Source organism: Hydrogenophaga sp., from assembly GCF_031426985.1.
Lineage (GTDB): Bacteria > Pseudomonadota > Gammaproteobacteria > Burkholderiales > Burkholderiaceae_C > Hydrogenophaga.
The window spans coordinates 21187-77808 of the sequence record NZ_JASJOY010000059.1; the positions used below are offsets into that span (position 1 = coordinate 21187).

Annotated in this window: 51 protein-coding genes and 1 pseudogene (1 of these 52 only partly in view); 11 read left to right on the top strand and 41 right to left on the bottom strand. The window is 68.5% G+C overall.

What is annotated here, in order from left to right; all coding sequences use genetic code 11:
* A pseudogene (locus RMP09_RS24065) lies at positions 1 to 236 on the top strand (histone); the annotation flags it as partial.
* An 88-nt stretch (positions 237 to 324) separates the two neighbouring features.
* Here the strand turns inward: RMP09_RS24065 and RMP09_RS08230 are convergent.
* From RMP09_RS08230 to RMP09_RS08260, 7 genes are all read right to left on the bottom strand, one after another.
* A complete protein-coding gene (locus RMP09_RS08230; RefSeq protein ID WP_310565494.1) occupies positions 325 to 1212 on the bottom strand; it encodes a carbohydrate kinase family protein in 888 nt (295 codons plus the stop codon).
* A gap of 20 nt (positions 1213 to 1232) precedes the next feature.
* On the bottom strand, positions 1233 to 2504 hold the full coding sequence (locus tag RMP09_RS08235; protein WP_310565495.1) for a DUF3426 domain-containing protein: 1272 nt from the start codon (positions 2502 to 2504) through the stop codon (positions 1233 to 1235).
* Positions 2505 to 2553: 49 nt separating this feature from the next.
* On the bottom strand, positions 2554 to 3483 hold the full coding sequence (gene prmA, locus RMP09_RS08240) for a 50S ribosomal protein L11 methyltransferase (protein WP_310565496.1): 930 nt from the start codon (positions 3481 to 3483) through the stop codon (positions 2554 to 2556).
* Positions 3473 to 4822: an acetyl-CoA carboxylase biotin carboxylase subunit gene (gene accC, locus RMP09_RS08245; RefSeq protein WP_310565497.1), complete on the bottom strand. Its 1350-nt coding sequence runs from the start codon at positions 4820 to 4822 to the stop codon at positions 3473 to 3475. The genes prmA and accC overlap by 11 nt, the downstream gene beginning before the upstream one ends.
* Before the next feature lie 13 nt (positions 4823 to 4835).
* Positions 4836 to 5297 (bottom strand): acetyl-CoA carboxylase biotin carboxyl carrier protein, encoded by a 462-nt coding sequence (gene accB, locus RMP09_RS08250; protein WP_310565498.1) that lies wholly within the window; start codon positions 5295 to 5297, stop codon positions 4836 to 4838.
* A 229-nt stretch (positions 5298 to 5526) separates the two neighbouring features.
* A complete protein-coding gene (locus RMP09_RS08255; protein WP_310565499.1) occupies positions 5527 to 6048 on the bottom strand; it encodes a TlpA disulfide reductase family protein in 522 nt (173 codons plus the stop codon).
* A 17-nt stretch (positions 6049 to 6065) separates the two neighbouring features.
* On the bottom strand, positions 6066 to 6671 hold the full coding sequence (locus RMP09_RS08260; RefSeq protein WP_310565500.1) for a hypothetical protein: 606 nt from the start codon (positions 6669 to 6671) through the stop codon (positions 6066 to 6068).
* 88 nt (positions 6672 to 6759) lie between these two features.
* Between RMP09_RS08260 and mpl the strand changes: the two genes are divergently transcribed.
* Positions 6760 to 8235, top strand: coding sequence for a UDP-N-acetylmuramate:L-alanyl-gamma-D-glutamyl-meso-diaminopimelate ligase (mpl, locus tag RMP09_RS08265; protein ID WP_310565501.1), 1476 nt, complete (start codon positions 6760 to 6762; stop codon positions 8233 to 8235).
* 5 nt (positions 8236 to 8240) lie between these two features.
* On the opposite strand, the gene RMP09_RS08270 is transcribed toward mpl, so the two are convergent.
* The 8 genes from RMP09_RS08270 to RMP09_RS08305 form a co-directional block, all read right to left on the bottom strand.
* Positions 8241 to 8561: a hypothetical protein gene (locus RMP09_RS08270; RefSeq protein WP_310565502.1), complete on the bottom strand. Its 321-nt coding sequence runs from the start codon at positions 8559 to 8561 to the stop codon at positions 8241 to 8243.
* 75 nt (positions 8562 to 8636) lie between these two features.
* Positions 8637 to 9692 (bottom strand): hypothetical protein, encoded by a 1056-nt coding sequence (locus tag RMP09_RS08275; protein ID WP_310565503.1) that lies wholly within the window; start codon positions 9690 to 9692, stop codon positions 8637 to 8639.
* Positions 9693 to 9861: 169 nt separating this feature from the next.
* Positions 9862 to 10986: a 3-deoxy-7-phosphoheptulonate synthase gene (locus tag RMP09_RS08280; RefSeq protein WP_310565504.1), complete on the bottom strand. Its 1125-nt coding sequence runs from the start codon at positions 10984 to 10986 to the stop codon at positions 9862 to 9864.
* A gap of 235 nt (positions 10987 to 11221) precedes the next feature.
* Positions 11222 to 12682, bottom strand: a complete 1461-nt coding sequence (tldD, locus tag RMP09_RS08285) for a metalloprotease TldD (protein WP_310565505.1) — start codon at positions 12680 to 12682, stop codon at positions 11222 to 11224.
* A gap of 60 nt (positions 12683 to 12742) precedes the next feature.
* A complete protein-coding gene (locus RMP09_RS08290; RefSeq protein ID WP_310565506.1) occupies positions 12743 to 13618 on the bottom strand; it encodes an NAD(P)-dependent oxidoreductase in 876 nt (291 codons plus the stop codon).
* A 152-nt stretch (positions 13619 to 13770) separates the two neighbouring features.
* The gene (rodA, locus tag RMP09_RS08295; RefSeq protein ID WP_310565507.1) at positions 13771 to 14925 is read right to left on the bottom strand and encodes a rod shape-determining protein RodA; all 1155 of its coding nucleotides are present in this window, start codon (positions 14923 to 14925) and stop codon (positions 13771 to 13773) included.
* Between the two features lie 46 nt (positions 14926 to 14971).
* Positions 14972 to 16810, bottom strand: a complete 1839-nt coding sequence (locus RMP09_RS08300) for a sensor histidine kinase (RefSeq protein ID WP_310565508.1) — start codon at positions 16808 to 16810, stop codon at positions 14972 to 14974.
* A gap of 5 nt (positions 16811 to 16815) precedes the next feature.
* Positions 16816 to 17532 (bottom strand): response regulator transcription factor, encoded by a 717-nt coding sequence (locus tag RMP09_RS08305; protein WP_409559700.1) that lies wholly within the window; start codon positions 17530 to 17532, stop codon positions 16816 to 16818.
* Positions 17533 to 17753: 221 nt separating this feature from the next.
* On the opposite strand from RMP09_RS08305, the gene RMP09_RS08310 reads away from it, so the two are divergent.
* From RMP09_RS08310 to RMP09_RS08350, 9 genes are all read left to right on the top strand, one after another.
* Positions 17754 to 19634: a hypothetical protein gene (locus RMP09_RS08310; protein WP_310565510.1), complete on the top strand. Its 1881-nt coding sequence runs from the start codon at positions 17754 to 17756 to the stop codon at positions 19632 to 19634.
* A 70-nt stretch (positions 19635 to 19704) separates the two neighbouring features.
* Positions 19705 to 20316, top strand: a complete 612-nt coding sequence (locus tag RMP09_RS08315) for a YqiA/YcfP family alpha/beta fold hydrolase (RefSeq protein ID WP_310565511.1) — start codon at positions 19705 to 19707, stop codon at positions 20314 to 20316.
* A gap of 129 nt (positions 20317 to 20445) precedes the next feature.
* On the top strand, positions 20446 to 22491 hold the full coding sequence (locus RMP09_RS08320) for a ribonuclease catalytic domain-containing protein (RefSeq protein ID WP_310565512.1): 2046 nt from the start codon (positions 20446 to 20448) through the stop codon (positions 22489 to 22491).
* 34 nt (positions 22492 to 22525) lie between these two features.
* A complete protein-coding gene (locus tag RMP09_RS08325; RefSeq protein WP_310565513.1) occupies positions 22526 to 23392 on the top strand; it encodes a TonB family protein in 867 nt (288 codons plus the stop codon).
* Between the two features lie 5 nt (positions 23393 to 23397).
* Positions 23398 to 24183 carry a transglycosylase domain-containing protein gene (locus tag RMP09_RS08330; RefSeq protein ID WP_310565514.1) on the top strand — a complete coding sequence of 262 codons (786 nt, stop codon included), beginning with the start codon at positions 23398 to 23400 and terminating at the stop codon, positions 24181 to 24183.
* Positions 24184 to 24196: 13 nt separating this feature from the next.
* Positions 24197 to 24814, top strand: a complete 618-nt coding sequence (locus RMP09_RS08335; RefSeq protein ID WP_310565515.1) for a lysophospholipid acyltransferase family protein — start codon at positions 24197 to 24199, stop codon at positions 24812 to 24814.
* Between the two features lie 3 nt (positions 24815 to 24817).
* Positions 24818 to 25807, top strand: a complete 990-nt coding sequence (locus RMP09_RS08340; protein ID WP_310565516.1) for a phosphatidate cytidylyltransferase — start codon at positions 24818 to 24820, stop codon at positions 25805 to 25807.
* Between the two features lie 8 nt (positions 25808 to 25815).
* Positions 25816 to 26364, top strand: a complete 549-nt coding sequence (gene ruvC, locus RMP09_RS08345; protein ID WP_310565517.1) for a crossover junction endodeoxyribonuclease RuvC — start codon at positions 25816 to 25818, stop codon at positions 26362 to 26364.
* Between the two features lie 30 nt (positions 26365 to 26394).
* Positions 26395 to 26886: a hypothetical protein gene (locus RMP09_RS08350; protein ID WP_310565518.1), complete on the top strand. Its 492-nt coding sequence runs from the start codon at positions 26395 to 26397 to the stop codon at positions 26884 to 26886.
* 17 nt (positions 26887 to 26903) lie between these two features.
* Here RMP09_RS08350 and RMP09_RS08355 read toward each other — a convergent pair whose 3' ends face one another.
* The 26 genes from RMP09_RS08355 to RMP09_RS08480 all read right to left on the bottom strand — a co-directional run.
* Entirely contained in the window at positions 26904 to 27080 is a 177-nt protein-coding gene (locus RMP09_RS08355; RefSeq protein ID WP_310565519.1) for a hypothetical protein, read from the bottom strand.
* 15 nt (positions 27081 to 27095) lie between these two features.
* A complete protein-coding gene (gene lpxC, locus RMP09_RS08360; RefSeq protein ID WP_310565520.1) occupies positions 27096 to 28019 on the bottom strand; it encodes a UDP-3-O-acyl-N-acetylglucosamine deacetylase in 924 nt (307 codons plus the stop codon).
* 386 nt (positions 28020 to 28405) lie between these two features.
* Positions 28406 to 29638, bottom strand: coding sequence for a cell division protein FtsZ (ftsZ, locus tag RMP09_RS08365; RefSeq protein ID WP_310565521.1), 1233 nt, complete (start codon positions 29636 to 29638; stop codon positions 28406 to 28408).
* A gap of 198 nt (positions 29639 to 29836) precedes the next feature.
* The gene (gene ftsA / locus RMP09_RS08370) at positions 29837 to 31066 is read right to left on the bottom strand and encodes a cell division protein FtsA (RefSeq protein WP_310565522.1); all 1230 of its coding nucleotides are present in this window, start codon (positions 31064 to 31066) and stop codon (positions 29837 to 29839) included.
* Positions 31067 to 31079: 13 nt separating this feature from the next.
* On the bottom strand, positions 31080 to 31874 hold the full coding sequence (locus RMP09_RS08375; protein WP_310565523.1) for a cell division protein FtsQ/DivIB: 795 nt from the start codon (positions 31872 to 31874) through the stop codon (positions 31080 to 31082).
* A gap of 10 nt (positions 31875 to 31884) precedes the next feature.
* Positions 31885 to 32847: a D-alanine--D-alanine ligase gene (locus RMP09_RS08380; RefSeq protein ID WP_310565524.1), complete on the bottom strand. Its 963-nt coding sequence runs from the start codon at positions 32845 to 32847 to the stop codon at positions 31885 to 31887.
* A 14-nt stretch (positions 32848 to 32861) separates the two neighbouring features.
* Entirely contained in the window at positions 32862 to 34271 is a 1410-nt protein-coding gene (gene murC, locus RMP09_RS08385; protein ID WP_310565525.1) for a UDP-N-acetylmuramate--L-alanine ligase, read from the bottom strand.
* The gene (gene murG / locus RMP09_RS08390) at positions 34268 to 35347 is read right to left on the bottom strand and encodes an undecaprenyldiphospho-muramoylpentapeptide beta-N-acetylglucosaminyltransferase (protein WP_310565526.1); all 1080 of its coding nucleotides are present in this window, start codon (positions 35345 to 35347) and stop codon (positions 34268 to 34270) included. Before murG ends, murC begins: the two co-directional genes overlap by 4 nt.
* Entirely contained in the window at positions 35344 to 36594 is a 1251-nt protein-coding gene (gene ftsW, locus RMP09_RS08395) for a putative lipid II flippase FtsW (RefSeq protein WP_409559702.1), read from the bottom strand. Before ftsW ends, murG begins: the two co-directional genes overlap by 4 nt.
* A gap of 20 nt (positions 36595 to 36614) precedes the next feature.
* Entirely contained in the window at positions 36615 to 38429 is a 1815-nt protein-coding gene (murD, locus tag RMP09_RS08400) for a UDP-N-acetylmuramoyl-L-alanine--D-glutamate ligase (RefSeq protein WP_310565527.1), read from the bottom strand.
* Positions 38430 to 38436: 7 nt separating this feature from the next.
* Positions 38437 to 39615, bottom strand: a complete 1179-nt coding sequence (gene mraY / locus RMP09_RS08405) for a phospho-N-acetylmuramoyl-pentapeptide-transferase (RefSeq protein ID WP_310565528.1) — start codon at positions 39613 to 39615, stop codon at positions 38437 to 38439.
* Positions 39605 to 41044, bottom strand: coding sequence for a UDP-N-acetylmuramoyl-tripeptide--D-alanyl-D-alanine ligase (gene murF / locus RMP09_RS08410; protein ID WP_310565529.1), 1440 nt, complete (start codon positions 41042 to 41044; stop codon positions 39605 to 39607). The genes mraY and murF overlap by 11 nt, the downstream gene beginning before the upstream one ends.
* The gene (locus RMP09_RS08415) at positions 41041 to 42585 is read right to left on the bottom strand and encodes a UDP-N-acetylmuramoyl-L-alanyl-D-glutamate--2,6-diaminopimelate ligase (protein WP_310565530.1); all 1545 of its coding nucleotides are present in this window, start codon (positions 42583 to 42585) and stop codon (positions 41041 to 41043) included. The genes murF and RMP09_RS08415 overlap by 4 nt, the downstream gene beginning before the upstream one ends.
* Before the next feature lie 141 nt (positions 42586 to 42726).
* Positions 42727 to 44487, bottom strand: a complete 1761-nt coding sequence (locus RMP09_RS08420; RefSeq protein WP_310565531.1) for a penicillin-binding protein 2 — start codon at positions 44485 to 44487, stop codon at positions 42727 to 42729.
* Entirely contained in the window at positions 44484 to 44774 is a 291-nt protein-coding gene (gene ftsL, locus RMP09_RS08425) for a cell division protein FtsL (RefSeq protein ID WP_310565532.1), read from the bottom strand. Before ftsL ends, RMP09_RS08420 begins: the two co-directional genes overlap by 4 nt.
* Positions 44775 to 45033: 259 nt before the next feature.
* A complete protein-coding gene (gene rsmH / locus RMP09_RS08430; RefSeq protein WP_310565533.1) occupies positions 45034 to 45963 on the bottom strand; it encodes a 16S rRNA (cytosine(1402)-N(4))-methyltransferase RsmH in 930 nt (309 codons plus the stop codon).
* Positions 45964 to 45965: 2 nt separating this feature from the next.
* Complete coding sequence (gene mraZ, locus RMP09_RS08435) at positions 45966 to 46391, bottom strand: division/cell wall cluster transcriptional repressor MraZ (protein ID WP_310565534.1); 426 nt, start codon at positions 46389 to 46391, stop codon at positions 45966 to 45968.
* 351 nt (positions 46392 to 46742) lie between these two features.
* A complete protein-coding gene (gene hslU / locus RMP09_RS08440) occupies positions 46743 to 48074 on the bottom strand; it encodes an ATP-dependent protease ATPase subunit HslU (RefSeq protein ID WP_310565535.1) in 1332 nt (443 codons plus the stop codon).
* Between the two features lie 85 nt (positions 48075 to 48159).
* Positions 48160 to 48705 (bottom strand): ATP-dependent protease subunit HslV, encoded by a 546-nt coding sequence (hslV, locus tag RMP09_RS08445; RefSeq protein ID WP_310565536.1) that lies wholly within the window; start codon positions 48703 to 48705, stop codon positions 48160 to 48162.
* A gap of 152 nt (positions 48706 to 48857) precedes the next feature.
* Positions 48858 to 50741 (bottom strand): STAS domain-containing protein, encoded by a 1884-nt coding sequence (locus RMP09_RS08450; protein ID WP_310565537.1) that lies wholly within the window; start codon positions 50739 to 50741, stop codon positions 48858 to 48860.
* 52 nt (positions 50742 to 50793) lie between these two features.
* Complete coding sequence (dksA, locus tag RMP09_RS08455; RefSeq protein ID WP_310565538.1) at positions 50794 to 51906, bottom strand: RNA polymerase-binding protein DksA; 1113 nt, start codon at positions 51904 to 51906, stop codon at positions 50794 to 50796.
* Between the two features lie 322 nt (positions 51907 to 52228).
* The gene (locus tag RMP09_RS08460) at positions 52229 to 53329 is read right to left on the bottom strand and encodes a GTP-binding protein (protein WP_310565539.1); all 1101 of its coding nucleotides are present in this window, start codon (positions 53327 to 53329) and stop codon (positions 52229 to 52231) included.
* Between the two features lie 145 nt (positions 53330 to 53474).
* A complete protein-coding gene (locus tag RMP09_RS08465) occupies positions 53475 to 54659 on the bottom strand; it encodes a class I SAM-dependent rRNA methyltransferase (protein WP_310565540.1) in 1185 nt (394 codons plus the stop codon).
* Between the two features lie 248 nt (positions 54660 to 54907).
* On the bottom strand, positions 54908 to 55345 hold the full coding sequence (locus RMP09_RS08470; RefSeq protein ID WP_409559701.1) for a DsrE family protein: 438 nt from the start codon (positions 55343 to 55345) through the stop codon (positions 54908 to 54910).
* A gap of 125 nt (positions 55346 to 55470) precedes the next feature.
* A complete protein-coding gene (locus tag RMP09_RS08475) occupies positions 55471 to 56415 on the bottom strand; it encodes a tyrosine recombinase XerC (protein WP_310565541.1) in 945 nt (314 codons plus the stop codon).
* 118 nt (positions 56416 to 56533) lie between these two features.
* Positions 56534 to 56622, bottom strand: the final stretch of a protein-coding gene (locus tag RMP09_RS08480; protein ID WP_310565542.1) for a DUF484 family protein. It continues 592 nt past the right edge of the window; the window shows 89 of its 681 coding nt (coding positions 593-681); its start codon lies off the right edge, out of view — the gene reads right to left on this strand; its stop codon occupies positions 56534 to 56536.

Genomic DNA, 56622 nt, shown 5'->3' on the forward strand with positions numbered 1-56622 from the left:
CGAAGAAGGCCGCTGCTCCTGCAAAGAAGGCTGCCGCTCCGAAGAAGGCCGCTGCTCCTGCAAAGAAGGCTGCCGCTCCGAAGAAGGCCGCTGCACCCAAGGCCGCCGTCAAAAAGGCAGCCCCCGCAAAAAAAGCTGAGCCGGCCAAGAAGCCGGCAGCCCCTGCGGCCCCTGCAGCGCAAACCAAGCTGAACCCTCAGGCGGCCTGGCCGTTCCCGACGTCCAGCAAGCCCTGATTCCCAGCCTGGGATGACGTGACAAAGCCCGGCGCGAAAGCACCGGGCTTTTTTCATGGGCGACCGCGGTGGGCTGGCCGCCGCCGGATCAGACGCTGAACCGGTAGTTCTGCCCGCCTCGGCTGGCGATCTTGGTGGCGCCGATGCGGTTGCCCAGCTCGGCACAGCGCGCCAGGCTCCAGCCCTGCGACAGACCGTGCAGCAGGGCGGCCCGGAAGGCATCGCCGCAGCCCGTGGGGTCCAGCACCTCGGTGGCCTGGACCGGCGCCACCAGGGTCTTGCGGCCTTGCTCCCACACTTCGCAACCGTGTTCACCCAGGGTGATGACCAGACCCTGCACCTGCTGGGCGATGGCATCAAAATCCAGCCCGGTGCGGTCGCTGAGCATCTTGCCCTCGTAGTCGTTGACGGTCACCCAGGTGGCCAGCTCGACGAAGCGCCGCAGCTCGTCGCCATTGAACATGGGCAGGCCCTGACCCGGATCGAACACGAAGGGAATGCCCGCATCGTGCAGTTGCTGCGCGTGCTGCAGCATGGCGTCGCGCCCGTCGGGCGACACGATGGCCAGGCGGATGCCGGCGTGGGTGGGCACCGGCGTCTCATGGGCCTGCGACATCGCGCCGGGGTGGAAGGCGGTGATCTGGTTGTTGTCGCGGTCGGTCATGATCATGGCCTGCGCGGTGTAGTTGTTTGCCGTGGTGCCGACGAAACGCGTGTCCACCCCCAGGCCGCGCATGCGCTCCAGGTAGTCGGTGGCGTCGTTGCCCACCATGGCCAGCGGCACGGCCGGCGAGCCCAGCTGGCGCAGGCCATAGGCGATGTTGCCGGCGCAGCCGCCGAACTCGCGCCGCAACCCCGGCACCAGGAAGGACACGTTGAGGATGTGCAGCTGGCTGGGCAGGATCTGCTCAGCGAAGCAGCCCTCAAACGTCATGATGGTGTCGAAGGCCAGCGAGCCGCAGATGAGGATGGACATGGTTCAGGAGAAAAGAAGGATCAGGGATAAAAAACCAAGGCACGGTAACCGGCCATGGACACGGCACCGGTGCCGGAGATGGACAGGCGCAGGCTCAGCGGCAACGAACCCTGAGCGGGCAGCAGGGTTGGCGCGCCGGGCAGTTCGCTCTGCAGAAAAACACGCCGCGCGATCACGCTGTCGCGCGTGTCGGTCAGGCTCAGCTCCAGCGCCGGCACGGCCACCGGGATGGGCGCCGTGTTCTTGAGGACCAGGTCGAACGCATAGAAGTTGCCCAGCCGGCGTGCCAGGGTCGAGCTGTCGATGACCACGGCGTCGATGCGGCGCACAGGCCCCATTTCGCAACCCAGGGGTGCACACAGCTGTGCCAGCAGCGGCGCCCATTCGGGATGGCGGGCCGCCAGGGTGTCGCGCTCCTGCACCGCCCACTGGGCTCCGAGCAAACCACCGAGCAGCACGGCCAGCAACGCCAGCGCCGCGCGCACCGCCGGTGAACGCCAGAAGGCCTGGCGCCGGGCCTGGCGCACGAAGCCGGGCTCGGCTGGGGTCTCTTGCACGGCCGCCACCTCGTCGGGCACCTGCACGACAGAAGGCTCGGGCGCCTGGGCCGGCGCCACCGGCGTCTCCACGGTCTCGGGCACGGCGCGGCCGGCGGCCTCGGCAAAACGAGCCAGCTCGGCATGGAAGTCGGAGGTCTGTTCCTCGGCCGAGGACGCATCCGACGGATCGTTCATCACCGCGGATGTTTCGAAGGCGTCGCTCGGTCCCGCGTCCCCTCGGGGCTCGGCAGCGGGCATGGCCTCGGCCCCGTCCCGCCACCCTCGGTCCACCTCGGTGGTCGGCGCATCTGCTGCGAGCGCACGGATCTCGGGCTCTGGCGTCCAGTCCGTCTCACGCCCGACATCGACTGGCGAGGTGTCGCCCAACACCGACAGCCCATCGGAATCGACGACCACATCCGGCGCGGGCCAGGTCGGAACGGCACGCTGCGGCGACAAGGCTTCAGCGCCCACGACGGCATCCGACTGGGGCGCGACGTCGTATTGACCAAGCGGCGTCGCCGACTCGAACGGGGTTTCTCGGTGCTGTTCGGGGTACGGTGCCGGCGCTTCGGCCCACACCGGATTGGGCGTCGCAGGTGCCGGTGGTGGCACCCAGGGCTGCAGGTACAGCGTGGCGTCGAACACGTCGGCGCAGTGACCACAGCGCACCCAGCCGTCGGAGATCTTCAGCTGGTCGGGCACGACCCGGAAGGTCGTGCCGCAAGCCGGACAGCGGGTGGTGTAGCTCATGCGCCGATTATTGCAGGGGGCTCGACGAGCCCCGGGGCGCGGCGAGGCCTCAGGCGCGCCGTGCGGTCATGAGGATCCAGCCGTCCTCTTCGTCGCTCACGGACAGCTGCACCCAGGGCGCATACGCCTCGATCAGCTCGTCGGCCTGGCGCGCCAGGATGCCGGCCAGCACCAGCTGGCCACCGGCCTTGACGTGCGCGCACAGCAGCGGCGCCAGCACCTTCAGCGGCGTGGCCAGGATGTTGGCCAGCACCAGGTCGAACTCGCCGCGCGCCAGATCGGGCAGGCCGCTCTGCAGCTGCACGTGGTTGTTCTCGGCGTTCAGGCGGGTCGATTCGACGGCGGCCGGGTCGATGTCCACCGCCACGATCTCGCGCGCGCCGAACTTGGCCGCGCCCATGGCCAGGATGCCCGAGCCGCAACCGTAGTCCAGCACCCGCTGGCCCTGCGCGCCATGGCGCGCGGTCCAGCGCAGGCACATGCGCGTGGTCGGGTGGGTGCCGGTGCCGAAGGCCAGGCCCGGGTCCAGCCGCAGCACCTGCTGGGCGGCCGCGGGCGGCTCGTGCCAGCTGGGCACGATCCAGAAGGTGGGCGTGATCTCGACCGGCTCGAACTGCGACTGCGTCAGCCGCACCCAGTCCTGCTCGGCCACGGCGCGCACACCGAGCACCTGACCATCGCCAAAGAAGTCCTGCGGCGCCAGCAGATCGGCCGCCTCGCGTGCCGCCGCTTCGGTGCTGAACAGGGCCACCACACGCGAGCGGTTCCAGCCCTCCTTGGGCGGAGGCATGCCGGGCTCGCCGAACAGGGCCTGCTCGGCCGGCGTCAGGGCGTCGGCGTCTTCCACCGAGACGCTCAGCGCATCCAGCGCATCCAGCGCATCGCTCACCGGCTCGACCGCGGCCTCGGCCACCAGCAGCACCAGTTCGAAAAAAGACCCAGCCGACGGCTGGGTCAGGGCATTGGCATCAGCGCTCACGATGGGACAACCACTCTTCGAGGTAATGGATGTTGGTGCCACCGGCCACGAAGCTGGCGTCCACCATCAGTTCGCGGTGCAGCGGGATGTTGGTCTTGATGCCTTCGACCACCGCTTCGGCCAGCGCCGTGCGCATGCGGGCCAGGGCCTGCTCTCGGGTGTCGCCATGCACGATCAGCTTGCCGATCATGCTGTCGTAGTTGGGCGGCACGAAGTAGTTGGTGTAGGCGTGCGAGTCCACGCGCACACCGGGCCCGCCGGGCATGTGCCAGGTGGTGATGCGCCCGGGCGACGGGGTGAACTTGTAGGCGTCTTCGGCGTTGATCCGGCACTCGATGGCGTGGCCCTTGAGCTGGATCTGGCGCTGCGTGAACGGCAGCTTCTCGCCAGCAGCCACGGCGATCTGGGTGCGCACGATGTCCACGCCGGTGATCCACTCGGTCACCGGGTGTTCCACCTGCACGCGGGTGTTCATCTCGATGAAATAGAACTCGCCGTTCTCGAACAGGAACTCGAAGGTGCCCGCGCCGCGGTAGCCGATCTTCTTGCAGGCGGCCGCACAGCGCTCGCCGATCTTCTCGATCAGGCGGCGCGGGATGCCCGGCGCCGGCGCTTCCTCGATCACCTTCTGGTGGCGGCGCTGCATGGAGCAGTCGCGCTCGCCCAGGTAGACCGCGTTGCGGTGCGTGTCGGCCATCACCTGGATTTCGACGTGGCGCGGGTTCTGGAGAAACTTCTCCATGTACACCTCGGGATTGCCGAAGGCCGCGCCCGCTTCCGCCTTGGTGGTCTGCACCGCGTGCAGCAGCGCCGCTTCGGTGTGCACCACGCGCATGCCGCGCCCGCCGCCACCGCCGGCGGCCTTGATGATGACCGGGTAGCCGACCGCTTTGGCGGTGCGCTTGATCACCACCGGGTCGTCTGGCAAGGCCCCCTCGGAACCCGGCACGCAGGGCACGCCCGCGCGGATCATGGCCTGCTTGGCCGACACCTTGTCGCCCATCAGGCGGATGGATTCGGGCGTCGGGCCGATGAAGGTGAAGCCGCTCTTTTCCACGCGTTCGGCGAAGTCGGCGTTTTCCGACAGGAAGCCGTAACCGGGGTGGATGGCTTCGGCATCGGTCACCTCGGCGGCCGAGATGATGGCCGGCATGCTGAGGTAGCTCTGGCCCGACTGGGCCGGACCGATGCAGACCGCCTCGTCGGCCAGGCGGATGTACTTGGCATCGCGGTCGGCCTCGGAATAGACCATCACCGCCTTGATGCCCAGCTCGCGGCAGGCGCGCTGGATGCGCAGCGCGATCTCACCGCGGTTGGCGATCAGGATTTTCTTGAACATGAGCAGCCGCCGCTTATTCGATGACGAACAGGGGCTGGCCGTACTCGACCGCCTGGCCGTTCTGCACCAGGATCTGGGTCACGGTGCCGGACTTGTCGGCTTCGATCTCGTTGAGAATCTTCATGGCCTCGACGATGCAGATCGTTTCGCCTTCCTTGATCGTGTCGCCCACGTCCTTGAAGGGCTTGGCGCCCGGGCTGGACGCGCGGTAGAAGGTGCCCACCATGGGCGACTTGACGATGTGGCCCACCGGCTCGGCGGCAACGGGAGCGGCTTCGACCGCCGCCACCGGCGCGGCAGGCGCGGCCATGGGTGCGGCGACGGCGGGTGCCATGGCGTAGGTGACAGGAGCGGCCATGCCGGCCGGCGAACCCTTGACGATGCGCACCTTGCCTTCGGCTTCGGTGATTTCCAGCTCGGAAACATTCGACTCGGACACCAGATCGATCAGTGTCTTCAGCTTTCTCAGGTCCATGGTTTTCTCCAACGAATTTCTGTCAATTCCAGACAACTTCGCGCAAATACAAGCAAAACAAAGTCATCGCGTCTGACGGGGTGGCGCAGTGTACACGAAGGCGATCCGGTCAACCACCTGGCCGACCGCCGCTCATCGCCGGCCCCACGACCAGTCGCAACGAGTGGTCGCACGCAAAGAAGCCGCACTCTACCCCGATTTTCGGCTCAGATACCGCCCATTGCCGGACTCACCCCAGCTGCGCCCACTGGGTCAGGTCGGCCTCGCTGACTTTGCCCACCTTCTGGTGCGCCACCGCTCCGCCGGCGTCGAACACCACGCTGAAGGGCAGCCCGCCGCCCAGGTTGCCCAGGCTGCGGCTGAGCTCGGTGCCTGCCAGCCCCGCCATGCCGACCGGAAACACCAGGGGCAGCTGCTGCATGAAGCGGCGCACCGCACCGGGCTGGTCCACCGCCAGCCCCAGCACCTGCCAGCCCTGGGTGGCGTGCCGGGCATGGAAGGCGTTGAGCAAGGGCAGCTCGTCCACACAGGGCGGGCACCAGGTGGCCCAGAAATTCACCAGCAGCGGACGACCCCTGAACTGGTCCATCGCCACCGGCTCGCCGTTGGGCCCATCGAACCGACTGGCCCAGAAGGCCGCCAGCGCGGGGGACTGCGCCTGGCGCGGATGCAGGCGCCACCAGGCCACGCCAGCGCCCGCGGCACAGGCGGTCAGCGCCAGCGCGCCGGTCCAAAGGGTTCTTCTTTGCATGAGGAGACGGAAAAGGTTCAGTGAGACCCGGCCGCCAGCAGCGCGCGCAGGGCCTTGGCGTCGCCCCGTGGCTTGCGCCCCAGGGCGTCGGGCTTGAGCGCACCGCGCAAGCCGTCGTGGTCGTGCACCAGCAGGTGCACCAGCACCCACTGCCCGAGCGCTGCGTTGCGGCTGCGCAGGGTCAGCGCGTCCACCGGCTCGCCGCGCCAGCCGGTGGCGCTGCCGGGCTGGTAGTCCACGCGGTGGTCGAGCAGGCTGAGCTCGGCGGCCTTGGGATCGTCGCAGAACAGGTGCAGGTGGATATCGCTGTGGCGCGTGGCGGTCCCGTGCCAGACGGCGCCGCCCAGGTGGGGCAGGAAGTCCTGCAGCCGGTCCATCCAGACCAGCGCCTGTTCGCGCAGGGCCTGCAGTTCGGTGGCCTGGGTGTCGGGGCAGAACACCGCGATGTACTCGCGCACCGCCGCCTCCATGACCAGGTTGTCCGGCCACGGCGCCTTGGCCGACAGGCCCAGCTGGTGGCCAGCCTGGCGCTTGGCGGGGCCGTATTCCATGCCGTCCTCGACCACGTAGCGGGCGGCCACGGCGGCGATTTCACGGGTCAGGTCCGAAGGGTGGGCGTCCATGCGCGGATTGTGCACCGCTGCGCCGCCTACAGAACACCGGGCCGGCTTGGCCCCTGCCCCCCCAGGGCATCGCCCTAGAATCGCCGCCATGCATATACATATCCTGGGCATCTGTGGCACTTTCATGGGTGGCGTGGCCGCCCTGGCCCGCGAGGCGGGCCACCACGTGACCGGCTGCGACGCCGGCGTCTACCCCCCCATGAGCGACCAGCTGCGCGCACTCGGCATCGAGCTGATCGAAGGTTTTGGCGCCGACCAGATGGCCTTGCAGCCCGACATGTACGTGGTGGGCAACGTGGTCAGCCGCGCCCGGCTGCCCGACGGCACGCCGAAATTCCCGCTGATGGAAGCCATCCTGGAAGCCGGGGCGCCCTACACCAGCGGCCCCCAGTGGCTGGCCGAACACGTGCTGCAGGGCCGCCATGTGCTGGCCGTGGCGGGTACGCATGGCAAGACCACCACCACCTCGATGCTGGCCTGGGTGCTGGAGGCCAACGGACTGAACCCGGGCTTCCTGGTCGGCGGGGTGCCGATGAACTTTGGCGTCTCGGCGCGCCTGGGTGGTGGGGCCGCTGTGCGCTCTGCGCCGGTAAAGGAGGAGCCCGCACAGCGGGCGGGGGGCACGGAGCAGAGCGCACAGCCGCTCCGCTACCCACTCTTCGTCATTGAAGCTGACGAGTACGACACCGCCTTCTTCGACAAACGCAGCAAGTTCGTGCACTACCGCCCGCGCACGGCCATCCTGAACAACCTGGAGTTCGACCACGCCGACATCTTCGACGACCTCAAGGCCATCGAACGCCAGTTCCACCACCTGGTGCGCACCGTGCCGGGCACCGGTCGCGTGGTGGTGAACGGACTGGAAGAGAGCCTGGACCGCGTGCTGCACGCCGGCTGCTGGAGTGAGGTGCGCAGCTTCGGCGCCGCCGTGAGCGATTTCAGCGCCGTCGGCGAACCCGATGCGTTTGATGTGCTGCAGCGCGGCCAGAAGGTGGCCCGCGTGGAGTGGGCGCTGACCGGCGTGCACAACCAGCTCAACGCGCTGGCCGCCATCGCCGCAGCCGAACACGTGGGCGTGGCGCCTGCCGACGCGGCGCGGGCGCTGGGCAGCTTCCAGAACGTGCGCCGCCGCATGGAAGTGCGCGGCAGCGTCGCCCGTTCGGGCGGCGGCATCACCGTCTACGACGACTTCGCCCACCACCCCACGGCCATCCGCACCACGCTGGACGGCCTGCAGCGCAAGCTGCGCGCCAGCGGCGACGCCGGCCGCATCCTGGCCGTGTTCGAACCGCGCAGCAACACCATGAAGCTGGGCACCATGAAGTCACAACTGCCGTGGAGCCTGGAAGCCGCCGACCTGGCGTTCTGCCATTCGGGTGGACTGGACTGGGATGCGGCCGAGGCGCTGGCCCCCATGGGTGACCGCGCCCTGGTGGCGGGCAACATCGATGCGCTGGTGCAGCAGGTGGTGGCCGCCGCGCGGGCGGGCGACCACATCGTGTGCATGAGCAACGGCGGCTTTGGCGGCATCCACGGCCGCCTGCTCGGCGCGCTGCAGGGCTGAGCCGCTCAGTAACCGACGGACTGGGTGAGCAGGTCCACGGTGACCACCGGCTTGGCCAGCGCCGCGCTGGCGGCGCGTGCGTAGGCCACGGCCCAGTCTTTGTGAGCCGCGTCGCGGAACCGCTCTTCGCCCGCGGCTTGCGCCACACACAGCACCTTGTCGGCGGTCAGCACCTTGCCGGTCAGGCGGATCGGCTCGCACTGCAGGGCGGTGAACTGCTCGTCCAGCCAGGCCCGGGCCTGGTCGTGCGGCAGGGGCTGAACCTCTTCCAGGTCAAAGCGGTACACGGCCGGATCGGCCCATTTGACAATCACTTGGCTGCGCATGGCGGGTGCTCCTGGGTGGGGGTCTTGGATGCCATCCATTGTGCCGCGCCGTCACCGGCCGGACCCCGAGCCAGATCAAACCAGGGGCTGATCGGCACCCGGGCTCTGCGCCGCGCGCAGGGGCGAATGCCGCACCTCGCGCAACAGACTGCTGGGCGCGGCCTGCTCGGAGGGCCGGCCCTCGCGCGCCTGGGCGTCCTGCGCCAGGTCGGTCTGATCGAACTGCAACCCGAGCATTGCCCGCCGCGTGTCGGCCGCGGCACGGCGGGCGCTGTCGGCATCGGTGGTCACGCCGCCCGCGTAGTAGAGCGCGGCCAGGTGGCGGGCCAGCACGCCGACCGGCTGCCCGGTGCGCGCGGCCAACTCGTCCAGCCGCGCCGGCTGGGCCATCAGCTCGCGCATGAGCAACAGGTGCGTTTCGTCGAACCAGCGCGGCGGCAGGCGCGGCACACGGCGCAGGTGCACGGTCTGTTCGCGGTAGCGCCCGGGCAGCAGGTCGCGGCGGGTGCGCACGGTATAGGTCCACAGCACGCGGTGCAGCGGCAGGCGCATGAACGAGGGCGGGATGTCGGCGGCCAGGTTCGGCCGGCGCACCCACTCGGCCATGGCCACGTCCACCGGCCGGGCCGGAATGAACAGGCCGGTCTGCCAGCGGTCCAGGTCGATCACGGCGAGCAAACGGCTCTCGTGCAACACATGCACCACGCCGTCCTTGAAATGGCGCAATTGCTCGACCAGGCGTGCGCCCAGCGCAAACTGGCTGCGCAGGGGCCGCAGCCAGGCTTCAAAACGCTGCAGGCGCTGGCGCACGCTGGCCTCGTCGTGCGCATGGAAGAACTCGGCCGAAGCGAAGCCTTCGGGCAAGGGCTCGGCGAAGGCCAGCGGGCGATCGACCTCGGCCCGGTTCAGGGCCAGGCGCTCGCCGCTGCCCTGCGGGTGGCGGATCAGCACCCCATCACGCCCCTGCACGTCGACCGACGCGCCGTTGATCATCCAGGCATCGGCCATGTGCGGGTCGCCAGCAATCCACTCGGGCCAGCCCGGCTGGGCCTGCGCCGCCCAGCGTTGCAGACGGTCGCCGTCGGCAGCTGAAAACCCCAACAAACCCAGACGCAAAACCGGTTGCTCCACTTGGACTCCCAAGGCCCCTGCCACCACCCACGGTGGTGGAGACATCGGAGCCGGCGCGCCGCCCGCGCGGCGCCTTCCCAGAATACCAAGCGCCTGAAGGTTCACCAAACCGGCGTGGTGCACACACCGCACTGGCTTGCCCGCGCGCCGCGGGTGCTTGACAAAACCGTCAGCGCGCGCGCGCCGAGCGCACCGCCTGCGACAGCACGTCCAGCGCCTGCACCGAGTCGTCCCAGCCCAGGCAGGCGTCGGTGATGCTCTTGCCGTATTCGAGCTGGCCCACGTCGTCCTTGCCCGGGGTGAACTTCTGCGCCCCGGCTTCGATGTGGCTTTCGATCATCACGCCGAACACGCTCCTGGAGCCCGAGCCGATCTGCTGGCCGATGTCGCGTGCCACGTCCAGCTGCTTCTCGTGCTGCTTGCTGCTGTTGGCGTGGCTGCAGTCAACCATCAGGCGCGGCGTGAGCTTGGCGGCTTCCAGTTCCTTGACGGCGGCGGCCACGTGCACGGCGTCGTAGTTGGGCGTCTTGCCGCCGCGCAGGATGACGTGGCAGTCCTTGTTGCCGTTGGTCTGCACGATGGCGACCTGGCCGTTCTTGTGCACCGACAGGAAGTGGTGGCCCCGCGCGGCGGCCTGAATCGCGTCGGTCGCGATGCGGATATTGCCGTCGGTGCCGTTCTTGAAGCCGATCGGTGCCGACAGGCCCGAGGCCAGTTCGCGGTGCACCTGGCTCTCGGTGGTGCGCGCGCCGATGGCGCCCCAGGCGATCAGGTCGCCGATGTACTGGGGCGAAATCACGTCCAGGAACTCGCTGCCCGCCGGCAGGCCCAGGCGGTTGATCTCGATCAGCAGCTGGCGCGCGATGCGCAGGCCTTCGTCGATGCGGTAGCTCTCGTCCATGTAGGGGTCGTTGATCAGCCCCTTCCAGCCCACCGTGGTTCGCGGCTTCTCGAAGTACACCCGCATCACGATCTCCAGCGTGTCGGCGTACCGCTCGCGCAGCGGCTTGAGGCGGCGGGCGTAGTCCAGCGCGGCGGCCGGGTCGTGGATCGAGCAAGGCCCGATCACGACCAGCAGGCGGTCGTCCTTGCCGTGCAGGATGTCGTGGATGCGGCTGCGGGTCTGCTTGATCAGGCCTTCCACCGCCGTGCCGGCGATGGGGAAGAAGCGGATGAGGTGTTCGGGGGGCGGGAGCACGGTGATGTCCTTGATGCGCTGGTCGTCGGTCTGGCTGGTCTTGTCGGCAGGCCGCGCATACCAGGCATCGCTGGCGGTCGTGTTCTTGGCGTTCATCGAAGGCTCCTCGCAGGGTTGGAAAAAGAACAGGTGAAAAAAAACCGCCGGGCTGTGGGCCCGGCGGTTTGGGAGGGTTTCGGTTGCTTTGCGCGCTTACACCGTTGCCTCTCGTCCGCCGGGGACCGAGAACCAAAAGTAAAAGCCAAAAAAGATGGCGGGACGCGTTTGCATAGGTCGCGAATGTAGCACGGCCGTTATGACAGCCGTCTTACAGGCAAACCCTGAACGGTGCTCAAGCCGTGCCGCCGACGGTCAGGCCGTCGATGCGCAGGGTCGGCTGGCCCACGCCCACCGGCACGCTCTGGCCTTCCTTGCCGCAGGTGCCCACGCCGCTGTCCAGCCGCATGTCGTTGCCGATCATGCTGATCTTCTTGAGCGATTCGGGGCCGCTACCCACCAGCGTGGCGCCTTTGACCGGGTACTGGATCTTCCCGTTCTCGACCCAGTAGGCCTGGCTGGCGGAGAACACGAACTTGCCGCTGGTGATGTCGACCTGGCCGCCGCCGAAGTTGGTGGCGTACAGGCCTTTTTTGATCGAGGCCACGATTTCTTCGGGCGCCCGGTCACCGCCCAGCATGTAGGTGTTGGTCATGCGTGGCATGGGCACGTGGGCGTAGCTTTCGCGGCGGCCGTTGCCGGTGGGCTTGACGCCCATCAGGCGCGCGTTCATCGCGTCCTGGATGTAGCCCCTGAGGATGCCGTCCTCGATCAGCACGTTCTTCTGCGTGGTGTGGCCTTCGTCGTCGACGTTGAGCGAACCGCGGCGGTCGGCGATGGTGCCGTCGTCGAGCACCGTCACGCCCTTGGCCGCCACGCGCTGGCCGATGCGGCCGGCGAAGGCGCTGGAGCCCTTGCGGTTGAAGTCGCCCTCAAGCCCATGGCCCACGGCCTCGTGCAGCAGCACACCGGGCCAGCCCGGGCCGAGCACCACGGTCATCTCGCCGGCCGGCGCCGGGCGCGCGTCCAGGTTGGTGAGGGCGGCGTCCACCGCCTCGTCCACATAGGTCTGCACCAGCGCGTCGTCAAAATGTGCCAGGCCAAAACGGCCACCGCCGCCCGACGAGCCGACTTCGCGCCGGCCCCTCTGCTCGGCGATCACCGTCACCGACAGGCGCACCAGCGGCCGCACGTCGGCGGCCATCGTGCCGTCGGCCCGGGCCACCAGCACCACGTCGTGCTCGGCGGCCAGGCCGGCCATGACCTGCACCACGCGCGGGTCCTTGGCCTTGGCGAGCTTCTCCACCTTTTCCAGCAGCGCCACCTTGGCCGTGCTGTCCAGCGTGCCGATCGGGTCCAGCCCCGGGTAGAGGGAACGCGACTTGGCCACCTTGGCCTTGCCGGCTTTGACCTTGCGGTCCTGCCCCTGGCCGGTGATGCTGCGCACCGTGCGGGCGGCGTCCAGCAGCGAATCCCAGGACAGGTCGTCGGAATAGGCGAACGCCGTCTTCTCGCCGCTGACGGCGCGCACGCCCACGCCCTGGTCGATGCTGAAGCTGCCGGTCTTGACGATGCCCTCTTCCAGGCTCCAGCCTTCGCTGCGCGTGGTCTGGAAATAGAGGTCGGCATCGTCGGCCCCGCGCACCATGATCTCGGCCAGGGCCTTCTTCAGGTGGTCGGGCGTGAGACCGAAGGGGTCGAGCAGCAGGCTCTGTGCGCTGGAGAGCCGGGCCAGGGTGGGTTCGCTTGCAATCATGGGGCGATTGTAAGAACGCGCCCACCCGCGCGCTGGCAGCGGGGTCTTGCGGACGAACGGTCAGCCGCCGCGCTGGCGCAGCCAGAGCAGCAGGGCCGCGTCGTCCCGGTCGGCCAGGCCGGCGGCGTGGGCCTGGGCAAAGGCCTCGGCCGCACGGGCGCCCAGCGGGCCGTCAAAGCCCGCCGCCTGCGCCGCCTGCACCGCCAGCCGGGTGTCTTTTTCCAGCAGGGTGACGTGGGCGCGCGGCTCGAAGTCGCCCGCGATGGCGCGGCGCATGCGGTCGGAGCCGATCCAGCTCTGGCCGCTGGACTGTTCGATCACGTCCAGCGTGGTGGGCAGGTCCAGCCCCAGGCGCTCGGCCAGCGCCATGACCTCGGCCGCCCCCACCAGGTTGATGCCGGCCAGCAAGTTGTTGACCAGCTTGGTGCGCGCACCATCGCCCGCGCGTTCGCTGATGACGAAGCGCCGGCCCGACAGGGCCTGCAGCAGCTCGGCATGGCGCGCCAGCAGCGCCTGCGGCGCGGCCAGCATCAGGCTCATGGAGCCGTCGCGCGCCCGCACCGGACCGCCGGACATGGGGGCGTCGATGCAGCCGATGCCGCGCTCGGCCAGAGCGGCGGCCAGGGCCTCGGCGTCCTGCGGGGCGATGGTCGGGCACAGCATCACGGCCTGGCCGGGCCGCATCGCCGCGACCGCGCCGTCCGGGCCGAACAGCACGGCGTGCGACTGGGCCGCGTCCACCACGCAGACGATGAGCACGCCATCGGCGGAGAGCGCCCGGGCCGCGGTGTCGGGGCTGTCGGCCAGCTCGGCACCGGCGGCCAGCGCCTGCTGCTGGCGCAGGGGATCGATGTCGCACACCACCACCGGCCAGCCCTGTTCGCACAGGCGCGCCGCCATCGCGCCGCCCATGTTGCCGGCACCGATGACGGCCACCCGCTGCGAACCACGCAGCGGCGGAGCGTGGGGGTCGCGGTCCGGCGCCGGGCCGCCCCCAGCCGGATCAGCCCCTGGAACCGGCAAGGACCGGGTCCCTTCCCGCTCCCGGGGCAGCGACCCGCGCAGCGGCGGAGCGTGGGGGTCAGAGGTCATGATTGCATCAACCGTTTGGACTTGGCGATGGACATCAGGATGCCCAGCATCACGCCCAGGGTGACCATGGCGGTGCCGCCGTAGCTGATGAAGGGCAGCGGCACGCCCACCACGGGCAGGATGCCGCTGACCATGCCCATGTTGACGAAGGCATAGACGAACAGGTTGAGCGTCATGGCGCCGGCCATGAGGCGGGCGAACAGGGTCGGCGCCTCCATCGCCACCGCCAGGCCGCGCACGATCAGGAAGATGAAGCCGGCCATCAGGCTCAGGGTGCCGACCAGCCCGAACTCTTCGGAGAAGGCGGCGTAGATGAAGTCGGTGGTGCGCTCGGGGATGAATTCCAGGTGGGTCTGCGTGCCTTGCATGAATCCCTTGCCCCAGACGCCGCCGGAGCCGATGGCGATCATGCCCTGGATGATGTGAAACCCCTTGCCCAGCGGGTCCTTGGAGGGGTCGAGCAGGGTGCACACGCGCTGGCGCTGGTACTCGCGCAGCACCTGCCAGTCCACGTCGGGCTGGCACCACTGGGGCTCCATCACGATCAGGATCACCACGCCGATGGCAACGAGGAGCACCGGCGGCACGATCAGTTTCCAGCTCAGGCCGGCGAAAAAGATCACCGCCAGCCCCGAGGCCAGCACCAGCAGGGTGGTGCCCAGGTCGGGTTGTTTGAGGATGAGCGCGGCCGGCACCGCCAGCAGCACGCCCGCGACGACGAAATCCAGTGGCTTGAGCTGCCCCTCGCGGCGCTGGAACCACCAGGCCAGCATCAGCGGCATGGCCACTTTCATCAGCTCGCTGGGCTGGATCACGATGCCCACGTTGATCCAGCGCGTGGAGCCTTTTTTGGTGATCCCGAACAGGGCCACCGCCAGCAGCAGCAGCACACCCACGGCGTACATGGGCACGGCCAGCGCCATCAGCCGCTGGGGCGGCACCTGGGCCACCACAAACAGCACGCCGGCGGCCAGCATCATGTTGCGGCCGTGGGCGGCAAAGCGGCTGCCGTGGTCGAAGCCCACGGAATACATGGTCATCAGACCGGCCGCGGCCAGCAGCAGGATGGCGAATGCCAGCAGCCCGTCGAAGCCCTGGAAGATCGGGGTGACGCGTTGCCAGAGGGAGGGTTTGTCGAAGACGGCGGCCATGCCGGCATTATCCGGGCGCCGGCCCACCTCGCCGCGGCGCGGGCGATCAAGTCACCGGCAGCACGATGGTCACCACGGTCTGGCCGGGGCGGCTTTCGATCAGCAACTGCGCGCCGATGGCCTGGGCGCGCTCGCGCAGCGAGACCAGGCCTTTGCGGGCCGGCGCCTGCACGTCGAACCCCCGCCCGTCGTCCACGATGCGCAGCCGCACGGCGTCGGCGGCGCCATTGGCCTCGATGCGCAGCCGGCTCGCCTGGGCGTGCTGCAGCACGTTGGACAAGGCTTCGAACACCATGAACTGCAGGTGGCGCATGGCCTGGGCGTCCAGGCTGCGGATCGGCTCGATCAGGTCGACGTCCCATTGCAGCTCGATGTCCGAAGCCCGCAGGCGCGGCTCCAGCCGGTAGCGCAGGTTGGCCAGCAGCGCCGTGACATCGCCCGGCGGCAGGTGCATGGCGTCGATGGTCAGCTTGAGCTGGTCCAGCGAGTCGCGCAGGGTCTGCAACACATCGGTCTGGCTGGCCCGCCCGGACTGCAGCTGCCGGATCGCGGCGCTGATGTGCGAGCCCACGCCGTCGTGCATGTCGCGCAGGATGCGGGTGCGTTCGGCCGTGCGCTCCTGCTCGCGCGCCAGCACCTCCAGGCGCTGGTAACTGCTGTTGAGTTCGCGTTCGCGCTGGGCCACTCGCACGGTCAGGGTGCTCATCAGCTCGCGCACCTGCGCGCTGGCTTCACGGAACCGGGCGATCACCACATAGCCCAGCATCACGCCAAACAGGCTGGAGGTGTAGTACATGAGCGAGGTGCTCGGGTAGCTGGGATGGATGCGAAACACATAGAGATCGCGCAGCCCGACCAACACATTGACCCCCAGCGCCAGCGCCATCAGGCGCTGCGATGTCTGCGGTGAACGGGCGGCGCGCACCAGAAACCAGACGCCGAACGCCAGGATGCTGACGCCCAGCGCCGCGTACCACAGCGTCAGCACCATTGGTTGATCGCCACCGATGGCCCAGGCCGCCACACCAGGCCCCAGCGCCATCAGCAGCGCCTGGCCACGCCGAAAGCCGATCACCAGGGGGCTGCGGCGCCAACCGGTGAGCTCCATGCAGAAGAACACCATGCACACCGCCCAGACGCCCAGGGCCGTCACGGGCACGATGCCCCACCAGGGCCAGGGCAGCGGTGTGAACTCGATGTGGGCATTGCCCACCCGCAGCGACCAGGCCAGCTCGGCGAACGCCGCAAACAGGTACAGCGGATCGCGTCGCAACCGTCCGTCCGCGCCGATCTGCGTCTGCGTGGCCCACAAGGCCAGTGCCGCCAGCCCCACGATCAGGCTGAACACCGCGACCAGCACCGTGCCGGTGCTGCGCAGGAGGTGGGACTCGCGGTAGATCGGAGACACCTCCCCCATCGGGCCGATGAGGATCTTGGACAGGCCGCCGTGGCGTCCGGCGTCGGTGCGGATGCGGATGCTGAGGGTGTTGGTCGTGGACAGGTACCCTTCCGGCAGGCTCAGCAGCCGGGGGATCTGACCGGCGTCGTTGCCATTGAAGCGCTCCAGATCACCGCCGCGCTCCAGCAACAGTCCGTTGAGCCGGATCTCGTAGGCATTGCCCAGCCGTTCCAGAAACAGCCCCCACGGTTCGGCCGGCACCTGGGGCAAGTCAAAGCGCAGATCAAAGGTCGCATCGCCCGGGCGACCCTGGTGGTGGCTGTCCCAGGCATAGGGCAGCACCACCGCCTGGTCCGTCACCGTGCCCTGAACACGCACCACGGCGCGGGCCTGGGTCAACTCCAGCGGCAGCGCCCGGGCCATGACCGATGCCAGCGCCAGGCACAACCACAGCGCCAGCCGCAACCCCCATCCGGTCGCCCGCATCGGCATCAGTACCCACGGGGCAACAAGCCCATGCGTGTGGCCTCGAACACCGCCTCGCTCTTGGAATGCACCGCCAGCTTGCTGTAGAGGTTTTTGATGTGCGTCTGCACCGTGTGTACGCTCACCGCCTTCAGCCGCGCGATCTCGGCGTAGGAAAACCCGCGCGCGATCAGCTCCAGCACCTCCTGCTCGCGGTTGGACAGCTGCACCTTCTCTTCGCCGGCGGGCACCGACGGCGGATCACTCCAACCCGAATCGGACGCCGGCGCCACCGGAGGCTGCGCCTGCAACGCCCGGTATTTGGCCAGCACCCGGCGCGCGATCATGGGGGAAATCGGCGATGCCCCAGCCTTCATGCCCAGAATGGTCTGGGCCACATCTTCCGGCGTGGTGTCCTTGTGGATGTAGCCCAGCGCACCGGCCTCGATGCTGGCCATCACGTTGTCCTCATCGCCGAACATCGAAATGACCAGCGCTTCGCACTCGGGATGCCGCAGCCGGGCATGGCGGATCACGTCCAGGCCACTGCCATCGGGCAACCCCAGGTCGGTGAGCAGCACGTCCACGCGCTGCATCGGTTGGTCCAGGCAGGTCATCGCCTCGGCCACCGTGCCGACGCTGGCCAGCAGCGCCAGTGAATCGCTGCGCGCGACACTGCATGCGAAGAACTCCCGCATCTGGGCATCGTCCTCAACGATCAACACATTCCACACTGGAAACATCCTCGTGCCCCGTCGAAGGACGGCCAGAACGGGGTTGAGCATAGCGCCGCCCAAACCGCGGCGGCCGCGTCAAGCCTCCCATGGATATGTGAAACCGCCCAGGCCGCCTCGTGCTCACCCCATGAACATGGGAGGCGTTCCGGTGCAAATCCCTATTCAATCGCCGCAAGTCTTCCCGATCCAGGTCTGGAAGGTCGAGTGGTTTTTCTCTAGGAGCATCCATGAAGCCGAGTTTTTCGAAGCTGGCGCTGGCGCTGGTCAGTGCCGCAGTCATCACCTTGTCTGGTTGCGGAGGCGGGAGTTCCCCCTCCAGTTCGGGCGGAGACCCCCCGGTGGAGGCCGCCAGCTTCACGGGCACCGCTGCCGCCGGTTTGCCACTGGTCGGCAGGGTCACGGTCAAAGACGCCACTGGAGCCACCAAGGAAGTCACCATCGGTGACAACGGCTCCTACACAGTGGACGTGACCGGCATGACCGCCCCGTTCATGTTCCGCGCCGAAGGCACGGCAGGCGGCACCACCTACGTGCTGCACTCCGGCGCCACCGCTGCCGACGTGAACGGCAACATCAACATCACGCCGCTGACGGACCTGGTCATCGCCAACGTGGCCGGCCAACTGGCGGCCAACTACTTTGACGGCGGCAATTTCTCCAGTCTCACGCCAGACGAGGTCCAAGCGGAAAAAGACGCGCTGCGGGACAAACTGCTGCCGGTTCTGCAGGCCATGGGCGTCGAAGGCACCATCGACCTGATGCGCACCCAGTTCACCCCGCTGTCCAGTGCGCTGGACAAGGCGCTGGATGTGATCAGCGTGAGTGTCGATCCCGACACCAGCATCGCCACCATCACCAACCTGATCAACGACCAGCAGATCCAGGACGCCCTCCAGACCAAAGCGGCCCAGGAAACCGCGGTGTCGCTGCCCGGCACCGGCATGACCACAGCCGCCGATGACATCACCGCCGTGCGCCTGGCCTTGACCGGTTTGGCCTCCGCGTTCGCCGACGGCTTGCCCAGTGCAGGGGCGATCGAAGCACAGCTCCATGGCGGAACCGGGTCGCCCAACGTCGGTGACGCGACACAACTGCCGTTCCGCAGCGGGGACAAGAACGCCGCCCAGTGGGCCACCATGATCGCCGGCGACAGCGCCCTGGTGGGCATGCGCATCACCGACGTGACCATCCACAAGTTCGACTACACCAGCATCGACAACCTGGCAAACCTGTTCCCCCGGGCCTTTGTAGGCTTCACTTTGAGGGACAAAAACGGGATCGTGATGGACCGGGTGAAGTCCGTGCAGATGGCCAAGGGCAGCGATGGCGTTTGGCGCTTGCGCGGTGATGGCCGTCGCATGGACATCGGCGGCTACGCCCACATGTCCAAATTCATCCACAACAACCAGTCCGCCTGCTTTGGCACGGGCATCGAGTTCGAGATTTCCGACTTCAACGCCAACAACAACGGCGGCACCATTTCGTATGTCGTGGTCAAAGGCGCCGGCCTGCCCAGCGAGGGGCTGCGCTACGAGCCCACGGACGGCGGCAACTGGGGCATCACCAACGTGAGCAACCAGTTGGGCAACCGCTGGTACATCATGGCTTCCAGCTGTTTTGGTGGCGCAGGGGGCGCCGGCATGTCCGACGCAGCCATCGCGGCCATTCCCGACCAGGCGCAGTACACCATCACGGCCTTCCGTGCCGATGACTCCACCGCCATGGCAGGCAGCCCGACCAGCGCCATCAGCTACAAGGAAACCATCCCGCTGCGTCCGCTGACACTGACCGAAGCCCAGGCCGCCAGCTTCCCGGTCATCTCGGCCCCGACGCTCGCCAACTTCAGCACGTTCAATGGCGGCGACCTCACCATCAGCGGCAGCAACACCAACCCGAACGTGCACCTCTGGATGTACAGCTCCATCAGCAACGGGGCCGAATTGAACGAGGTCGATGAAGGTTTTGCACCGACCAGCAGCGGCACCTACAGCAAGACATTCAGCCTGGGCAGCTTGAGCAACCCGGTGAACCGGCGAGAAATCCGGGTGGAATCGTTTGCCAACATCTTCCGCCCGCTGATGACGAACATCGTGCTGGATGCGTTCTGATCGGTTGCACTTCACACGCCACAACAGCCCCGCCTCGGCGGGGCTTTTTTTCGCCCCTATCATCCGCCGCATGACCACCACCCACCTGCTCTACCTGCACGGTTTCCGTTCCTCGCCGCAGTCCATGAAGGCGCAGAAAGTGTCCGCCCGCGTGCGGGCGCAGCACCCGGGCGTGGTGTGGTGGTGCCCGCAGCTGCCGCCGTCGCCCGCCGAGGCGATGCGTCTGGTGATGGACGGGATTCGGGACTGGCCGCGCGAGCACATGGCCGTGGTCGGGTCGTCGCTGGGCGGCTTCTATGCCCGCTGGCTGGCGTTGCAGACCGGCTGCGCCAGGGCCGTGCTGCTCAACCCGGCCGTGTTCCCGGCGCGTGATCTGCAGAAGTACATCGGCGAGCAGACCGCCTGGCACGACCCGGCCGAACGTTTTTTCTTCGAACCGTCCTTCGTGGACCAGTTGCGCGCACAGGAGCAGGACATCGCCCACCTGAGCGCCCAGCACCCGGCCACACCGGCCCGCCAGTTCGCCATCGTGGCCCAGGGCGACGAGGTGCTGGACTGGCGCGAGATGCAGGCCTTCTGCGCCGGTGGCGAGCTGCGCCTGCTGCCGGGCAGTGACCACGCGATCAGCGATTTCGACGACCACATCGACGCCGTTTTCCGCTTTCTCGACCTGACGAACTGAGCCCCACGCGCCGCCGCTGCCGGGGGGGCGCGGCCCCAGGGCAGGGGAACGCCGGGTCCCGAAGGCTGACCCGCCGCAGGGCGGCCCGGCGGCGGGCCGTGGTCCGCGCGCGTGGGACAATCCCGCCCCATGCACATCCTGTTCGACGAAGCCGGCAAACTCATGACCGGTCGCCTCCTGTCCGAAGCCGAAAGCTCCCTGCAAGTGGAGCTCGACTCCGGCAAACGCGTGAAGGTCAAGGCCGCCAATGCCTTGCTGCGTTTCGAGAAGCCCGCCCCGGCCCAGCTCATGCCCGCCGCCACCGCCCTGGCCGCGTCCATGGAGCTGGAACTGGCCTACGAATTCGCGCCCGAAGACGAGTTCGGCTTCGCCGACCTGGCGGCCGACTATTTCAGCGCCCACGCCAGCACCGAGCAGCAGGTCGCCGCGCTGATCTGCCTGCAGGGCGCGCCGCACTACTTCCGCCGCGCCGGCAAGGGCCGCTACAAGAAGGCACCGGCCGAGATCGTGGCGCAGGCGCTGGCCGCGATTGAGAAGAAGAAACAGATCCAGGAGCAGATCGATGCCTGGACGGGCGAACTGGTGGCCGGCACTTGCCCGGCGCCGGTGCGCCAGCAGCTCTACAAGATCCTGTTCAAGCCGGACAAGAACGCGCCCGAATACAAGGCCGTGGTCGAGGCCGCGCGCAGCAGCCACCTGAACCCGCTGGCCCTGCTGGAAAAGGCCGGCGCCATCACCAGCGCCTACCAGTTCCACTGGCAGCGGTTCCTGTTCGACCAGTTCCCCAAGGGCACGGGCTTCCCGGCCCTGCAGGCGCCGGCCATCACCGACGAGCTGCCGGTCGCCGCCGTCCAGGCCTTTTCCATCGACGATTCGCAGACCACCGAAATCGACGACGCGCTCTCGCTGCAAGGCCTGGGCAGTGGCACGGTCACGCTGGGCGTCCACATCGCGGCGCCGGGTCTGGCCATCAAGCCCGACGACGCCATCGACGCCGTGGCGCGCCACCGCCTGTCCACGGTCTACATGCCGGGCCACAAGATCACCATGCTGCCCGACGCGGTGGTGCAGACCTACACGCTCGAAGCCGGGCGCGACTGCCCGGCGGTCTCGCTCTATGTGAGCTTTGACGAAGCCACGCTGGAACTGAAAGACAGCCGCACCGCGCTGGAGCGGGTGCCGATCGCGCACAACCTGCGGCACGACCAGCTCGACAGCGTGATCACCGAAGCCTGGCTGACCGACGAGGCACCGGTGGGCGCGGCCAGTGACGAGATCGCCGCGCTGCAGCCGCAGCTGGCCTTCATCTTCCGCTTGGCCAAGCACCTGAAAGCGCAGCGCGAAGTGGTGCGCGGCAAGCCCGAAACCTTCAACCGGCCCGACTACACCTTCAAGCTGCAGGGCGCGACCGGCGCCGAGCCCGATGGCAGCGAAACCGTGGTCATCGGCACGCGTTCGCGCGGCGCGCCGCTGGACCTGATGGTGGCCGAGGCCATGATCCTGGCCAACAGCAGCTGGGGCCAGTGGCTGGCCGACTGCGGCGTGCCCGGCATCTACCGCAGCCAGGCCAGCCTGGCCCCGGGCATGAAGGTGCGCATGGGCACCAAGGTCGCGCCGCACGCGGGCATCGGCGTCAAGGCCTACGCCTGGAGCACCTCGCCCTTGCGCCGCTATGTGGACCTGGTCAACCAGTGGCAGATCATCGCCTGCGCGCGCCACGGCAAGACCGCCGCGCTGGCCGCGCCGTTCAAGCCCAAGGACGCGAACCTGTTCGCCGTCATCAGCGGCTTCGACGCGGCCTACACCGCCTACAACGGCTTCCAGAACGGCATGGAACGCTTCTGGACGCTCAAGCACCTGCAGCAGACCGGCGCCACCGAGCTGACCGCCACGCTGATCAAGGACAACCTGGTGCGCGCCGACAGCCTGCCGCTGGTCATGCCGGTGATGGGCGCGGACGGCCTGCCGCGCGGCGCCCATGTGCGGGTGCGCCTGGGCGCCATCGACGAGATCGCGCTCGACGTCTCGGGCACCGTCATCGAACGGCTGGACGGGCCGGTGGAAGCGCTGGACGAATCGGGCGAGGACGAGGGCGAAGAACTGGCCGCGCCGCTGGCCCTGGCCATCGACGTCAACGAGGCGCCGGCCGGGGCCGACGCCCCGGCAGCCGGTTGAGGCCGGCACCGGGTCCGCACGGATAATTCCCCGCGTGAAACCGCTCCTGGGCTTCCTCAAGGGACTCTCCACGCTGCAGCTGGCGCTGGGCGTGTCGGTGGCCGTGCACGCCGTGCTGCTGACGGTGCGCTTCGTCAACCCCGAGGGGTTCAACCGCGTGTTCCAGGACACGCCGCTCGAAGTGATCCTGGTCAACGCCAAGAGCGACGAGCTGCCGCAAAAAGCCATGGCCATCGCCCAGGCCAGCCTGGCCGGTGGTGGCGAAGCGGCCAAGGGCCGCGCCACCTCGCCGTTGCCGCCCCACCTGACGGCCCGCGCGGGCGACACGCCGGAAGAAGACGAGCAGCGCATCGAGGCCCTGAAAGAACAGCAGAACCAGCTGCTGACCCAGGTGCGCAAGGCCCTGGCCAGCCTGCCGCCGCCCGATCTGCAGGCCGTCAACCCGAGCCAGGCCAGCATCGAACGCGAGCAGAAGCGCAAGGCCCTGATCAAGATCCTGGCCGAGATCGAAAAACGCATCAACGAAGAGAACGCGCGGCCCAAGAAGCGCTACATCAGCCCCGCCACGCGCGAAGAGGTGTACGCGATCTACTACGACGAGCTGCGCCGCAAGATCGAGGACCGGGGCACCAGCAACTTCCCCGAGGCCGCGGGGCGCAAGCTCTACGGCGAGCTGACCATGGTCATCACCGTCAACCACAGCGGTGCCGTGCTGTCCACCGAGATCGTGCAGTCGTCCGGCAACAAGACGCTGGACCGGCGCGCCCAGGCCATCGTGCGCGGGTTGGACTTCGGCCGCTTCAGCGACGCCATGCGCCGCCGCGCCGACCAGATCGTGGTCGTCTCGCGCTTTCGCTTCACACGCGAAGCCGGCCTGCAAACGCAGATGTCCACCCAATAACGTTCATGAAATCCATCGGTCGCTGGTTGTTGTGGGTGCTGCTCGCCGGTGTGGCGCTGCAGCTGTTTTTTGTGGGGCGCATCGCGCTCATGCTGGTGATCGACCCGCAGAGCACGGCCTTCATGCGCTCCGAAGCGTGGCGCGTGGCCGGCGAGAGCCTGACCACCGACAAGACCTGGCGCTGGTCGTCGCAGTGGGTGGACTACGACCAGATCAGCCCGAACCTCAAGCGCGCGGTCATGGCGTCGGAAGACGCCGGTTTCTCCGACCACGGCGGGGTGGACTGGGAAGCGCTGGAGTCCGCCTGGCAGAAGAACGAGAAGCGCCAGGCCCAGGCCGACAAGCGCGCCGAGCTGATCGAGAAGAAGCTGGCCAACAAGCCGGAGGCGGCCCAGGCCGCGCTCAAGAAGATCAAGCCGCCCAAGGTGGTGGGCGGCTCCACCATCACCCAGCAGCTGGCCAAGAACCTGCTGCTCTCGGGCGAGCGCCACCTGTTGCGCAAGGGGCAGGAACTGGTCCTCGCGCTGTTGCTGGAGGCCCTGCTGCCCAAGCCGCGCATCCTGGAGATCTACCTCAACAGCGTCGAGTGGGGCGAAGGCATCTTCGGCGCCGAGGCCGCCGCGCAGCGCTACTTCAACAAACCGGCGGCCAAGCTCAGCGCCTATGAAGCCGCGCGCCTGGCCGTCATGCTGCCCAGCCCCAAGTTCTTCGAGACCCGCCAAGGCTCGCCCTACCTGGCGCGCCGCGCCGGCACCATCGTCGCCCGCATGGGCGACGTGAGTCCTCCCTGAAGGGCCACGGGCCATGGACTGGCGCGCCAAAGCCATGAGCCTGCTGCTGCTGGGCTTCGTGCGCCTGCTCACCGGCGCGCAGGCGCGCTGGCACGGCTGCCCGCCCAAGGCCGAGCAGCGCATCTACTTCGCCAACCACCAGAGCCACGCCGACCTGGTGCTGATCTGGGCCGCCCTGCCGCAGGAACTGCGCAGCATCACCCGCCCCATCGCCGCCAAAGACTACTGGACCGCCTCACGCTTCAAACGCTGGATCACGTCGGCCGTGTTCAACGCGGTCTATGTCGAGCGCGAGAAAAAAGGCGACGAAGACCCGCTGGCGCCGCTGATCGCCGCGCTGGAGAGCGGCGATTCGCTGATCCTGTTCCCCGAGGGCACACGCGGCCACACCGAAGATCCGCAACCCTTCAAGAGCGGGCTGTACAACCTGGCGCGCCAGTTCCCCGACGTGGTGCTGGTGCCGGCCTGGATCCACAACGTGCAGCGCGTCATGCCCAAGGGCGAGGTGGTGCCCGTGCCGGTGCTGTGTTCGGTCACCTTCGGCGAACCGGTGCAGCTCGGCGCCGACGAGCCGCGCGGGGACTTCCTGCAACGCGCACGCGCGGCCGTGATGGCCCTGCGGGAGGTCTGAGCCATGCGGACCTTCCTGCGCAGCCTCACCCCGGAACAGCAGGTCAGCCTGCTGTTCGTGCTGGTGTTCGGCGTGCTGCTGCTGGCCACGGTGGGCGCCATCCTGCTCTCGCTGCGCGAGCGCCGCCACCCCGACCCCGACACGGGCGGCCGCACCCTGCGCCTGCAGGACCTGCAAGCCCTCTTGCGCAGCTCCTGGCTGATGGCCCTGGTGTTCTGGATCGGCTGGGCCGCGGGCGACGGTGTGGCCATCGTGCTGTTCGGCCTGGTGTCCTTCTTCGTGCTGCGCGAATTCATCAGCCTCTCGCCCACCCGGCGCGGCGACCACCGCAGCCTGCTGCTGGCCTGCTTCGTGGTGCTGCCGGTGCAGTACGGCCTGGTGTGGACGCGGCACTTCGACCTGTTCACCGTGTTCGTGCCGGTCTACGTGTTCCTCGCCCTGCCCGTGGTCAGCGCCCTGGCCAACGACCCGCAGCGTTTTCTGGAACGCAACGCCATGCTGCAGTGGGGCATCATGGTCTGTGTCTACGGCCTGAGCCACGTGCCCGCCTTGCTGCTGCTGCAGTTCCCGCGGTTTGCCGGGCGCATGGCCTTCCTGGTGTTCTTCCTGGTCGCCGTGGTGCAGACCTGCATGCTGGTGCAGCACCTGGTGGCGCGGCGCCTGACCCGCCCGGTGGCCCCGGCCATCAGCGCGGGGTTTCACTGGCGCAGCTGGCTGGCGGGTCTGGCGGCGGGCGGCCTGCTGGGCGGGCTGCTGGCCGGCATCACGCCGTTCAAGCCCCTGCCCGCGCTGGCCATGGCGCTGGTGGCCTGCGTGGCCGGCTCGCTGGGCCACCTGGTCATGAAGGCCATCAAGCGCGACCGCGGCGTCACCCACTGGGGCAGCGCGGGCCGCTCGGTCACCGGCGCGGCCGGCCTGCTCGACCGGGTGGACGCGCTGTGCTTTGCCGCCCCGGTGTTCTTCCACTCGGTCCGCTGGACCTTCGACCTCTGAGCCCCCCCATGCGCATCCTCGGCATCGACCCCGGCCTGCAATGCACCGGCTTTGGCGTGGTGGACACCGAAGGCGCCGCCCTGCACTACGTGGCCAGCGGCACCATCCAGACCAGCCCGAAAAATGGCGCGCTGCTGCCCGAGCGGCTGAAGATCCTGTTCGACGGCATCAGCGAGGTGGTGAAGCGCTACCAGCCCGAGGTCGCCGTGTGCGAGATCGTGTTCGTCAACGTCAACCCGCAGGCCACGCTGCTGCTGGGCCAGGCGCGCGGTTGTTGCCTCACCGCCCTGGTGGCCAACGGCCTGGGCGTGGCCGAATACACCGCCCTGCAATTGAAAAAAGCCGTGGCCGGCCACGGCCGCGCCGACAAGGCGCAGATGCAGGAAATGGTCAAACGCCTGCTGCAGCTGCCCGGCCTGCCCGGCAAAGACGCCGCCGACGCGCTGGGCCTGTGCATCACCCACGCGCAGGTGGCGCGCACCACAGCGGCGATCAACAAGGTGTCGCCGCTGCAAGCGCGTACGCATGCGGCGTACAAGGGTGGACGGAGTTATTGATCACCGCCAAGTCAAAGTTGAGGCAATCCTATGAAAGCAATACTGATTACGACAAGTGCATTGGCAATTGCAGGTTGCACCCACCTGGGCTCGTACGAAGGCTCCGATGCTGCACTTATTCCTGTTCCTTGCGACCGTGGATTGATCACGGCAGAGAATGGCAAGCAGTACCAGCGAGTTCTGCAAATTATTTTGGTAGACGGAACCTTTATCGGTTCTGGTCGGCAGTGCACCGACAACTACGTCTACCGCATTCGCCCCGGACAAAGAGATCTGAAGGTGATGGCCAACTACGTTGACAGTCCCGCGGGAGTGCAGAGAGTCGCAATGATCAACATGACGGTAACCCTTTCAGAACGCGGGCGCTACACACTCGAATCAGGCTACGACGGCAAGACAGCGAAGGTCACTTTCCGAGACTCAGGAACGGGAGCGGTGACCGCCGATGCAAGCACCAGTGAAGTCAAAGCACAAAGCCTTGGCAACGGCGCAATCTCCGCGCTGCCCTTTATCGTTAAGTGAGGACAGACGCCTGCCTGCTAGAGAACCCGTTCCAGCACCAATACGCCGAAGAACCCCAGCCCGGCGATCACGGCCCACTTGAGAATCTTCAGGCCCCAGAGACGGTACTTCTGCTGGCCGGTGCCGATGTAGAAGGCGAAGCACACGCCCGCGGCGATCAGCAGGAAGAAAACGGTGAAGCGGAACAGCACCATGGCCGTGGGTCCCGGTTACCAGGCGGGTGCAAGTTGCGCGAAGCCGGCGGGGGCCTCGCGCTCCTGTTCGAAGCTCACGATGTCGTAGGCCTCGGGCTGGGCCAGCAGGGCGCGCAGCAGTTGGTTGTTCATGGCGTGGCCGCTGCGGAAGGCGCTGTAGGCGGCGAGCAGCGGATGGCCCACGACATACAGGTCCCCGATCGCGTCCAGGATCTTGTGTTTGACGAACTCGTCGGCGTAGCGCAGGCCGTCGGCGTTGAGCACCTTCACATCGTCCATCACGATGGCGTTGTCCAGCCCGCCGCCCAGGCCCAGGCCGTGGGTGCGCATCATCTCCACGTCGCGCGTGAAGCCGAAGGTGCGGGCCCGCGCGATCTCTCGCGCGTAGGTGCCGCTGCCCATGTCGAACTCGACGCGCTGGCCGGTGGCGTTGACGGCTGGGTGGTCGAACTCGATCTCGAACGCCAGCTTGTAGCCGTGGAAGGGGTCGAGCCGCGCCCACTTGAGCGTACGACCTTCACCCTCGCGCACCTCCACCGGTTTCTTCACGCGGATGAAGCGCTTGGCCGCCTTCTGCGTGACGATGCCGGCGCTCTGCAGCAGGTAGACGAACGAGGCCGACGAACCGTCGAGGATGGGCACCTCTTCGGCCGTGATGTCCACGTAGAGGTTGTCCAGCCCCAGGCCGGCGGCGGCGCTCATCAGGTGCTCGATGGTGTGCACTTTCACACCGCCGTTGGAGATGGTCGAGGCCAGTTTGGTGTCGGTCACCGAGTCGGCCCGCACCGATATCTCGACCGGCTCGGGCAGGTCCACACGGCGGAACACGATGCCCGTGTCCGGCGCGGCCGGCCGCAGCGTCAGTTCCACCCGCTGCCCGCTGTGCAGGCCGACGCCGACCGCCTTGGTCAGGGATTTGAGGGTGCGTTGAGCGAGCATCGAGCGATTTTAGGTTTGCAGGTGTTTTTGCGCTGGCTGGAAATTCGATGGCCTCGATAGCCCCCGGGCACTGCGCTCCGGCCGGCGCGGGCTGTGGCGACCGGGGTGGCCGGCTCCGCGAATGTCCCCCGCCAAGGGCTGCGCCCCTGGCTCCTCCTTTATTTCGCTGCGCCGGCCACCCCAATCACCAAAGCCCTTTTGGCGTGCATCCGTGAATGTGCCAAGACGGTTCCAGCTGGTGGGCGCGGCGCGCTCTGCGCAGCGGCATAAAGGAGGAGGCACGGCGCAGCCGGGCCGGGGGACAGCCGCGGAGCAGAGTGCGCCGCGCCCTCAAGCCCGCGAGGTGCAGGCAAGAGAACGCAGTGCACACGCGCCCCCAGAAAAAATCAATCAGCCTGCTTGCGCAGGAAAGCCGGAATCTCGAAGTCGTCCATGCCACCGGAAGCCAGCGCGTCCACCTTGGCCGCGGCCTGGGTGCGGTTGGTGCGCCAGACGCTGGGCACGCCCATGCCGGCGTAGTCGGGCTGGGCCACACCCGCACTGACGCTGCCCACGCCCGCGCCACCCACGACAGCGTTGACGGTCGGCACGTTGAACGGCACGTTGTCGGTGCCGGTGCGCAGCACCTGCAGCGGAGGCGCGGTGCGGCGGGCGGCGTTCTGGCGGCTCAGGCCGGTGGCGACCACGGTCACGCGCATCTCGTCGCCCAGGCTCTCGTCGTAGGCGGCGCCGTAAATCACGTGCGCGTCCGCAGCGGCGTAGGCCTTGATGGCGTTCATCGCTTCCTTCGATTCCTTGAGCTTCAGGCTGCCCTTGGATGCCGTCACCAGCACCAGCACGCCCTTGGCGCCCGACAGGTCCACACCTTCCAGCAGAGGGCAGGCCACGGCCTGCTCGGCGGCGATGCGGGCGCGGTCCGGGCCGCTGGCGGTAGCCGTGCCCATCATGGCCTTGCCGGGCTCGCCCATCACGGTGCGCACGTCTTCAAAGTCGACGTTCACGTTGCCGTACTCGTTGATGATTTCGGCGATGCCGCCGACGGCGTTCTTGAGCACGTCGTTGGCGTGGGCGAAGGCTTCGTCCTGGGTGATGTCGTCGCCCAGCACATCGAGCAGCTTCTCGTTGAGCACCACGATCAGCGAATCGACGTTGGCTTCGAGTTCGGCCAGGCCGGCGTCGGCGTTGGTCATGCGGCGGCCGCCTTCCCAGTCGAAGGGCTTGGTGACCACACCCACGGTCAGGATGCCCATTTCCTTGGCCACGCGGGCGATCACCGGCGCAGCGCCGGTGCCGGTGCCGCCGCCCATGCCGGCGGTGATGAACAGCATGTGCGCGCCATCGATGGCGGTGCGGATGTCCTCGACCGCCAGTTCGGCCGCGTCACGGCCCTTCTCGGGCTTGCTGCCAGCGCCCAGGCCGCTGCCGCCGAGCTGGATGGTGCGGGCCGCCAGGCTGCGGGCCAGGGCCTGTGCATCGGTGTTGGCACAGATGAACTCCACGCCCTGGACGTTGCGCGAGACCATGTGGTCCACGGCGTTGCCGCCACCGCCGCCGACGCCGATCACCTTGATCTGGGTGCCTTGGTTGAATTCTTCGACTTCGATCATTTCGATGCTCATGTTTCTCTCCTGTGTGTGCCCGAACGGGCGTTCGGGGCGGCTTTCATTTCAAAAATCAAGATTCGGTTCACGCTGCTGTGCTGCTTCAACCAGGCGGTCCGGTGCAGATCGGACATCGGAGCCGGGGGCGGCAGCGCGGGCTCCAGGACACCGGCAAACGGGCTGTGCCACGCGGCGCAGGGGTGGTCAATGTCGTCATCAGAACGTCCCCACAAACCAGTTTTTCATGCGGTCGAAGGCCCCCTGCATGGAGCCGGCCTTCTGCGCCACCTTGTGCCCGCGCACGCGCGCCAGGCGCGCTTCTTCGAGCAGGCCCATCACCGTGGCCGCGCGCGGCTGCGAGACCATGTCCGACAGCGCGCCCGCGTAGTGCGGCACGCCACGGCGCACCGGCTTGAGGAAGATGTCCTCGCCCAGTTCGACCATGCCCGGCATGACGGCGCTGCCGCCGGTGAGCACGATGCCCGAGGACAGCACTTCCTCGAAGCCCGAATCGCGCACCACCTGCTGCACCAGGGCAAAGATTTCTTCGACGCGTGGTTCGATCACGCCGGCCAGGGCCTGGCGGCTGAGCATGCGCGGGCCGCGGTCGCCCAGGCCGGGCACCTCGACCTGCGTCTCGGGGTCGGCCAGCAACTGCTTGGCGCAACCGTTCTCGACCTTGATGTCCTCGGCGTCCTTGGTGGGCGTGCGCAACGCCATGGCGATGTCGCTGGTGATCAGGTCGCCCGCGATCGGGATCACCGCCGTGTGGCGGATCGCGCCGCCAGCGAAGATGGCCACGTCGGTGGTGCCGGCGCCGATGTCCACCAGCGCCACGCCCAGTTCCTTCTCGTCGTCGGTCAGGATGGCCTGGCTCGACGCCAGCGGGTTGAGCATGAGCTGGTCCACTTCCAGACCGCAGCGGCGCACGCACTTGATGATGTTCTCGGCCGCGCTCTGGGCACCGGTGACAATGTGCACCTTGGCTTCGAGGCGGATACCGCTCATGCCGATTGGCTCCTTGACCTCCTGGCCGTCGATCACGAATTCCTGCGGCTCCACCAGCAGCAGGCGCTGGTCGGTGGAGATGTTGATCGCCTTGGCGGTCTCGATCACGCGGGCCACGTCGGCCGGGGTCACCTCGCGGTCCTTGATGGCCACCATGCCGCTGCTGTTGATGCCGCGGATGTGGCTGCCGGTGATGCCCGTGTAGACGCGGGCGATGCGGCAGTCGGCCATCAGCTCCGCTTCCTTGAGCGCCTGCTGGATGCTCTGCACCGTGGCGTCGATGTTGACCACCACGCCGCGCTTGAGGCCGTGGCTGGCCGAGACACCGAGCCCTGCGAGCTTGAGTTCGCCGTTGGCCTGCACCTCGGCCACCACCACCATGATCTTGGCGGTGCCGATGTCCAGTCCGACGACGAGGTCCTTGTATTCCTTGGCCATGATGTGTGCTTGATTACCTGGTGTTCTGGGGGGTGTTCGGGTCGACGTCGGTCACGGTGGTCACGCCGCGCACGCGCAGGGCGTAACCATTGGGATAGCGCAGGTCCACCGACTGCAGCGCCCCGGGGTAGCGCGCCGTCAGCTGGCTGAGCGTGGCGGTGAAGCGTTGCGTGCGGGCCAGCAGTTCGTCGGGCGTGCCGCGGCCCAGTTCGATGTGGGTGCCGCTGTCGAGGTCGGCGCTCCAGCTGCCGCGCTCGTTGAGCTGCAGCCGGGACAGGCCCATCTCCAGCCGGGTGAATTCGGTCTGCAGGCTCTGGAACAGCGCCCACACCTGGGCCGACTGGTGATCGGGTCCGGCCAGCTCGGGCAGCTCCTCGCCTTCGTCCGGGCTGGCGTCGAAGACCTCGCCCAGGCGGTTGACCAGGCGGCCCGAACCGGTCTCGCCCCACCAGGCCACGGCCTGGTGTTCTTCGATGGTCACCTTCAGGCGGTTGGGAAAGTCGCGCTGCACAACCGCGCGGCGTACCCAGGGCACGGCCTCGAACAGGGCGCGCACCCGCTGCAGGTCCAGCGTGAGGAAGTTGCCCGACAGGCCGCTCTTCATCTGCGAGGCCAGCTGCGCGCGGAAGGTCACGGCGTTCTGGTGCACCACGTCGCCCTGCACCGTGATGGCCCGCACCGTCCACGCCGGGTGGCGCAGCGCCCAGGTGCCCAGCGCCGCCACCACGAGGACGGCCAGCAGCACGACCAGGGCGCGCGTGGCCACGGTCATGAGCTTGATGTCCAGGGGCAGTTCGGCGTGTTCCATGGCGTCGGGTTCAGGCCGGGTGGGCGGCTGCGTTGTCCAGCGCCGCGCTGGCCAGCACCTGCAGGCACAGGTCTTCGTACGACAGGCCGGTGGCGCGGGCCGACATTGGCACCAGCGAGTGGCCGGTCATGCCGGGCGAGGTGTTGATCTCCAGCAGGTAGGGCTGGCGGGTCTTGGCGTCGATCATCACGTCGGCGCGCGCCCAGCCGCGGCAGTCCAGCGTGCGGAACGACTTGAGCACCAGCGCCTGGATCGCCGCCTCTTCACCGTCGGGCAGGCCGCAGGGCACCAGGTATTTCGTGTCGTCGGTGAAGTACTTGTGCTGGTAGTCGTAATTGCCGTCGGGCGCGACGATGCGGATCACCGGCAGCGCCCGCGCCTGCGCGCCGGTGCCCAGCACGGGCACGGTCACCTCGTCGCCGGCGATGAACTGCTCGCACATCACCATCGGGTCCTGGCCCGCGGCCAGCGCGTAGGCGGCCTCGCACTGGTCGGCGGTCATGACCTTGGTCAGGCCGATGGTCGAGCCTTCGCGCACCGGCTTGACGATCATGGGCGAGCCCAGGGCCGCGAAGGCCGCGCGCGTTTCGGCCGCGCTGTGCACCTGGCGCCAGGCCGGGGTGGCCAGGCCTTCGGCGATCCAGATTCGTTTGGTCATGAGCTTGTCCATGGCCACGGCCGAGGCCATGACGCCCGGACCGGTGTAGGGAATGCCCAGGAGTTCGAGCGCGCCCTGCACCGTGCCGTCTTCGCCGAAGCGGCCGTGCAGTGCGATGAAGACGCGCTGAAAACCCTCGCGCTTGAGGTCATCCAGGTCGCGTTCGGCCGGATCGAAGGCGTGGGCGTCCACGCCCTTGGACTGGAGCGCGGCCAGCACGCCGGTGCCGGACATCAACGAAACCTCGCGTTCGGCGGAACGACCGCCCAGCAGCACGGCGACCTTGCCGAGCGCTTTTGCATCAATGGAATTCACAACAGCCCCCACATTCAAGCCTTGGCCTGGTTGGCCAGTTCAACCACCTGCCCCGCCACCGCGCCGATGGAGCCGGCGCCCATGCACAGCACCACGTCGCCGTCGCGGGCGTTGTCCAGCACCGCCTGCGGCATGGCGGCGATGTCGTCCACGAACACCGGTTCGACCTTGCCGGCCACGCGCAGCGCCCGCGTCAGCGCCCGGCCGTCGGCCGCGACGATGGGCGCTTCGCCGGCGGCGTACACCTCGGCCAGCAGCACGGCGTCGGCGTGGCCGATCACCTTCACGAAATCTTCAAAACAGTCGCGCGTGCGGCTGTAGCGGTGCGGCTGGAAGGCCAGCACCAGGCGGCGGCCCGGGAAAGCGCCGCGCGCCGCGGCCAGCGTGGCCGCCATTTCCACCGGGTGGTGGCCGTAGTCGTCGACCAGCGTGACCACACCGCCCGCCGGCAGCGCGGCATCGCCATAGCGCTGGAAGCGCCGGCCCACACCCTTGAATTCGGCCAGCGCCTGCAGCAGGGCGGCATCGGGCATGCCGATCTCGACCGCGATGCCGATGGCCGCCAGCGCGTTGAGCACGTTGTGGTGGCCCGGCAGGTTGAGCACCACGTCCAGGTCGGGCAGCACCTCGCCGTTGCGACGCTGCACGGTGAAGTGCATTTGGCCGCCCACGGGGCGCACGTTCAGGGCGCGGATCTGCGCGTCCTCGCTCACGCCGTAGCTGGTGATGGGGCGCGCGATCTGCGGCAGGATCTCGCGGATCGCCGGGTCGTCCACACACACCACGGCGGCGCCATAGAACGGCATCTTGTGCAGGAAGTCCACAAAGGCCGACTTGAGCTTGCCGAAGTCGTGGCCGTAGGTGTCCATGTGGTCGGCGTCGATGTTGGTGACGACCGACAGCACCGGCAGCAGGTTCAGGAAGGAGGCGTCCGACTCGTCGGCCTCGACCACGATGTACTCGCCCGAGCCCAGCTGCGCGTTGGCGCCGGCGCTGTTCAGGCGGCCGCCGATCACGAAGGTCGGGTCCAGGTTCGCGGCGGCCAGCACGCTGGCCACCAGGCTGGTGGTGGTCGTCTTGCCGTGCGTGCCGGCGATGGCGATGCCCTTTTTCATGCGCATCAGCTCGGCCAGCATGATGGCGCGTGGCACCACCGGCACCAGCTTGGCGTGCGCGGCCACCACCTCGGGGTTGTCTTCCTTGACCGCGGTGGAGGTGACGATGGCGTCGGCGCCGGCGATGAACGCCGCGTCGTGGCCCTTGTGCACCGTCGCACCGAACTGCACCAGGCGTCGGGTGGCGGCGTTCTCGCCCAGGTCCGAGCCCGAGACCACGTAGCCCTGGTTGAGCAGCACCTCGGCGATGCCGCTCATGCCCGAGCCGCCGATGCCGACGAAGTGGATATGGCGAATGGCGTGCTTCATGCTGTTGTCACTTTCGCGAGTTGCTCGCAGGCGGTCACCACGGCCGCCACGGCGTCGGTTTTTTTCATGTGCTGGGCCTTCTGGGCCATGTCCATCAGTTGCCCGCGCTGCAGGCTCTGCAGGCGCTGCGCCAGCGCGGTCGGCGTGAATTCGGGTTGCGGCACCAGCCAGGCGCCACCGGCGTCCACCAGGAAGCGGGCGTTGGTGGTCTGGTGGTCGTCCACCGCGTGTGGGAAGGGCACGAACAGCGCGGCCGCGCCCACGGCGGCGATCTCGGTCACGGTACTGGCGCCGGCGCGGCCGATGACCAGGTCGGCCTCGGCAAAGGCTTTGGCGGTGTCGTCGATGAACGGGGTCAGCGTCGCCTCGACACCGGCCGCCGCGTAGTTGGCGCGCAGCGCGTCGATCTGCTTTTCGCCGCTCTGGTGGATCACCTGCGGGCGCTGCTCGGCCGGGATCAGCGCCAGCGCCTGCGGCACCGTGTCGTTGAGCGCCTTGGCGCCCAGGCTGCCGCCCACCACCAGCAGACGCAGCGGGCCGCTGCGGCCGGCGAAACGCTCGGCCGGCGCGCCCTGGCGCAGGAACTCGGCGCGCAGCGGGTTGCCCACCCACTCGGCCTTCTTGAACACGGCCGGGAAGGCGGTGAACACGCGGTCGGCGATGCCGGCCAGCACCTTGTTGGCCATGCCGGCGACCGAGTTCTGCTCGTGCAGCACCAGCGGCTTGCCGGCCAGCGTGCCCATCATGCCGCCGGGGAAGGTGATGTAGCCGCCCAGGCCGACCAGCACGTCGGGCCGCACGCGGCGCACCACCTGCAAAGCCTGCCAGAAGGCCTTGAGCAGGCGCAGCGGCAGCAGCACCAGGGTCTTGAGGCCCTTGCCGCGCACGCCGCCGAAGTCGATGGTCTCCAGCGCGAAACCGCGCGGCGGCACCAGGCGGCTTTCCATGCTGCCGGGCGCGCCCAGCCAGTGCACGCGCCAGCCGCGCTCGCGCAGGGCTTCGGCCACGGCCAGACCCGGGAAGATATGGCCGCCGGTGCCGCCAGCCATGATGAGGGCGCAAGGGGCCTTGCTCATGACCTACCGCCTTTCATCAGCTGGCGGTTCTCGTAATCCACTCTCAACACGATCGCGATCGCGATCAGGTTGAGCAGGATGGCCGAGCCGCCGTAGCTCATCAGCGGCAGGGTCAGGCCCTTGGTGGGCAGCGCGCCCAGGTTCACGCCGATGTTGATGAAGGCCTGAAAGCCCATCCACAGGCCCACGCCCTGCGCGACCAGACCGGCAAACACCTGGTCCAGCGCGATGGCCTGGCGGCCGATGTGCATGATGCGGCGCGTCACCCACAGGAACAGCGCGATCAGCGTCAGCACGCCGATCAGGCCGAACTCTTCGCCGATGACCGAGAGCAGGAAGTCGGTGTGCGCCTCGGGCAGCCAGTGCAGCTTCTCCACGCTGCCGCCCAGGCCGACGCCGAAGATCTCGCCGCGGCCGATGGCGATCAGCGCGTGCGAGAGCTGGTAGCCCTTGCCCAGGGCGTGCTCTTCGCTCCACGGGTCGAGGTAAGCAAACACGCGCTGGCGGCGGAACTCGCTGGTCATGACCATCAGCGCAAACGCCGCCACCACCACCAGCGCCATGAGGAAGAACATGCGCGCGTTCACGCCCCCCAGGAACAGGATGCCCATGGCGATCACCACGATCACCATGAAAGCGCCCATGTCGGGCTCGGCCAGCAGCAGCATGCCGACCACGCCCACGGCCACCGCCATCGGGGCGACCGCGCGGAAGAACCGCTCCTTGACCTCCATCTTGCGCACCATGTAATCGGCGGCGTAGAGCAACACGGCCAGCTTGCCCAGTTCGGACGGCTGGAAGTTCATGATGCCCAGCGGGATCCAGCGGCGCGCGCCGTTGACGCCCTTGCCGATGAAGGGGATGAGCACCAGCACCAGCAGCAGCAGCGCGCCGGCGAACAGCCAGGGCGCGAGCTTCTCCCAGGTGCGCAGCGGCAGCTGGAAGGCGATGAAGGCGGCGCCGACGCCGATCACCGTGGACATGGCGTGCCGCACCACGAAGTGCGTCTGCGCGTAGTTGCCAAAGCGCGGGTTGTCCGGCAGCGCGATGGAGGCCGAATACACCATCACCAGGCCCCAGGCCAGCAGCGTGACCACGACCCACAGCAGCGGCTGGTCGAACCCGAGTTCGCGCACGGCCACGTTGCGCGTGCCGGCGTAGCTGCGGCTGGACAGGCGCACCGGCAGGCCGTCGGCACCGGCGCCCGCCAGCTCACCGCCGGGCACCAGGGCGCGCAGGCGGGTCAGCAGGGACTGCAGGCGGGCCTTCACAACGTGCCCTCCAGATCGGCGCCGTGTTCGGCCGCCAGTTCGCGCACGGCGTCGACGAAGACGTCGGCGCGGTGCTTGTAGTCGCGGAACATGTCCAGGCTGGCGCAGGCGGGCGAGAGCAGCACCGCATCGCCCGGCCGGGCGGCGGCGGCGCAGGCGCGCACCGCTTCGGGCAGGGTCGCGGCGTCCAGCAGCGGCACGCCGGCCCGCTCGGTGGCGGCCTGCACCTGTTCGCGGATGCGCGCCGCGTCGCGGCCGATCAGCACCGCGGCGCGGGCGTGCGCAGCCAGCGGTTCGGCCAGCGGCGAAAAGTCCTGGCCCTTGCCGTCGCCGCCGAGGATGACGACCAGCTTGCGGTCGGCCCCCAGGCCGCGCACGGCGGCCAGCGTGGCGCCCACGTTGGTGCCCTTGCTGTCGTCGAAGTACTCGACCTCGTTGACGATGGCCACCGGTTCGACGCGGTGCGGCTCGCCCCGGTAGTCGCGCAGGCCGTGCAGCATGGGCGCCAGCGGCGCGCCGGTGGAGGTGGCCAGGGCCAGCGCGGACAGGGCGTTGGCGGCGTTGTGGCGGCCGCGGATGCGCAGCGCGTCGGCCGGCATCAGGCGCTGGAAGTAGATCTCTTCTTCCTCGTCGGCCTTGCGGCCGCGCTGGCGGGTTTCGTCCAGCGCCAGGGCGCGCACCAGCCAGGTCATGCCGTTGACGGTTTCCAGGCCCCAGTCGCCCGGCCGGGTCGGCTGGTCCAGACCGAAGGTGGCGAAGGGGCGGGACGGGCGCTGGCGGTTGCGGCCGCCGATCTTGACCGTCACGTTGGCCGGTCGCATGGCCGACACCAGCGGGTCTTCGCGGTTGAGCAGCATCAGCGCCTGGGCGCCGAACACCGCGGCCTTGGCCTGCGCGTAGGCGGCCATGGAACCGTGCCAGTCGATGTGGTCTTCGGTGATGTTGAGCACCGTGGCCGCGGTGGGCACGCCGTCCCAGGCGCCACCGGCCGTGCCGTCGAGCTGGAAGCTGGAGAGTTCCAGCACCCAGGCCTGGGGCAGGTGCGGCGGCAGCGGCGGGGCCGGCGGCGGCGGGGCGATCAGGGTCGGCGCATCGCCGTCTTCGTCCGCCGGCGGCGGGGTTTCATCTTCGTCGACCGGCAGCAGCTCGCCCTGGGCATCGCCCGCATCGGCTTCGCCGGGCGTCGGCGCGGCGGGCGCCTCGTCCACCACCGCAGGGGCAGCCGCCTCGCTGGCAGCTTGTTCGGCGGCTTCTGCCGCGGCCTTCTCCGCGTCTTCGGCGTTGCCGCGGACCTCTTCGTCCAGCGCCGCACCCAGCACGTCCAGCAGGGCCGGGCCGATGTTGCCGGCCACCGCCACGCGCAGGCCGGCGCGCTGCAGCAGCAGGCCGGTCAGCGAGGTCACGGTGGTCTTGCCGTTGGTGCCGGTGATGGCCAGCACCTGCGGCTGGTAGGGCAGCAGCTCGCGCTGCGACAGGTCTTGCAGGGCCTGGGCGAACAGGTCCAGCTCGCCCACCCAGGCGGCGCCGTGCTGCTGCGCCCAGGCGCGGGCCGCGGCCAGCTGCTCGGGCGGCAGGCCGGGGCTGCGGCCGATCACGGCCCACTGGCCACGCGCGAGCAGGCCGTCGTCGAACGGGGCGGCCACAAACGCCGCCTGCGGGCATTCGGCGCGCAGCGCGGCCAGCGAGGGCGGGTTCTCGCGCGTGTCGGCCACGGTCACGACCGCGCCGTGGCGCACGCACCAGCGCGCCATCGACAGGCCGGAAATGCCGAGCCCGAGGATGAGGACGTGTTGGTCTTGGAGCTGCTTCATGGCAGGTTCAGCGCAACTTCAGCGTGGACAGGCCGATCAGGCACAGCAGCATGGTGATGATCCAGAAGCGGACCACGACCTGGGTCTCTTTCCAGCCCTTCTTCTCGAAGTGGTGGTGCAGCGGCGCCATGTGGAACAGGCGGCGGCCCTGGCCGAACTTCTTTTTGGTGTACTTGAACCAGCTGACCTGCAGCATCACCGACAGGGCCTCGACCACGAAGATGCCGCCCATGATGGCGAGCACGATTTCCTGGCGCACGATGACGGCGATGGTGCCCAGTGCGCCACCGAGCGCGAGCGCGCCCACGTCGCCCATGAAGACCTGGGCCGGGTGGGCGTTGAACCACAGAAAGGCCAGACCGGCACCGGCCATGGCGGCGCAGAAGATCAGCAATTCACCGGCCCCCGGGATGTGCGGCAGCAGCAGGTAGCGCGAGAACACCGAACTGCCGGTGACGTAGGCGAACACGCCGAGCGCCGAACCGACCATGACCACCGGCATGATGGCCAGGCCGTCCAGGCCGTCGGTCAGGTTGACCGCATTGCTGGCGCCGACGATGACCAGGTAGGTCATGACCACGAAGCCGAACACGCCCAGCGGGTAGGCCACTTCTTTGAAGAAAGGCACCATGAGGCCGGCGCGCGGCGGCAGTTCGAGCGTGAAGCCCGAGGTCACCCAGTCGAAGAACAGCTTGATCACGCGCAGGTTGCTGGTCTCGGCCACGCTGAAAGCCAGGTAGAAGGCCGCCAGCAGGCCGATGACCGACTGCCAGAAATACTTCTCGCGCGAGCGCATGCCTTCGGGGTCCTTGTTGACCACCTTGCGCCAGTCGTCCACCCAGCCGACGGCGCCAAAGCCCAGCGTGACCAGCAGCACGATCCAGGTGAAGCGGTTGGACCAGTCGAACCACAGCAGGGTGGACAGCGAAATCGCGAACAGGATCAGCACGCCGCCCATGGTGGGGGTGCCGCCCTTGCTGATGTGGGTCTGCATCGCGTATTCGCGGATCGGCTGGCCGATCTTGAGCGCGGCCAGCCGGCGGATGAAGTACGGCCCGGCCACCAGGCCGACGATGAGCGCGGTCATGGCGGCCATCACCGCACGGAAGGTGAGGTACTGGAACACGCGCAGGAACCCGAACTCGGGTCCCAGGCTTTGCAACCATTGCGCCAGACTAAGCAGCATGCGAGGAATCTTTCTGTTGTTCTGGTGGTGAGGGGGTCACGGCCAGCGCCTGCAGGGCCTGCACCACGCGCTCCATGCGCATGAAACGCGAGCCCTTGACCAGCACGCTGCGCACGGCGTCGGCCGGCACGCGCCCGGCCAGGTGGGCCGCCAGCGCGTCGACGTCCGCCCAATGCACGGGCACCGGTTCGCGCGCGGCGCGCAGGGCCTCGCAGGCCTGGCGCATCCAGTCGCCGGCGCAGTGCACGGCGTCGATGCCGCTGGCCTGTGCCTGGCGCAGCACCTCCAGGTGGAAGGCCAGTCCCTGTTCGCCGACCTCGCCCATGTCGCCCAGCACCAGCCAGCGCGGCGCGGGCAGTTCGGCCAGCACGCGGATGGCGGCCACCACCGAGTCGGGGTTGGCGTTGTAGCTGTCGTCGATCAGGGTGAGCCGGCGGTCGGCCAGCGCCACGGCCAGCGCACGCGAACGTCCACCGACGGGCTCGAAGGCGTCGAGCCCGCGCCCGATGTCGGCCAGCGACACGCCCGCGGCCAGGGCGCAGGCCGCGGCGGCCAATGCGTTGCGCACGTTGTGGCGGCCGGCGATGCGCAGGCGGCAGGTCTGTTCGCCAGCGGGCGAGGTGAAGCGCAGCGCCCAGACGCCATCGGTCCAGTCGGCGCCGAGGGCGCGCACATCGGCGGCGGGGTCGGTGTCGCTGAACGTCAACACCAGGCGGCCCTGGGCGAGTTCGCGCCAGACGAAGCTGTGTTCGTCGTCGCTCGGGAACACCGCCGTGCCGCCGCTGCGCAGGGCCGCGATGACGGCGCCGTTCTCGCGCGCCACGGCCTCGACCGTGCCCATGAACTCCTGGTGTTCGCGCTGCGCGTTGTTCACCAGCGCCACGGTGGGCTGGGTCAGCGCGGCGATGTATCCGATCTCGCCCGGGTGGTTCATGCCCAGCTCGACCACCGAGAGGCGGTGGGCGGCGCGCAGGCGCAGCAGCGTCATGGGCACGCCGATGTCGTTGTTCAGGTTGCCCTGGGTGGCGTGGGCCGCGTCGCCCGCGGCCGCGCGCAGGATGGACGCGATCATCTGCGTCACCGTGGTCTTGCCGTTGCTCCCGGTCACGGCGATCAGTGGCAGGTCGAACTGTTCGCGCCACAACCGGGCCAGTTCGCCCAGGGCCAGGCGGGTGTCGGGCACCTCGACGCCGGGCAGACCGGCGGCGGCCAGGCCCTGGTGGGCGATGGCGGCCACGGCGCCCGCGGCGCGCGCCTGCGGCAAAAAGTCGTGGGCATCAAAACGCTCACCCTTGAGGGCGACGAACAGGTCACCCGCCTGCAGGCTGCGGGTGTCGGTGTGCACGCGCGCGACGGCGGCAGCGGCCGACCGGTCGCCCACCACGCGGGCGCCGGTCAGCAGGGGCAGCAACTGGGCCACGGTCTTCATGCCGCCCCTCCGCTGTCGGTGCCACGGGCCTGCAGCGCGGCATGCGCCTGCTCCAGGTCGGAAAACGGTTTCTTCACACCCATGATGTCCTGGTAGTCCTCGTGCCCCTTGCCGGCGATCAGCACCACGTCGTGCGCGGCAGCGCCCTGCACGGCGCGCGCGATGGCGGCGGCGCGGTCGGGTTCGATGAGCGCAGCGCCGGGCTGCGCCAGACCGGCACGCATCTGCGCCAGGATGGCCAGCGGGTCTTCGCTGCGCGGGTTGTCGCTGGTCAGCACCGGGTGCTGCGCCTCGCGCTCGGCCACGGCGGCCATCAGCGGGCGTTTGCTGGCGTCCCGGTCGCCGCCACAGCCGATCACGCACCACAGCGCGCCGCCGCGCTCGCGCGCCAGGGGCTGCAGCGCGTGCAGGGCTTTTTCCAGCGCGTCGGGTGTGTGGGCGTAGTCCACCAGCACCAGCGGCTGATCGCCCGTGGCCGGCACCTGCTGCATGCGGCCGGGCACCGGGCTGAGCGCGGCGCAAGCCTGCACCGCGTCGGCCAGGGGCACGCCCAGCGCGCGCGCCGAAGCCAGCACGCCCAGCAGGTTGGACACGTTGTAGCGCCCCACCAGCGGCAGGCTCAGTGTGTGGCTGTGCGTTGTCTTGCCGGACGCGTCGCGTTCGCCCACCGTCAGGCGCATGCCGCTGTGGGTGAAGCCGATGTCGCGCGCAAACAGGCGGGCCGGTGCGCGCTGCGGCGCGGGTTCGATGCCCACGGTCCACAGATCCAGCGGCCGCGCCGCCAGTTCGGACGCGAGCGCCGCGCCACGCGCGTCGTCCACGTTCACCACCGCGGCCTGCAGGCCGGGCCAGTCGAACAGCGCGGCCTTGGCGGTCCAGTAGTCGGCCATGCTGCCGTGGAAGTCCAGGTGGTCCTGGGTGAAGTTGGTGAACACCGCCACGCGGAGGTGGGTGGCGTTCAGGCGCCCTTCGATGATGCCGATGGACGAGGCCTCGATGGCGCAGGCCTTGACGCCCTCGTCCACCAGCGCGCGCAGGCGCGCCTGCAGCAGCACCGGGTCGGGCGTGGTCAGGCCGGTGGAGACGATGGTCGATGCGCGCCCCGCCTGCGGCGGCAGGCCGATGCCCAGGGTGCCGACCACCGCGCAGGGGCGCTGCACCGCCGACAGCAGCTGGGCCATCCACCACGCGCTGGAGGTTTTGCCGTTGGTGCCGGTGAAGGCCACCACATCCAGTTCGCGCGAGGGGTCGCGTTGGTAGGCGCTGGCGATGGGGCCGGCCAACTGCTTGAGCCCCGGCACGGCCAGGATGCGCTCATCGCTGAAGCCGAAGGCCTCGACGCCGTCGCGCTCCACCAGCGCCGCCACGGCGCCGGCCTGCAGCGCGGCGGCCACGTAGCGGCGGCCATCGGTCGCGGCGCCCGGCCAGGCCACGAAGGCGTCACCCGCGCCGACCTTGCGGCTGTCGCACTGCAACGCACCGGTCACACGCTCGCGCAACCAGTCGGCCACGGCCTGGGGAGTGCTCAGAACGTGGGTCATGCCAATGGCTCCACCACGCCTCGCGCGACCCGCGACGCACGAGGCGCCATACCAGAGGCACCGCCGGGCGGGCTTTGCCGGACGGCCAGTGCCGCCCCCCTGGAGGGGGGAGACGCGAAGCGGCGCAGGGGGTGCTTCATATCAGAAAGACTCCTCCACGGTTTCGGTGAGGATCTGCGGCTTGACGTTCATGTCCGGCTGCACGCCCAGCACGCGCAGCGTCTGCTGCACCGTTTCGCTGAACACCGGTGCGGCCACCAGGCCGCCGAAGTACACGCCGTTGTTGGGTTCGTCCACCATCACCGCCACCACGATGCGCGGTTGCTCGATGGGCGCGATGCCCACGAACCAGCTGCGGTACTTGTTGCCGGAATAGCCCTTGCCTTCCTGCTTGTGCGCCGTGCCGGTCTTGCCGCCGACCGAATACCCGATGGTCTGCGCCTTGGGCGCGGTGCCGCCAGGGCCGGTGGCCAGCGCCAGCATCTGGCGCACCGCCACCGCGTTGGCCGCACCGAACACGTGCACCCCCGTGGCCGGCGCGTCGTTCTTGAGCAGGGAGATCGGGATCAGCTCGCCGTCGCGCGCAAAGATGGTGTAGGCCTGCGCCAACTGGAACAGCGAGGCCGACAGGCCGTAGCCGTAGCTCATGGTGGCCTGCTCGATCGGCCGCCAGCTCTTATACGGACGCAGACGCCCGCTGACCGCCCCCGGGAAAGGCAGGTGCGGCTTCTGGCCGAAGCCGGCCTGGGCGTAGGTCTCCCACATCTCGCGCGGGCTCATCTGCATCGCCATCTTGACGGTGCCGACGTTGCTGGACACCTTGATCACCTCGGCCACCGTCAGCACACCGTGCGGGTGCGAGTCGCTGATGGTCGAGCCGCCGATGGTGATGCGCCCCGGCGCGGTCTGGATCGGCGTGCTCGGCTTGACCATGCCCTTCTCCAGCGCCAGCGCGGCGATGAAGGGCTTCATGGTCGAGCCGGGCTCGAAGCTGTCGGTGAGCGCCCGGTTGCGCAGCTGCTCGCCGCTGAGGTTGACCCGCTTGTTGGGGTTGTAGCTGGGGTAGTTGGCCAGCGCCAGCACCTCGCCGGTCTGCGCGTCCAGCACCACCGCGCTGCCGCCCTTGGCCTTGTGCAGCCTGACCGCATCGCGCAGTTTTTCGTAGGCGAAGAACTGCACCTTGCTGTCGATGGACAGTTGCAGGTCCGGCCCGTCCACCGGCGGCACCACGTCGCGCACGTCTTCCACCACGCGGCCCAGGCGGTCCTTGATCACGCGGCGCGAGCCGTTCTTGCCGGCCAGCTGTTTGTTGAAGGCCAGCTCCACGCCTTCCTGCCCGCGGTCTTCCACGTTGGTGAAGCCCACCACGTGCGCGGCGGCCTCGCCCTCGGGGTACTCGCGCTTGTATTCGCGGCGCTGGTAGATGCCCTTGATGTCCAGCGCAGCGATCTGCTTGGCCACCGGCTCGTCCACCTGGCGCTTGACCCAGACGAAGGTCTTGTCCTCGTTGGCCAGCTTCTTCTTCAGCTCGGGCAGTGGCATCTCCAGCAGCCTGGCCAGATCGCGCAACTTGGGGTGGCTTTTGTCCACGTCCTCCGGAATGGCCCAGATACTCTGCGCCACCACGCTGGAGGCCAGCAGCAGGCCGTTGCGGTCGAGGATGCGGCCGCGGTTGGCCGGCAGCTCCAGCGTGCGGGCGAAGCGCACCTCGCCCTGGCGCTGGAAGAATTCGTTGCCGAACACCTGCACGTAGGCCGCGCGTCCGGCCAGACCGGCAAACGCCACCGCCAGCGCGGCGACGATGAACTTGCTGCGCCAGACCGGCGTCTTGCTCGCCAGCAGGGGGCTGGCGCTGTAGTTGATGCTGCGGCTGGGGCGCTGGTCGGCGCGCGGGTTGCTCATGGCCGAGCCTCCTGCACCGTGGACGTGCCGGCGGTCACGTACTGCGTGATGCCGGGATTGACCGGGCGCATCTGCAGCTCGCGCGTGGCCAGCTGTTGCACCCGGGCCGACGTGGCCTGCTCGCGCTTTTGCACCTGCAGCTGCTCGTGCTCCGTCGCCAGGCGCTTGGCCTGCGCGTTCGCCTTGTCGATGGCGGTGTAGAGGCGGCGCGATTCGTACTGGGTGTGCACCAGGTAGAACGCGCTGACCAGCACGGCCACGAGCAGCATGAGGTTGAGCCGGATCATAGGCAGACCCCCACGCTCGTCGCTGCGCGTACTTCGCTGCCCCCCATGGGGGCGCGAGCTTGCTGGGGACGGCCCTGAGCTGCGGCCACGAAAGCCCCCACGCTCGTCGCTGCGCGCACTTCGCCGCCCCCCAGGGGGGCGCGAGCTTGCTTGGGGCGGCCCTGCGCGGCGGCCACGAAAGCCCCCACGCTCGTCGCTGCGCGTACTTCGCTGCCCCCCAGGGGGGCGCGAGCTTGCTTGGGGCGGCCCTGCGCTGCGCTCATACCGGCGCTCCCGTGCGCTCGGCCACCCGCATCACCGCGCTGCGCGAGCGCGGGTTGGCGGCCACCTCGGCGTCCGACGGCATGAGCCGGCTCACGCCGGTCAGCGGCATGGGCCGCGGCTCGGCGAACGGCACGCGGCGGTCCACCACAGCGCGCGAATGGCGCGCCATGAACTGCTTGACCATGCGGTCTTCCAGCGAATGGAAGCTGATCACCACCAGCTGGCCCCCGGGACGCAGCACCTGCAGGCTCGCTTCTAGCGCTTGTTGCAGCTCTTCAAGCTCGGCGTTGATGAAAATCCGAAAAGCCTGAAATGTGCGCGTTGCAGGGTCCTTGCCCGGCTCGCGGGTTTTGACCGCGCCAGCCACGACTTCGGCCAGCTCGCGGGTGGTTCGAAGAGGGCCCCGTTCCTGTCGGCGACGATCAATCGCCTTTGCAACCTGTTGAGCAAACCGTTCTTCGCCGTATTCACGAATGACCTCCGCGAGGGTGGAAACTTCGGCCGTTTCCAGCCACTGGGCAACGCTCTGGCCGCGCGTGGTGTCCATGCGCATGTCCAGCGGGCCGTCGCCACGAAAAGAAAAACCCCGCTCGGGGTCGTCGATCTGCGGCGAGCTCACCCCCAGATCCATCAGCACCCCATCCACGCTGGCGGGCTCCAGCTCGCCGAGGTGACAGAAACCTTCGTGCCTTATGAAAAAGCGGCCATCGCGGGCCGCCATTTCCTGGGCCACCGCCACCGCTTGTGGATCCTTGTCGAAGGCCGTCAGCCGCCCCCGCTCCGACAGCTTCGAGAGGATCAGGCGCGAGTGCCCGCCCCGCCCGAAGGTGGCGTCGACATAGTGACCGTCCGGTTGGAGGGCGAGCGCGTCCACGGCCTCGCTCAGCAGGACGGTCTGATGGGTCCAAGCGTCTTGCACCAGCATCCTCAGAAGGAAAAATCTTTGAAAACGTCGGGCATCTCGGCCTGCATGGCCTCGGCCTCTTGCGCCTGGTAGGTGGCGGCGTCCCACAGCTCCAGGTACGAACCCATGCCCAGCAGCACCGCGTCCTTGCTGATGCCGGCGGCCGCGCGCAGTTCGGGCGAGACCAGCACACGGCCCGAACCGTCCATTTCCAGGTCCATGGCGTTGCCCAGGAAGATGCGCTTCCACCACTGGGCCTGCATGGGCAGCGCGGCGATGCGCTCGCGGAAACGGTCCCACTCCAGCCGGGGGAAAATCATCAGGCAGCCGTGCGGGTGCTTGGTGATGGTCAGCTGTCCCGCCGTCGCGCCCAGGGCGTCACGGTGCCGGGTCGGCACGGACAGCCGCCCCTTGGCATCGAGACTGAGAGAAGACGCACCCTGAAACACCGCTTGGGACCCTTAGAAGGCAGTTTTCACCACTTAATTGCACTTTTTCCCACTGTATCAGGAAAACACGGTCATTCAAGTCCGCGCATTCGGAATTTTGCTTGTAAATCAACCACTTAGCGCCGACTCTGCAGCCAGTCAGTGCTGGAAATTTGAGCAAAAGCAAGCACTTACAAAGGGGTCTGCAGGTGAAGCTTGAAGACCCCGCGGGCCACAGGACTTTGTAACCAGGCGCACGCGCTCCGATGAGCGGTGGGTGCGACGTTCCCGCGCCGCCGAGTCCTCCGCAACGCACGCCCATAAAAAAACCGCGCGCCGGGGGCACGCGGTCTGGAGCGGGTCAGCGCGTGGTCAGAGGATGTAGCGCGAGAGGTCCTCGTTGCGGCTGAGTTCGCCCAGGCGACCGTCCACATAGGCGGCGTCCACCGTGACGGTCTGCCCTTCCAGGCGCGTGGCGCCGAAGCTCACCTCGTCCAGCAGGTGCTCCATCACCGTGGCCAGGCGGCGCGCGCCGATGTTCTCGGTGCGCTCGTTCACATCGCAGGCGATCTGCGCCATGCGGCGGATGCCGTCGGGCGTGAAGTCCAGCGTCACGCCCTCGGTGGCCAGCAGCGCCTGGTACTGGCGCACCAGACTCGCGTCGGTGCGGTTGAGGATGCCCTCGAAATCCTCCACCGACAGCGACTGCAATTCGACGCGGATCGGAAAGCGGCCTTGCAGCTCGGGAATCAGGTCGCTGGGCTTGGACAGGTGGAAGGCGCCCGAGGCGATGAACAGAATATGGTCGGTCTTGACCATGCCGTACTTGGTGGACACGGTCGTGCCTTCGACCAGCGGCAGCAGGTCGCGCTGCACGCCCTGGCGCGAGACCTCGGCGTTGCCCCCTTCGCCACCGCGTGAGGCCACCTTGTCGATCTCGTCGATGAAGACGATGCCGTTCTGCTCGGCGTTGCGCAGCGCCAGCGTCTTGATCTCTTCCTCGTTGACCAGCTTGCCCGCCTCTTCGTCCACCAGCAGCTTCATCGCCTCGGCGATCTTGAGCTTGCGGGCACGGCGCTTGTCCTGCCCCATCTGGCTGAACATGCCGCGCAGCTGCTCGGCCATGTCTTCCATGCCGGCCGGCCCCATGATTTCCATGGTCGGGCGCGGCTCGGCGAGGTCGATCTCGATCTCGCGCTCGTCCAGCTGGCCTTCGCGCAGCTTCTTGCGAAAAGCCTGGCGCGCGGTGTTGTCGGTGCTGGCGGCGGGCTCGAAGCCCACGCTGCGCGGCGGCGGCACCAGCACGTCCAGGATGCGCTCCTCGGCCGCATCCTCGGCACGCGTGCGCTGCTTGCGCATCTCGGCCTCGCGCGTCTGCTTGACGGCGATCTCGGCCAGGTCGCGGATGATGGCGTCCACATCCTTGCCCACGTAGCCCACCTCGGTGTACTTGGTGGCTTCGACCTTGATGAAAGGCGCGTCGGCCAGCCGGGCCAGGCGGCGCGCGATCTCGGTCTTGCCCACGCCGGTGGGGCCGATCATCAGGATGTTCTTGGGCGTGATCTCGGGCCGCAGCTTGTCGTCAACCTGCTGGCGGCGCCAGCGATTGCGCAGCGCAATCGCCACGGCACGCTTGGCGCCCCGCTGGCCGATGATGTGGCGGTCGAGTTCGGAGACGATCTCCTGCGGGGTCATGGAGGACATGGGTTGGGCCTGGTTCGGGAAGCGTCGGTACGGGTCCGGGTCGGCGGTGCGCACAAAGCCTGGCGTCGGGCGCGCGCCCAGACTGTCAGAGCACTTCCACCGTGTGGTTCATGTTGGTGTAGATGCAGATCTCGCCCGCAATGGCCAGCGATTGCCGCACCACGTCTTCGGCGCTGAGCGCGGTGTGCTGCACCAGCGCCCGGGCGGCCGCCTGGGCGTAGGCGCCACCGGAGCCGATGGCCACCACGCCGTGCTCGGGCTCCAGCACATCGCCGTTGCCGGTGATGATCAGCGCCGCGCTGCGGTCGCCCACGGCCAGCATGGCTTCGAGGCGGCGCAGCACGCGGTCGGTGCGCCAGTCGCGCGTCAGCTCGATGGCGGCGCGCACCAGATGACCCTGGTGCTTTTCCAGCTTGGCCTCGAACCGCTCGAACAGGGTGAAGGCATCGGCCGTGGCGCCCGCAAAACCGGCGAGCACCTGGTCGCGGTAGAGCTTGCGCACCTTGCGCGCCGTGCCCTTGACGACGACATTGCCCAGGGTGACCTGGCCATCGCCACCGATGGCGACCTGCACACCCTGCGGCGTCTCGCGGCGCACGCAGACGATGGTGGTTCCGTGAAAAGTTTCCATAGAAGAGAGAAATGTAGGCAACGACGCCAAACTCAAGCCCGCCTCGTGAAATGAGGGGAAGTCGTTCCAGGGCGCCGCGGAACCGGCTCTGCCGGGCCGCCAGCGCCGCCCCCTGGGGGGTGACGCCGCAGGCGGCGCGGGGGGGACCAAAACTAATCGTTCCGCACGACCACCTTGGCGTATTCGGTGATGCCGATGACGTGGAAGAAAGCCGACACCAGGCGGTGCGCGTCCACGAACTGGATCATGCGGCCCTCCGTGTGGTGACCGGTGACCCAGTTCAGCAAGGTGCCGGCGGCCGAGAAGTCCACCCGGATCAGGTTGCGGCAAGAAATGATCATCACGTCCGCGCCCTGCAGGCGGCGCTCCAGCGTCTCCAGCGTGGCCTGCGGATCGCCCCGGATTTCACCCGACAGCTCGACCAGGCCCAGGTTGTTGAATTCGGAACCCTGGCTGTCCAGGACCGAGTCGTGAGCAAAGCCCGAGGGCACCTGCTCCAGCATCGCCTCGCCCAGCACCGAGCCACCTTCTTCGTCGGACGTGCCACTGGACAGCGCCTGAAAGTGGCAGCGGGGCCTTTCCCAGCCGGGCGGCGACACCTCGTAGGTGACGCAAAAATCCAGCGCGGTGAGCTCGAACTCGTCGGGGCGGTTCATCACGCGCAACACCGCCATGCGCAGTTCCCACCACAGCTGCTCAATGTCGCGCCGCCCCGACGGGGTCAAGGTCTTGAGCAGTTCGCGCAGCTCGGGAGAGCCCTGGAACCGCAGCTCCACGTCCTGGTCGCCCCAGAGGGTGAAGATGCCCAGCATCGCGCGCGCGGCCTTGACGTCGATGGACTCGATCGGCGACCAGTCGAGCACCCAGGGCTGGCTGGCGCGCAAGAGCACGTTTTGCAGCGTGCCCACGGCGTGGGCATCGATGTCGTTTTCACAGACCCAGACGGCCCGGCTCGGACCGGTCGAAGGCTTGTACACCTTGCCGGTCATGCTGGAGACCAGGCTGGGCATGTCGAACCATTGCGGCGCCGACCGGCCAAAGCGGTTGACAAAGTCCACCGCCTGGCTTTCGAACGGCGCCAACTGGCCGGTGGCCCGGTAGAGGTCGAACAGCGCCAGCCAGTCGTCCAGCTGGTTCAGGCGCGCATCGCCCCCCCTCAGGGTGTCGAGCAGGCCTTGCTCGGCGCCAGCGTCATCGCCATTGGCAAAACGGATGGCCGCCTCCTCCACCTCGGGATCCTGGGCAATCTCCTGGACGTCCAGCGCGTAGAAGTGCGAAGCCGAGAACACGGAATTGCCGCTGGCCTCGGCCGAAGCCGATTTGGCCGCCATGAGGCCGGTGCGGGCCGTGGACGGCACAGGCGCCGGAGGTGGCGGCACCTGGTCGGGCGGCAGGCTCTCGCCCGGGTGGCTGTAGCTGCCCCGCGCCTGTTGGACAGCCGGGGCCGACGGCGGCCGGCGGCCTGCCACGCCCGGCTCCGGCCGGGTCGAAGCCTCGCCGGACGGATCTTCTGGCAACGGCGATGGCTCGGTTTCGTTGTACTGGGCCTTGCGGCGCTGTGCCTCGGCCTTGGCCGCGGGGGACACCTTGGCCACACCTTCTTTGCGATCGAGCGGCGTGCCCCCGGTGGTGTGCGCCCCCGAATTGAGGCTCGAACCCGTGACCAGGGAGTCCGGGCCCTTGGTTTTCCACCACTGCATCGACATCTGCGCTTCGATCTCGTCGATCTTCTTGAGCGTCATGGCCCGGTCGTCCGGCTTGGACGGCAAGCTGCTCTGGAAAAACGAGGGCCGCACGCCCTGGGCGCTCTCACCCATGCCTTCGCGGCTGCGGATCTTGCGCAGCATGTCGAATTCGCGCTTGCGCACAAAGTCGTTGCGGCGCTTGCGCTCGATCATCTCCTTGAGCGCGGCCTTGCTGTATTCGCTCTCGCGGTCGGCTGCACGCGTGTCCAGGTCCGACCAGCTGGTGGTCGGGTGGCGCACGAATTTCACCACCTTGGACAGGAAGCCGCCGTTGGAATCGTCCTTGGACATGAAGACTCAGCGTCGATTCGGAAAGAAGAGATGCGGGGAGCGGGTGCGGGAATCAGTCTCCGAACATCTTCTGCTTGAGTTCACGGCGCTGCTGCGCTTCGAGCGACAGGCTGGCCGTGGGACGCGCCATCAGGCGGCCGACACCGATCGGTTCACCGGTCTCTTCGCAATAGCCGTAGTCGCCCGAGTCGATGCGGGCGATAGCCTGCTCGATTTTCTTGAGCAGCTTGCGCTCGCGGTCGCGGGTGCGCAGTTCCAGCGCGTGTTCTTCTTCAATGGTGGCGCGGTCGGCCGGGTCGGGCACGACCACGGTGTCTTCGCGCAGGTGCTCGGTGGTCTCGCCAGCGTTGGCCAGCATGTCGGCCTTGAGCAACGACAGCTTGCGGCGGAAAAACGCCATCTGCACATCGTTCATGTACTCGCTGTCGGGCATGGCCTGCACGTCCTGGTCGGTCAGTTGGTCGACAGACAGGGTCTTCCAGTTGTTGGCCCGCTTGGGGTCTTTCTGGATGCTGGAGGGCGCGGGAGGGGTCATTACACGGTCGTTCATGGTGGAAAAGGTCGCCTTCGCGGCATCGGGGGCATGGGTGGGCACCACGGCGGCCTGGGTCATCTGCTCCATCATCACCTTTTTGGCCGCGCGTTTGCCCAATGGCCTCGGCGTGGGCTCAACCACAGCCGGAACGGGCGTGGCGGCGGCTTTGCTGGTTTTGGAGGGCGCAGGCGCAGCGGCGCGTGGCGGCGGGCTGACCTTGGCCGGCGTCTTGGCGACGGCCTTGGGTGCGGGGACCGCTTTGGGGGCGGGCTTGGAGGGCTTGACAACGGCCGGGGCCGCCGCCTTGACAGGGACGGCCTTCTTGGCAGCGGCCGGTTGAGGCACCGCAGCCTTGACGGCCGGCTTGGGGGAGGTCTTGGACACGGCCGGGGCTGCGGCCTTCTTGGCCACAGGTGCTGCAGCGGGTTTGGCCGCCGGCTTGGTGGCCGCTTTCGCGGCGGGTTGGACGGTGGGTTTGGCGACCGACTTCTTCGCCTCAACGGCCTTGGCTGCGGTTTTACCCGCAGCCTTGCTGACCACCGCAGGCGCTGTTGCCTGGGATGCGTGCCCCTTGACCGCCGTTGTGGCGGTTTTGGTGGATTTCGCTGTCCGGGTGGCCGGGGCTTTCACAAGGGGTCTCCTCTCAGTGCCTGACGAAGCCTGCTCAGGGGGCGGGACATCGCGGCCCTTGGCAGCCGCAGTGTCCGGTGTGGTCGGCAAAGCCGACCCTCTTGTGGTTATACCCCGTTTGCGCTGCGTCACCGGCGAGCGCTCGGCCCGCAGGCTCACGGCAGGCCTGGCCGGACGCGGGGCGTCCGGCTTGGGCGGCGATTGTAACGACGGCGCAGCAGTGGGCACTGACATGCCCAAGGACGGGAAGCCCAGGCGTTGGAGAAGCGAGACAAAGAACACGGCGGGCCTGCTTTCTGAGGTGCGCAGCCGACGCGGCGGCTCAGACCAGCGCCTGATCGAGGCCCTGGACCAGGATGTCCTTGGGCAGGTCGATGCCGATGAAGACCATCTTGCTCATGCGGGCCTCACCCTCGGCCCAGACCGGCCCCAGGTCGCTGCCCATGAGCTGGTGCACGCCCTGGAAGATGACCTTGCGGTCGGTGCCCTGCATGTTGAGCACCCCCTTGTAGCGCAGCATGCGCGGGCCATAGACCTGCACGATGGCGCCCAGGAAGTCTTCCAGCTTGGCGGGGTCGAAGGGTTTGTCGGCCCGGTAGACGAAGCTTTTCACGTCGTCGTCGTGGTGATGGTGGTGACCGTGGGCGTGATCGTGCTGGTGCGAGGGGTGGTTGCAGGCTTCCCCGGGCGCGTGGTCGTGGTGCTCGTGGCCATGATCGTGGTGCTCGTGGCCATGATCGTGGTGGTCGTGATCATGCTCGTCATCGGTCTTGAGGAAGTCGGGGTCGATGTCGAGCTTGGCGTTCAGGTTGAAACCGCGCAGGTCGAACACCTCGCTCAGCGCCACTTCGCCGAAGTGCACCGTGCGCATGGGCGCGCGCGGGTTCATGTGCTTGAGTCGGTGGATCAGCGCGTCCACGTCGTCCTGGGACACCAGGTCGGCCTTGCTGATGAAGATCTGGTCGGCAAAACCCACCTGGCGGCGCGCTTCCTGGCGGTCGTTGAGCTGCTGGGCGGCGTGCTTGGCGTCCACCAGGGTCAGCACCGAATCCAGCAGGTACTGCTCGGCCACCTCGTCGTCCATGAAGAAGGTCTGCGCCACCGGACCGGGGTCGGCCAGACCGGTGGTCTCGATGACCACCCGATCAAAGTCCAGCTCACCCTTGCGCTTTTTCTGTGCCAGATCGGCCAGCGTGGCGCGCAGGTCGTCGCGGATGGTGCAGCAGATGCAGCCGTTGCTCATCTGGATGATGTTTTCCTGCGTGTCGGCGACCAGGATCTCGTTGTCGATGTTCTCTTCACCGAACTCGTTCTCGACCACCGCGATCTTCTGGCCGTGCGCTTCGGTCAGCACGCGCTTGAGCAGCGTGGTCTTGCCCGAGCCAAGGAAGCCGGTGAGGATGGTGGCGGGGATGAGCGACATGGCGGGTTCCGTTAGCAAAAAGCAGGCCGGGAGTGTAGTGCAGAGACGAAAAACCCACGACAGCACCGTCGATCCGCCGCCGAGCCGCCCCAAGGCGGATCAGCCCCTCGGGGGCAGCGACCCGCGCAGCGGCGGAGCGTGGGGCTCACAGCTTCCTCATCACCACCAGCCCCTTGAGGTACTCGCCCTCGGGGAAGTTGATGGTCATGGGGTGGTCGCAGGCGCCGCCCAGGCGCTGCAGGATGGCGCCGTCCACACCGGCGTCCAGCCCGGCCGAGGCCACGATCTTGTGGAACAGCTCCACACCGATGCCCCCCGAACACGAGAAGGTGAACAGCACGCCCCCCGGCGGCAGCAGCTTGAACGCCAGGCGGTTGATGTCCTTGTAGGCGCGGGCGGCGCGTTCGGCGTGCGCCGCCGTGGGGGCGAGCTTGGGCGGGTCGAGCACGATGGCGTCGAACTGCCGCCCTTCGGCCACGAACTGCCGCAGCGAAGCGTTCACATCGGCATCGAGGAACGTGGCCCGCGCCGGATCCAGCCCGTTGAGCAGCAGGTTGGCGCGCGCCTGTTCCAGCGCCGGGCCGGACGAGTCGATGCTGGTCACGTGCCCGGCGCCGCCGGCCAGGGCCGCCACCGAGAAACCGCCGGTGTAGCTGAAGCAGTTGAGCACCTGCGCGAATTGCAGGCGCTTCGTGTAGTCGTGCAGCGCCAGCCGGCTGTCGCGCTGATCGAGGTAGTAGCCGGTCTTGTGGCCCAGTGCGATGTCCAGGCCCAGGCGCCAGCCGTGCTCCTCCAGTTCAAAGGCGGTGGGGCCGTCGCCGCGCAGCCAGCCCGTCACCTCCGGCAGGCCGTCGAGCGCGCGCGAGCTGGCATCCGACCGTTCGTACAGGCGCGTGCAGCCGGTCAGTGCCAGCAACGCGTCGGCGATGGCGTCTTTCCAGCGTTCGACGCCCGCGGCGCCGAACTGCGCCACCAGGGTGTCGCCGTAACGGTCGACCACCAGACCCGGCAGGCCGTCGGATTCGCCATGCACCAGGCGCAGGCCGTTGCTGGCGATGCCCATACGCTCGCGCAGGGCGATGGCGCGGCGCAGCGTGTCGTGAAAAAAGGCGGCGTCGATGCGCTGGGTCTGGTCGAAGCTCCAGGCGCGCACGCGGATCTTGGAACTGGGCGAGTACGCGCCCCAGGCGAGGAACTCGCCCTCATGGCTGTCCACGCGCACGGTTTCGCCGGTGTCGGCGCCGCCCTTGGCGATGGCGCCGTCGAACACCCAGGGGTGGCGGCGTTGCAGCGAGCGTTCTTTGCCGGGCTTGAGTCGGATGGTTTTCATCCTGCCTATTGTCCCCCCCGCGCAGGAACGAGGCTTCCCCCCGCGCCGCCTGCGGCGTCACCCCCCAGGGGGCGATGCGAGTGGCCCGGCGAAGCCGGTTCCACCGCATCCTCGAACCAGACACGTCGCGCCGCCGAGGGGATGGTGCGAGGGAGGGGCATCCGTTCCAGGGCGCCGCGGAACTGGCTTTGCCAGGCCGCCAGTGCCGCCCCCTTGGGGGTGAAGGGGGGGGGGGGGAAGGTTCTACGTCAAGGTCTCAGGTAGACGAAACCCTCGCGGGCCTGCAGCTTGGCGACCTCGGCCACGCCGGAGGGCACGATCTTGGCTTCGAGCACCACCTTGTCGGCGTCGATCTTGCGCGAGGCCAGGGTGTTGTTGCAGACGCGGAATTCCACGCCCTTGGCGGCCAGATCGGCGATGGCGCCGGCGAAGGGCTGCTCCATCTGGTTGGTGGCGCCCTGCAGCAGGAAGTCGATGCCCAGCCCGTGCGTCACCACGACGATCTTGACCTTCGGGTCGGCCGCCAAGTGGTTGCGGATGTTGTTGACCGCACGCGAGGCCTGCGGAATGCCCTCGCTGAGGTGGTAAACGGTCTTGATGACGTCGTCGGCCGCGTGCGACGGCGCGGCAGCTGCCATGAAGAGGGCGAGCAAAGCGGCCTTGAAGGCCATCAGCAGTCGGGGCATGTCGTCTCCAGTCAGGGGGATCACATTAAAAAGAAGGAAGCAATAATATTTGCAACCAACATTTTTCATCACCCCACCCGGTTGCCACAGCGGGTATTCCCGGTGGACGCGGCGGCGCCCCCCTCTCAGGACTTGGCCGGGCCGCGGCCCTTGGCGCGGGGATGCGCGGCGTCGTACACCTGCGCCAGGTGCTGGAAGTCCAGCCGGGTGTAGACCTGCGTGGTGCCGATGCTGGCGTGGCCCAGCAGTTCCTGCACCGCGCGCAGGTCACCGCTGGACTGCAGCACGTGGCTGGCGAAGGAGTGGCGCAGCATGTGCGGATGCACCGGCGTGGATAGGCCGGCCAGCATGGACCGGCGCTTGAGCCGCACACGGATGTGCTGGGGCGTCAGGCGCCGGCCGCGGCTGCCGATGAACAGCGCCGGGTCGTCCTTCGCCCAGTCGCCCCGCACGGCCAGCCACTGCGCCAGCGCGGCCAGCGCCGCGCGGCCCACCGGCACGCTGCGCCGCTTGCTGCCCTTGCCCAGCACATGGGCTTCACCAGCTTCGGCATCGATCCAGCCACGTGCGGTGCCACTCGCGGCCACGTCCAGCCCCACCAGTTCGCCAATGCGCAGGCCGCAGCCGTACAGCAGCTCGGTGATGCAGCGGTCGCGCGCTTCCAGGCGCGGGTCGTCGTCTGCCTGCACATGCGAGGCGAGTTGCACCGCGTCGTCCACCCCCAGCGCCTTGGGCAGGGGTTTGCCGGCCTTGGGGGCACGCACGTCCTGCACCGGGTTGTGCTCGATCAGGCCCTGGCGGCCCAGCCAGACGTAGAGCCCGCGCCAGCCCGAGAGGATGAGCGCGATGCCGCGCGCGCTGCGGCCGCCGCTGTGCATCTGCGCCACCCAGCGGCGGATGTGGGCGTTCTGCACCTGGCGCAGGGCCACCCCGGCGGCCTGGGCGTTCGCCTGCAGTTTGTCCAGGTCGGCGGTGTAGAGGATGACGGTGCGTTCGGCCAGGCGTTTTTCCACCCGCACATGGTCCAGGTAGGCCTGGACCAGCTCGGCGTCGGTGGCCGATGCGTTCATGCCCGCGCACGGCCTGCCGCCGGGCCGCCCCAGGGCAGGCCAGCCCCCGGACTCGGCAAGGACCGGGTCCCTCCCCGGCCCTGGGGCAGCGCAGCACACGGCGTGCCCAGCGTGGGGGTCATGGTCTCAGCCGGGTGAGAGCGGCGGCCGTCAGCTCGCCGATGCGTTCGAGGAAGTCGGTGCCCATGTCGGCCGCGAAGCGGTGCA

What these genes read in the sequence shown, in the direction of transcription:
- RMP09_RS08475 (WP_310565541.1), bottom strand. Translation starts at nt 56,415, where the DNA reads ATGAACGCATCGGCCACCGACGCCGAGCTGGTCCAGGCCTACCTGGAC.
- RMP09_RS08470 (WP_409559701.1), bottom strand. Translation starts at nt 55,345, where the DNA reads ATGCCCCGACTGCTGATGGCCTTCAAGGCCGCTTTGCTCGCCCTCTTC.
- RMP09_RS08330 (WP_310565514.1), top strand. Translation starts at nt 23,398, where the DNA reads ATGAAATCCATCGGTCGCTGGTTGTTGTGGGTGCTGCTCGCCGGTGTG.
- RMP09_RS08465 (WP_310565540.1), bottom strand. Translation starts at nt 54,659, where the DNA reads ATGAAAACCATCCGACTCAAGCCCGGCAAAGAACGCTCGCTGCAACGC.
- accB (WP_310565498.1), bottom strand. Translation starts at nt 5,297, where the DNA reads ATGGACCTGAGAAAGCTGAAGACACTGATCGATCTGGTGTCCGAGTCG.
- RMP09_RS08235 (WP_310565495.1), bottom strand. Translation starts at nt 2,504, where the DNA reads ATGAGCTACACCACCCGCTGTCCGGCTTGCGGCACGACCTTCCGGGTC.
- accC (WP_310565497.1), bottom strand. Translation starts at nt 4,822, where the DNA reads ATGTTCAAGAAAATCCTGATCGCCAACCGCGGTGAGATCGCGCTGCGC.
- RMP09_RS08280 (WP_310565504.1), bottom strand. Translation starts at nt 10,986, where the DNA reads ATGAACGCCAAGAACACGACCGCCAGCGATGCCTGGTATGCGCGGCCT.
- RMP09_RS08415 (WP_310565530.1), bottom strand. Translation starts at nt 42,585, where the DNA reads ATGACCCACGTTCTGAGCACTCCCCAGGCCGTGGCCGACTGGTTGCGC.
- RMP09_RS08320 (WP_310565512.1), top strand. Translation starts at nt 20,446, where the DNA reads ATGCACATCCTGTTCGACGAAGCCGGCAAACTCATGACCGGTCGCCTC.
- ruvC (WP_310565517.1), top strand. Translation starts at nt 25,816, where the DNA reads ATGCGCATCCTCGGCATCGACCCCGGCCTGCAATGCACCGGCTTTGGC.
- hslU (WP_310565535.1), bottom strand. Translation starts at nt 48,074, where the DNA reads ATGTCCTCCATGACCCCGCAGGAGATCGTCTCCGAACTCGACCGCCAC.
- RMP09_RS08310 (WP_310565510.1), top strand. Translation starts at nt 17,754, where the DNA reads ATGAAGCCGAGTTTTTCGAAGCTGGCGCTGGCGCTGGTCAGTGCCGCA.
- RMP09_RS08460 (WP_310565539.1), bottom strand. Translation starts at nt 53,329, where the DNA reads ATGTCGCTCATCCCCGCCACCATCCTCACCGGCTTCCTTGGCTCGGGC.
- rsmH (WP_310565533.1), bottom strand. Translation starts at nt 45,963, where the DNA reads ATGCTGGTGCAAGACGCTTGGACCCATCAGACCGTCCTGCTGAGCGAG.
- RMP09_RS08335 (WP_310565515.1), top strand. Translation starts at nt 24,197, where the DNA reads ATGGACTGGCGCGCCAAAGCCATGAGCCTGCTGCTGCTGGGCTTCGTG.
- RMP09_RS08230 (WP_310565494.1), bottom strand. Translation starts at nt 1,212, where the DNA reads ATGTCCATCCTCATCTGCGGCTCGCTGGCCTTCGACACCATCATGACG.
- RMP09_RS08315 (WP_310565511.1), top strand. Translation starts at nt 19,705, where the DNA reads ATGACCACCACCCACCTGCTCTACCTGCACGGTTTCCGTTCCTCGCCG.
- RMP09_RS08340 (WP_310565516.1), top strand. Translation starts at nt 24,818, where the DNA reads ATGCGGACCTTCCTGCGCAGCCTCACCCCGGAACAGCAGGTCAGCCTG.
- RMP09_RS08350 (WP_310565518.1), top strand. Translation starts at nt 26,395, where the DNA reads ATGAAAGCAATACTGATTACGACAAGTGCATTGGCAATTGCAGGTTGC.
- ftsL (WP_310565532.1), bottom strand. Translation starts at nt 44,774, where the DNA reads ATGATCCGGCTCAACCTCATGCTGCTCGTGGCCGTGCTGGTCAGCGCG.
- hslV (WP_310565536.1), bottom strand. Translation starts at nt 48,705, where the DNA reads ATGGAAACTTTTCACGGAACCACCATCGTCTGCGTGCGCCGCGAGACG.
- ftsZ (WP_310565521.1), bottom strand. Translation starts at nt 29,638, where the DNA reads ATGAGCATCGAAATGATCGAAGTCGAAGAATTCAACCAAGGCACCCAG.
- RMP09_RS08375 (WP_310565523.1), bottom strand. Translation starts at nt 31,874, where the DNA reads ATGGAACACGCCGAACTGCCCCTGGACATCAAGCTCATGACCGTGGCC.
- RMP09_RS08420 (WP_310565531.1), bottom strand. Translation starts at nt 44,487, where the DNA reads ATGAGCAACCCGCGCGCCGACCAGCGCCCCAGCCGCAGCATCAACTAC.
- murD (WP_310565527.1), bottom strand. Translation starts at nt 38,429, where the DNA reads ATGAAGCAGCTCCAAGACCAACACGTCCTCATCCTCGGGCTCGGCATT.
- RMP09_RS08300 (WP_310565508.1), bottom strand. Translation starts at nt 16,810, where the DNA reads ATGCGGGCGACCGGATGGGGGTTGCGGCTGGCGCTGTGGTTGTGCCTG.
- RMP09_RS08255 (WP_310565499.1), bottom strand. Translation starts at nt 6,048, where the DNA reads ATGCAAAGAAGAACCCTTTGGACCGGCGCGCTGGCGCTGACCGCCTGT.
- RMP09_RS08270 (WP_310565502.1), bottom strand. Translation starts at nt 8,561, where the DNA reads ATGCGCAGCCAAGTGATTGTCAAATGGGCCGATCCGGCCGTGTACCGC.
- ftsA (WP_310565522.1), bottom strand. Translation starts at nt 31,066, where the DNA reads ATGGCCAAGGAATACAAGGACCTCGTCGTCGGACTGGACATCGGCACC.
- mpl (WP_310565501.1), top strand. Translation starts at nt 6,760, where the DNA reads ATGCATATACATATCCTGGGCATCTGTGGCACTTTCATGGGTGGCGTG.
- RMP09_RS08355 (WP_310565519.1), bottom strand. Translation starts at nt 27,080, where the DNA reads ATGGTGCTGTTCCGCTTCACCGTTTTCTTCCTGCTGATCGCCGCGGGC.
- lpxC (WP_310565520.1), bottom strand. Translation starts at nt 28,019, where the DNA reads ATGCTCGCTCAACGCACCCTCAAATCCCTGACCAAGGCGGTCGGCGTC.
- mraY (WP_310565528.1), bottom strand. Translation starts at nt 39,615, where the DNA reads ATGCTGCTTAGTCTGGCGCAATGGTTGCAAAGCCTGGGACCCGAGTTC.
- RMP09_RS08260 (WP_310565500.1), bottom strand. Translation starts at nt 6,671, where the DNA reads ATGGACGCCCACCCTTCGGACCTGACCCGTGAAATCGCCGCCGTGGCC.
- murF (WP_310565529.1), bottom strand. Translation starts at nt 41,044, where the DNA reads ATGAAGACCGTGGCCCAGTTGCTGCCCCTGCTGACCGGCGCCCGCGTG.
- rodA (WP_310565507.1), bottom strand. Translation starts at nt 14,925, where the DNA reads ATGGCCGCCGTCTTCGACAAACCCTCCCTCTGGCAACGCGTCACCCCG.
- murC (WP_310565525.1), bottom strand. Translation starts at nt 34,271, where the DNA reads ATGAAGCACGCCATTCGCCATATCCACTTCGTCGGCATCGGCGGCTCG.
- RMP09_RS08450 (WP_310565537.1), bottom strand. Translation starts at nt 50,741, where the DNA reads ATGTCCAAGGACGATTCCAACGGCGGCTTCCTGTCCAAGGTGGTGAAA.
- murG (WP_310565526.1), bottom strand. Translation starts at nt 35,347, where the DNA reads ATGAGCAAGGCCCCTTGCGCCCTCATCATGGCTGGCGGCACCGGCGGC.
- tldD (WP_310565505.1), bottom strand. Translation starts at nt 12,682, where the DNA reads ATGATTGCAAGCGAACCCACCCTGGCCCGGCTCTCCAGCGCACAGAGC.
- RMP09_RS08305 (WP_409559700.1), bottom strand. Translation starts at nt 17,532, where the DNA reads ATGTTTCCAGTGTGGAATGTGTTGATCGTTGAGGACGATGCCCAGATG.